Annotated in this window: 46 protein-coding genes, 3 tRNA genes and 2 pseudogenes (2 of these 51 cut by a window edge); 27 read left to right on the top strand and 24 right to left on the bottom strand. The window is 71.1% G+C overall.

Annotated elements, in window-relative coordinates:
- Positions 1-127, top strand: partial view of a gamma-glutamylcyclotransferase family protein gene (locus tag ACFWXC_RS04815; RefSeq protein WP_384473080.1) — the 3' portion only. It extends 326 nt beyond the left edge of the window; only the last 127 of its 453 coding nucleotides appear in the window; the start codon falls outside the window, past its left edge; the stop codon is at positions 125-127.
- A gap of 243 nt (positions 128-370) precedes the next feature.
- Positions 371-1,777, top strand: coding sequence for an AMP-binding protein (locus tag ACFWXC_RS04810; RefSeq protein WP_384473077.1), 1,407 nt, complete (start codon positions 371-373; stop codon positions 1,775-1,777).
- 154 nt (positions 1,778-1,931) lie between these two features.
- Here the strand turns inward: ACFWXC_RS04810 and ACFWXC_RS04805 are convergent, their stop codons facing one another.
- On the bottom strand, positions 1,932-2,630 hold the full coding sequence (locus ACFWXC_RS04805; protein WP_384473074.1) for a vancomycin high temperature exclusion protein: 699 nt from the start codon (positions 2,628-2,630) through the stop codon (positions 1,932-1,934).
- Between the two features lie 186 nt (positions 2,631-2,816).
- Between ACFWXC_RS04805 and ACFWXC_RS04800 the strand changes: the two are divergent.
- The 6 genes and pseudogenes from ACFWXC_RS04800 to ACFWXC_RS04775 form a co-directional block, all read left to right on the top strand.
- Positions 2,817-3,548, top strand: a pseudogene (locus tag ACFWXC_RS04800) (sirohydrochlorin chelatase); the annotation flags it as partial.
- Positions 3,549-3,714: 166 nt separating this feature from the next.
- Positions 3,715-4,995 (top strand): deoxyguanosinetriphosphate triphosphohydrolase, encoded by a 1,281-nt coding sequence (locus ACFWXC_RS04795; protein WP_384473071.1) that lies wholly within the window; start codon positions 3,715-3,717, stop codon positions 4,993-4,995.
- A gap of 148 nt (positions 4,996-5,143) precedes the next feature.
- Positions 5,144-6,406 carry an NAD(P)/FAD-dependent oxidoreductase gene (locus tag ACFWXC_RS04790; protein WP_384473068.1) on the top strand — a complete coding sequence of 421 codons (1,263 nt, stop codon included), beginning with the start codon at positions 5,144-5,146 and terminating at the stop codon, positions 6,404-6,406.
- A 103-nt stretch (positions 6,407-6,509) separates the two neighbouring features.
- Positions 6,510-8,417, top strand: coding sequence for a DNA primase (dnaG, locus tag ACFWXC_RS04785; protein WP_384473066.1), 1,908 nt, complete (start codon positions 6,510-6,512; stop codon positions 8,415-8,417).
- A 103-nt stretch (positions 8,418-8,520) separates the two neighbouring features.
- Positions 8,521-9,831: an RNA polymerase sigma factor gene (locus ACFWXC_RS04780; RefSeq protein WP_384473063.1), complete on the top strand. Its 1,311-nt coding sequence runs from the start codon at positions 8,521-8,523 to the stop codon at positions 9,829-9,831.
- Positions 9,832-10,066: 235 nt separating this feature from the next.
- Positions 10,067-10,831 (top strand): Crp/Fnr family transcriptional regulator, encoded by a 765-nt coding sequence (locus tag ACFWXC_RS04775; RefSeq protein ID WP_384473060.1) that lies wholly within the window; start codon positions 10,067-10,069, stop codon positions 10,829-10,831.
- On the opposite strand, the gene ACFWXC_RS04770 is transcribed toward ACFWXC_RS04775, so the two are convergent.
- From ACFWXC_RS04770 to ACFWXC_RS04730, 9 genes are all read right to left on the bottom strand, one after another.
- Positions 10,764-11,258, bottom strand: a complete 495-nt coding sequence (locus ACFWXC_RS04770; RefSeq protein WP_384473057.1) for a hypothetical protein — start codon at positions 11,256-11,258, stop codon at positions 10,764-10,766. The two genes, ACFWXC_RS04775 and ACFWXC_RS04770, sit on opposite strands and share 68 nt — an antisense overlap.
- A 3-nt stretch (positions 11,259-11,261) precedes the next feature.
- Positions 11,262-12,338 (bottom strand): hypothetical protein, encoded by a 1,077-nt coding sequence (locus ACFWXC_RS04765; protein WP_384473054.1) that lies wholly within the window; start codon positions 12,336-12,338, stop codon positions 11,262-11,264.
- Entirely contained in the window at positions 12,338-14,290 is a 1,953-nt protein-coding gene (locus ACFWXC_RS04760; RefSeq protein ID WP_384473051.1) for a dynamin family protein, read from the bottom strand. Before ACFWXC_RS04760 ends, ACFWXC_RS04765 begins: the two co-directional genes overlap by 1 nt.
- Before the next feature lie 107 nt (positions 14,291-14,397).
- Positions 14,398-16,581: a dynamin family protein gene (locus ACFWXC_RS04755; RefSeq protein ID WP_384473048.1), complete on the bottom strand. Its 2,184-nt coding sequence runs from the start codon at positions 16,579-16,581 to the stop codon at positions 14,398-14,400.
- A gap of 3 nt (positions 16,582-16,584) precedes the next feature.
- Positions 16,585-18,534, bottom strand: coding sequence for a dynamin family protein (locus ACFWXC_RS04750; RefSeq protein ID WP_384473045.1), 1,950 nt, complete (start codon positions 18,532-18,534; stop codon positions 16,585-16,587).
- Positions 18,535-18,689: 155 nt separating this feature from the next.
- The gene (locus tag ACFWXC_RS04745) at positions 18,690-20,618 is read right to left on the bottom strand and encodes an ABC transporter ATP-binding protein (protein WP_384473042.1); all 1,929 of its coding nucleotides are present in this window, start codon (positions 20,616-20,618) and stop codon (positions 18,690-18,692) included.
- Complete coding sequence (locus tag ACFWXC_RS04740) at positions 20,618-22,351, bottom strand: ABC transporter ATP-binding protein (protein WP_384473039.1); 1,734 nt, start codon at positions 22,349-22,351, stop codon at positions 20,618-20,620. Before ACFWXC_RS04740 ends, ACFWXC_RS04745 begins: the two co-directional genes overlap by 1 nt.
- Positions 22,352-22,503: 152 nt before the next feature.
- Complete coding sequence (locus ACFWXC_RS04735) at positions 22,504-23,958, bottom strand: FGGY family carbohydrate kinase (protein ID WP_384473036.1); 1,455 nt, start codon at positions 23,956-23,958, stop codon at positions 22,504-22,506.
- 171 nt (positions 23,959-24,129) lie between these two features.
- Positions 24,130-24,435 (bottom strand): YtxH domain-containing protein, encoded by a 306-nt coding sequence (locus ACFWXC_RS04730; RefSeq protein WP_351731312.1) that lies wholly within the window; start codon positions 24,433-24,435, stop codon positions 24,130-24,132.
- Between the two features lie 144 nt (positions 24,436-24,579).
- Here ACFWXC_RS04730 and ACFWXC_RS04725 point away from each other — a divergent pair.
- The 3 genes from ACFWXC_RS04725 (at position 24,580) to ACFWXC_RS04715 (ending at position 24,993) form a co-directional block, all read left to right on the top strand.
- A tRNA-Asn gene (locus ACFWXC_RS04725) sits at positions 24,580-24,652 on the top strand.
- A gap of 5 nt (positions 24,653-24,657) precedes the next feature.
- Positions 24,658-24,730: transfer RNA gene (locus tag ACFWXC_RS04720), tRNA-Asn, on the top strand.
- Between the two features lie 189 nt (positions 24,731-24,919).
- Positions 24,920-24,993, top strand: a tRNA-Ile gene (locus tag ACFWXC_RS04715).
- Positions 24,994-25,517: 524 nt separating this feature from the next.
- On the opposite strand, the gene ACFWXC_RS04710 is transcribed toward ACFWXC_RS04715, so the two are convergent.
- The 3 genes from ACFWXC_RS04710 to ACFWXC_RS04700 are packed head-to-tail and all read right to left on the bottom strand — an operon-like array spanning position 25,518 to position 28,359.
- Entirely contained in the window at positions 25,518-26,075 is a 558-nt protein-coding gene (locus ACFWXC_RS04710) for a hypothetical protein (RefSeq protein ID WP_384473032.1), read from the bottom strand.
- Between the two features lie 22 nt (positions 26,076-26,097).
- Positions 26,098-27,144, bottom strand: coding sequence for a DUF5937 family protein (locus tag ACFWXC_RS04705; protein ID WP_384473029.1), 1,047 nt, complete (start codon positions 27,142-27,144; stop codon positions 26,098-26,100).
- A 24-nt stretch (positions 27,145-27,168) separates the two neighbouring features.
- Positions 27,169-28,359, bottom strand: coding sequence for a M20 family metallopeptidase (locus tag ACFWXC_RS04700; protein WP_384473026.1), 1,191 nt, complete (start codon positions 28,357-28,359; stop codon positions 27,169-27,171).
- Positions 28,360-28,622: 263 nt separating this feature from the next.
- Here ACFWXC_RS04700 and ACFWXC_RS04695 point away from each other — a divergent pair, with 263 nt between their 5' ends.
- Positions 28,623-28,889 (top strand): hypothetical protein, encoded by a 267-nt coding sequence (locus ACFWXC_RS04695; protein ID WP_384473023.1) that lies wholly within the window; start codon positions 28,623-28,625, stop codon positions 28,887-28,889.
- 124 nt (positions 28,890-29,013) lie between these two features.
- Here the strand turns inward: ACFWXC_RS04695 and ACFWXC_RS04690 are convergent, their stop codons facing one another.
- The 4 genes from ACFWXC_RS04690 to ACFWXC_RS04675 form a co-directional block, all read right to left on the bottom strand.
- Positions 29,014-29,301 (bottom strand): hypothetical protein, encoded by a 288-nt coding sequence (locus tag ACFWXC_RS04690; RefSeq protein ID WP_384473020.1) that lies wholly within the window; start codon positions 29,299-29,301, stop codon positions 29,014-29,016.
- Positions 29,302-29,333: 32 nt separating this feature from the next.
- Positions 29,334-29,468, bottom strand: coding sequence for a hypothetical protein (locus ACFWXC_RS04685; protein WP_384473017.1), 135 nt, complete (start codon positions 29,466-29,468; stop codon positions 29,334-29,336).
- A 66-nt stretch (positions 29,469-29,534) separates the two neighbouring features.
- Positions 29,535-29,939 (bottom strand): hypothetical protein, encoded by a 405-nt coding sequence (locus ACFWXC_RS04680; protein ID WP_384473014.1) that lies wholly within the window; start codon positions 29,937-29,939, stop codon positions 29,535-29,537.
- 1,237 nt (positions 29,940-31,176) lie between these two features.
- Positions 31,177-32,331 carry a substrate-binding domain-containing protein gene (locus ACFWXC_RS04675; protein ID WP_384473010.1) on the bottom strand — a complete coding sequence of 385 codons (1,155 nt, stop codon included), beginning with the start codon at positions 32,329-32,331 and terminating at the stop codon, positions 31,177-31,179.
- Positions 32,332-32,863: 532 nt separating this feature from the next.
- Between ACFWXC_RS04675 and ACFWXC_RS04670 the strand changes: the two genes are divergently transcribed.
- The 7 genes from ACFWXC_RS04670 to ACFWXC_RS04640 all read left to right on the top strand — a co-directional run bounded on the left by ACFWXC_RS04670 (position 32,864) and on the right by ACFWXC_RS04640 (position 45,324).
- On the top strand, positions 32,864-35,380 hold the full coding sequence (locus tag ACFWXC_RS04670; protein ID WP_384473007.1) for an ATP-binding protein: 2,517 nt from the start codon (positions 32,864-32,866) through the stop codon (positions 35,378-35,380).
- A complete protein-coding gene (locus ACFWXC_RS04665; RefSeq protein WP_384473004.1) occupies positions 35,361-35,837 on the top strand; it encodes a roadblock/LC7 domain-containing protein in 477 nt (158 codons plus the stop codon). Before ACFWXC_RS04670 ends, ACFWXC_RS04665 begins: the two co-directional genes overlap by 20 nt.
- A 50-nt stretch (positions 35,838-35,887) precedes the next feature.
- The gene (locus ACFWXC_RS04660) at positions 35,888-36,328 is read left to right on the top strand and encodes a DUF742 domain-containing protein (RefSeq protein WP_384473001.1); all 441 of its coding nucleotides are present in this window, start codon (positions 35,888-35,890) and stop codon (positions 36,326-36,328) included.
- The gene (locus tag ACFWXC_RS04655) at positions 36,276-36,890 is read left to right on the top strand and encodes an ATP/GTP-binding protein (protein WP_384472998.1); all 615 of its coding nucleotides are present in this window, start codon (positions 36,276-36,278) and stop codon (positions 36,888-36,890) included. The genes ACFWXC_RS04660 and ACFWXC_RS04655 overlap by 53 nt, the downstream gene beginning before the upstream one ends.
- Positions 36,891-37,626: 736 nt before the next feature.
- Positions 37,627-40,635: a helix-turn-helix transcriptional regulator gene (locus tag ACFWXC_RS04650; protein ID WP_384472995.1), complete on the top strand. Its 3,009-nt coding sequence runs from the start codon at positions 37,627-37,629 to the stop codon at positions 40,633-40,635.
- A 109-nt stretch (positions 40,636-40,744) separates the two neighbouring features.
- Positions 40,745-40,969, top strand: coding sequence for a hypothetical protein (locus tag ACFWXC_RS04645; protein ID WP_384472993.1), 225 nt, complete (start codon positions 40,745-40,747; stop codon positions 40,967-40,969).
- A 92-nt stretch (positions 40,970-41,061) separates the two neighbouring features.
- Positions 41,062-45,324, top strand: a complete 4,263-nt coding sequence (locus ACFWXC_RS04640) for a carboxypeptidase regulatory-like domain-containing protein (RefSeq protein WP_384472990.1) — start codon at positions 41,062-41,064, stop codon at positions 45,322-45,324.
- A gap of 68 nt (positions 45,325-45,392) precedes the next feature.
- Here the strand turns inward: ACFWXC_RS04640 and ACFWXC_RS04635 are convergent.
- Both ACFWXC_RS04635 and ACFWXC_RS04630 read right to left on the bottom strand, forming a co-directional pair.
- Positions 45,393-45,569 (bottom strand): annotated as a pseudogene (locus ACFWXC_RS04635) (IS256 family transposase); the annotation flags it as partial.
- A gap of 222 nt (positions 45,570-45,791) precedes the next feature.
- Complete coding sequence (locus tag ACFWXC_RS04630) at positions 45,792-46,280, bottom strand: hypothetical protein (RefSeq protein WP_384472987.1); 489 nt, start codon at positions 46,278-46,280, stop codon at positions 45,792-45,794.
- Positions 46,281-47,207: 927 nt separating this feature from the next.
- Here ACFWXC_RS04630 and ACFWXC_RS04625 point away from each other — a divergent pair.
- Together ACFWXC_RS04625 and ACFWXC_RS04620 are read left to right on the top strand one after the other, a co-directional pair.
- Positions 47,208-47,603: a MerR family transcriptional regulator gene (locus ACFWXC_RS04625; RefSeq protein WP_384472984.1), complete on the top strand. Its 396-nt coding sequence runs from the start codon at positions 47,208-47,210 to the stop codon at positions 47,601-47,603.
- The gene (locus ACFWXC_RS04620) at positions 47,600-48,592 is read left to right on the top strand and encodes an aldo/keto reductase (RefSeq protein WP_384472981.1); all 993 of its coding nucleotides are present in this window, start codon (positions 47,600-47,602) and stop codon (positions 48,590-48,592) included. The genes ACFWXC_RS04625 and ACFWXC_RS04620 overlap by 4 nt, the downstream gene beginning before the upstream one ends.
- 151 nt (positions 48,593-48,743) lie before the next feature.
- Here ACFWXC_RS04620 and ACFWXC_RS04615 read toward each other — a convergent pair whose 3' ends face one another.
- Together ACFWXC_RS04615 and ACFWXC_RS04610 are read right to left on the bottom strand one after the other, a co-directional pair.
- Positions 48,744-50,156, bottom strand: a complete 1,413-nt coding sequence (locus ACFWXC_RS04615) for a PQQ-binding-like beta-propeller repeat protein (RefSeq protein WP_384472978.1) — start codon at positions 50,154-50,156, stop codon at positions 48,744-48,746.
- Positions 50,157-50,368: 212 nt separating this feature from the next.
- Positions 50,369-51,007, bottom strand: a complete 639-nt coding sequence (locus ACFWXC_RS04610; protein ID WP_384472975.1) for a TetR/AcrR family transcriptional regulator — start codon at positions 51,005-51,007, stop codon at positions 50,369-50,371.
- Between the two features lie 273 nt (positions 51,008-51,280).
- On the opposite strand from ACFWXC_RS04610, the gene ACFWXC_RS04605 reads away from it, so the two are divergent.
- The 4 genes from ACFWXC_RS04605 (at position 51,281) to ACFWXC_RS04590 (ending at position 54,299) form a co-directional block, all read left to right on the top strand.
- Positions 51,281-51,931, top strand: coding sequence for a nuclear transport factor 2 family protein (locus ACFWXC_RS04605; RefSeq protein WP_384472972.1), 651 nt, complete (start codon positions 51,281-51,283; stop codon positions 51,929-51,931).
- Between the two features lie 169 nt (positions 51,932-52,100).
- Complete coding sequence (locus tag ACFWXC_RS04600) at positions 52,101-52,520, top strand: nuclear transport factor 2 family protein (RefSeq protein ID WP_384472969.1); 420 nt, start codon at positions 52,101-52,103, stop codon at positions 52,518-52,520.
- 209 nt (positions 52,521-52,729) lie between these two features.
- Positions 52,730-53,287, top strand: a complete 558-nt coding sequence (locus ACFWXC_RS04595) for a nuclear transport factor 2 family protein (RefSeq protein WP_384472966.1) — start codon at positions 52,730-52,732, stop codon at positions 53,285-53,287.
- A 97-nt stretch (positions 53,288-53,384) separates the two neighbouring features.
- Complete coding sequence (locus ACFWXC_RS04590; protein ID WP_384472963.1) at positions 53,385-54,299, top strand: aldo/keto reductase; 915 nt, start codon at positions 53,385-53,387, stop codon at positions 54,297-54,299.
- Between the two features lie 72 nt (positions 54,300-54,371).
- On the opposite strand, the gene ACFWXC_RS04585 is transcribed toward ACFWXC_RS04590, so the two are convergent.
- Entirely contained in the window at positions 54,372-55,253 is an 882-nt protein-coding gene (locus tag ACFWXC_RS04585) for a helix-turn-helix transcriptional regulator (protein WP_384472960.1), read from the bottom strand.
- An 11-nt stretch (positions 55,254-55,264) separates the two neighbouring features.
- Here ACFWXC_RS04585 and ACFWXC_RS04580 point away from each other — a divergent pair, with 11 nt between their 5' ends.
- Entirely contained in the window at positions 55,265-55,420 is a 156-nt protein-coding gene (locus tag ACFWXC_RS04580; protein WP_384472956.1) for a hypothetical protein, read from the top strand.
- 102 nt (positions 55,421-55,522) lie between these two features.
- On the opposite strand, the gene ACFWXC_RS04575 is transcribed toward ACFWXC_RS04580, so the two are convergent.
- A complete protein-coding gene (locus ACFWXC_RS04575; protein WP_384472953.1) occupies positions 55,523-55,837 on the bottom strand; it encodes an ANTAR domain-containing protein in 315 nt (104 codons plus the stop codon).
- Between the two features lie 234 nt (positions 55,838-56,071).
- Here ACFWXC_RS04575 and ACFWXC_RS04570 point away from each other — a divergent pair, with 234 nt between their 5' ends.
- A complete protein-coding gene (locus ACFWXC_RS04570) occupies positions 56,072-56,872 on the top strand; it encodes a hypothetical protein (protein WP_384472950.1) in 801 nt (266 codons plus the stop codon).
- Here ACFWXC_RS04570 and ACFWXC_RS04565 read toward each other — a convergent pair.
- Positions 56,779-57,082, bottom strand: partial view of a hypothetical protein gene (locus ACFWXC_RS04565; protein ID WP_384472947.1) — the 3' portion only. Its footprint extends 101 nt past the window's final position; only the last 304 of its 405 coding nucleotides appear in the window; its start codon lies off the right edge, out of view; it ends in the stop codon at positions 56,779-56,781. The two genes, ACFWXC_RS04570 and ACFWXC_RS04565, sit on opposite strands and share 94 nt — an antisense overlap.

Raw genomic sequence — 57,082 nt, 5'->3', positions numbered from 1 at the left:
GGCCGCCGTCCGGGCCTGGGTGTACCTCGCGGGGGCCGCCGTGACCGCCGGGCTGCGTGCGGACGGCCGTCGTATCCAGGGAGGTGACTGGCCGGCCCGCGGGCTGTCCGGCCCCGCCGCGCCGTAGCCGTGGCCGCTGCGACCCCGTACGGCCCATGTGGCTTGTTCCGTGCCGCGGTTGGCCGATCGGTCACCGTTGAGACTTCAAGGGGCCGGACTACAGTCGTGCACCTGTTCGCGAAGCTCCGCGCACCACGCACCACCCCGTACGACGTCCGGAATCCCGCTCCACGGCCCGGTCCGGGCCCCCGCCGCACCCGGACCCGGTCTCCCCCCACGTACACGCATGCAGCCAGGAGGTCTCCGAGCCATGCCTCTGCGTCACCTCACCCCCCGCGACCAGCACCTCTTCTGGCAGTACGGCCGCGGCCCCAGCGCACCCGTCCACGAACCGCTCGTCCACCGCGCGATCGAACGGCACGCGATCGCCCACCCCCACGCCGTCGCCGCCGAACACCACGGCGCGACCCTCACCTACGGCGAACTCGACCGCTACGCCGGTGCCCTCGCCGCCCACCTGGTCCGCGAGGGCGTCCGCCCCGGCGACCATGTCGGCCTCTTCGCCCGCCGCTCCATCCCGATGCTGGTCGGCCTGCTCGCCGTCCTCAAGGCAGGCGCCGCCTACGTCCCCCAGGACATCGGCCGCACGCCCCCGGAGCGGCTCGGCCACGTCATCCGCACCGCCCGCACCCGGGTGATCCTCACCCAGAAGGAACACGCCCCGCGCATCCCGCTCCCCGACGGCCACCGGCTCATCGCCCTGGACGACCCCGTGCCCTACCAGCGGGCCACCATGATCATGCCCCCGCACCCCGACGACGGCTGCCACGTCCTCTTCGCCGCCGACACCTCCTCCGGCCGCCCCGAAGGCGTGAAGGTCACCCACCGCAACGTCACCAACCTGCTGCTCACCGAACCCGGCGGCCTCGGCATCCGCCCCGGCGACCGGGTGGCCCAGCTCCTCGGCGTCGCCTCCGGCCCGGCCGCCTGGGAGATCCTCGGCTGCCTCACCCGCGGGGCCACCCTGGTCATCCGCGGCACGGATCCCGCCGCCGCGGCCGGCACCGCGACCGTCCTGATCGCCACCCCGGCCGTGCTGTCCGGCATCGACCCCGCCGCCTGCCCGCGGCTGCGCACGGTCGCCGTCGCCGGGGAGTCCGGCCCGCCGCGTCCGCTCGCCGACCGCTGGTCGCGACAGGCCGCCCTCTTCGACTGCCGCGGTCCGGCCGAGGCGGCCGTCGTCAGCACCATGGGCCGCCACGACCCGGCCGCCGGGCGACCGGCCGTCGGCCGCCCCGTCGCCAACACCACGGTGTACGTCCTCGACGCCGACCGCCGGCCGCTGCCCGTCGGCGAGACCGGCGAGGTGTGGGCGGGCGGCGACTGCGTCCCGGCGGGGCACCTCGGCGGCGGCGGGCCGAGCGCCGGGCGGTACGCACCCGATCCGTTCCTTGGCGAGGACCGCGCCATGGTCCGCACCGGCGCGCTCGGCCGCTGGACCTCCGACGGCGGCCTCGAACACCTCGGCCGCGCCGCCGAGGACCGGGCCGGGACCAGCGCGTACCGCCCGCGCACCACCTGCGGCCGCCCACCCCGCCCGGCGACGGCCACGGCTGCCGCCACGGCGACGACTTCGGCCACGGCGACGACTTCGGCTGCGGCCATGGCCACGGCCAGGGCTGCGGCCGCGTACGCCGAGGCTGCCCAGCGCTCCTGACTGGCTGAGAGGTCTGAACGGCCGACGGGTCCGACTGGCCGGTGGGCTTGAACGGCCGTCGCTCCTGACTGAGCGAGGGGCCGAGACGGCCGATGGCCCGACCGGCCGACGGGCCTCGTCGATCCGACCGGACCGGCCGACCGGCGCAACCGGCCTAACCAGGCTGGTCGGTCTGGCGGGCCGCCGAGGCCAGGGCCTTCGTGACCCCCGGTTCCTTCGCTCCGAGGAACTGGGGGTTCGGCTCGAAGAGCACGTCCAGGGCCGCCTTGCCCGCCGCGAGGACCTCCCGCGTCCCGCCGTAGTACCAGGTCGCGTCGTGCTTGGCGTCGACCCCGACGCCGTACGACTCGACCCCCGCCGCCTCGCACAGCGCCACCGCGCGCCGGATGTGGAAGCCCTGGCTGATCAGTACCGCCCGGTCCACGCCGAAGATCTTCTTCGCGCGGACGCAGGAGTCCCAGGTGTCGAAGCCGGCGTAGTCGCTGACGATGCGCTGGTCCGGCACCCCGTGCCCGGCGAGGTACGTGCGCATGGCGTCCGGCTCGTCGTAGTCCTTGCGGCTGTTGTCGCCGGTGACGAGGACGACCTTGATACGGCCCTCCCGGTACAGCTTCGCCGCCGCGTCCAGGCGGTGGGCGAGGTACGGCGACGGCTCGCCGTCCCACAGGCCCGCGCCGAAGACGACCGCGACGTCGGTGCGGGGCACGTCCGCCGCCGTGTGCAGCCGGTCGGCCGTCGACACGTACAGCCAGGTGGCCGGCAGCAGCGCCAGCACGCAGCCGGCCATCACGCCCTGCACCAGGCGCCGTCTGCCGGTGCGGGTGCGCGGCAGCCGCGGTCGGCGGATCTTCATACGGTTGTTCCCCCTCGACTTCTCCTCGGCTTCCCCGTGGCCGCCCCCGGCGGCTCCGACCTTGGAGGACGCCGGCCGAGGCGTTCCGGTTCACTCACAGCGGCCGGATCCGTGCCGTGAAGCGTACGAAAACTCCCGTGACCGGCAGGCAACGGGGGTGCAATCCCGTCCGGCGAGGATCCCGTCATGACCGTGTCCGACCTTCCTCCGCGCCCCGGCCCGCCCGCCCTGGTCCTGGTGGCCCACGGCAGCCGTGACCCCCGTGCGCTCAGCACCGTGCGGGCCCTGATGGACCGGGTGCGCGAGCTGCGCCCCGAGCTGTCCGTGCACCTCGGGCACATCGAGCTGAACGAGCCGCTGCTCCCGGACACCCTCGCGGCCCTCGGCGACACCCCGGCCGTCCTGGTCCCGCTCCTTCTCGGCCGCGGTTACCACGTGAAGCGGGACATCCCGGAGATGGCGGCGGCAGCGCAGGCGCCGACGCGCATCGCCGGCCCCCTCGGCCCGCACCCCCTGCTCGTCGACACCCTGCACGCCCGCCTGTTGGAGGCCGGCTGGCGCCACCGCCCGGCGAGCGCCGTCGTCCTGGCGGCGGCCGGCTCCCGTGACCCCGAGTCCAGGCTCGACACGCAGCGGACGGCCAGCCTCCTGTCGGCCCGCCTGGGCGTCCCGGTCCTGCCCGGCTACGCGTCCGCGGCCACCCCGACGGTCACGGACGCGGTGCACGCCCTGCGCGCGCGAGGCCGCCGCCACATCGCCGTGGCGTCCTGCTTCACGGCCCCCGGCCGCTTCGCCACGGAGTGCGCGGGCCGGGCCCCATGGCTGGCGTCGGCCCCACTGGGAGCCCACGACGCGATGGCCGCCCTGATCCTGCACCGGTATCAGCGGGCACGGGAAACGCCGGTGACCGCGGCCGCGTGAGAGGGCTGCGCCCTTCAGGGGTACGGGGCCGTGCCGGTATGCGGCTCCGCCGCGTGGGCGCGCACGACCACAACGGACCCGCACCCGCAAACGCAACCTGACCCGGCGGGCCAGTAGGCGCACCAAACACCCGTTTGTCACTATCGCCCCGTAGTGTCGAACCATGGCAGTCCCCGCACCCGCACCCTCCTCGGCCTACGACCCGGCGTCAGCCGACCGCTGGGCCCCCGAACCCGACAAACGCCCCGGCCGCACCGCCTTCCAGCGCGACCGCGCCCGCGTCCTGCACAGCGGGGCGCTCCGCAGGCTCGCCGGCAAGACCCAGGTCGTCACCCCCGGCAACACCAGCCAGATGTGGGACGCCAGCCCCCGCACCCGCCTCACCCACTCCCTCGAATGCGCGCAGGTCGGCCGGGAGCTGGGCGCCGCCCTCGGCTGTGACCCCGACCTCGTCGAGGCCGCCTGTCTCTCCCACGACCTCGGCCACCCGCCCTTCGGCCACAACGGCGAACAGGCGCTGAACGAGTTCGCGGACGACTGCGGCGGTTTCGAGGGCAACGCCCAGTCCCTGCGCCTGCTCACCCGCATCGAACCCAAACGGTTCACTCCCGAGGGCTCCGTCGGCCTCAACCTCACCCGCGCCGCCCTGGACGCCGCCACCAAGTACCCCTGGCCGCGCGGCGCGCACCCGATCGACCCGGCGTCCCCGAAGTTCGGGGTGTACGAGGACGACCGCCCGGTCTTCGACTGGGTCCGCAAGGAGGCCCCCGGCACCCGCACCTGCTTCGAGGCGCAGGTCATGGACTGGTCCGACGACGTCGCCTACTCCGTGCACGACGTCGAGGACGGCCTGCACGCCGGCCACATCGACCCCAACTGCCTGCACGCCGAACCGGAACGGCAGGAGGTCTACGCGGTCGCCGTCGGCAGATACGTGCCGGCCGGCACCGACCCCGCCGAACTCGCCGCCGCCCTCGACCGGCTCCAGGACGAGGAGTGGTGGCCGCACGGCTACGACGGCACCGCGGTGGCCCAGGCCCGCCTCAAGGACGCCACCAGCCAGCTCATCGGCCGCTTCTGCCTGGCCGCGGAGGCCGCCACCCGCGAGACGTACGGCACCGGCCGGCTCACCCGCTACGGCGCCGAACTCGTCGTACCGCGCGAGGCCCGGATGGAGTGTGCGGTGCTGAAGGCGATCGCTCACCGTTACGTCATGCAGCGGGCCGAACAGGAGCTGATCCGCGCCGAGCAGCGGGTCGTCGTCGCCGAACTCGCCGAGGCACTGACCCGCCGCGCCCCCGACGGCCTCGACCCGCAGTTCCGGGCGCTGTTCGACGCGGCGGCCGACGACCACGCCCGCAAACGCGTGATCGTCGACCAGATCGCCTCGCTCACCGACGCCTCAGCGCGGTCGTTGCATGCGAGGCTGACGGGGCGTATGTGAACACATTGTGACCCTCCGTGGCCTGATCGGGTCATGATCGCGTCAGCGGAGGTCTCTCCCTCTTCCCGCATCACGCTGCGTGCGGGAGGCTCACAGTGCGGCGCATGTGGGTGGCATATGTGGCGGCACCCTTACGAGGAGGCATCAAGTGGTCGACGCGGACCAGACATTCGTCATCGTCGGTGGCGGACTCGCCGGCGCGAAGGCGGCCGAGACGCTCCGAGCCGAGGGCTTCAGCGGCCGGGTGATACTGATCTGCGACGAACGCGACCACCCGTACGAGCGGCCGCCGCTCTCCAAGGGCTATCTGCTCGGCAAGGAGGAGCGCGACAGCGTCTTCGTGCACGAGCCCGCCTGGTACGCGCAGAACGACATCGAGCTGCACCTCGGCCAGACCGTGGACCGGATCGACCGCGCCGCCAGGACCGTCCGGTTCGGTGACGACGGCACGATCGTCCGCTACGACAAGCTGCTGCTCGTCACCGGCGCCGAGCCCCGCCGCCTCGACATCCCCGGTACCGACCTGGCCGGCGTCCACCACCTGCGCCGCCTCGCGCACGCGGAGCGCCTCAAGGGCGTCCTCGCCGCCCTCGGCCGGGACAACGGGCACCTCGTCATCGCGGGCGCCGGCTGGATCGGCCTGGAGGTCGCGGCCGCGGCCCGGACGTACGGCGCCGAGGTCACCGTCATCGAGCACGGGCCGACCCCGCTGCACGGCGTGCTCGGGCCCGAGCTGGGCAACGTCTTCGCCCAGCTGCACGAGGAGCACGGGGTCCGCTTCCGCTTCGGCGTACAGCTCACCGAGATCGTCGGGCAGGACGGCATGGTGCTCGCCGCCCGCACCGACGACGGCGAGGAGCACCCGGCGCACGACGTCCTCGCGGCGATCGGCGCGGCGCCGCGGACCGGGCTCGCCGAGGCGGCGGGGCTGGAGATCGCCGACCGGGCGGACGGCGGCGGCATCGTCGTCGACGAACGGCTGCGGACGTCCGACCCCGACATCTACGCGGCCGGCGACGTGGCCTCCTTCCCGCACGCCCTGTTCGGCACCCGGCTGCGGGTGGAGCACTGGGCCAACGCGCTGAACGGCGGTCCGGCGGCGGCGCGCTCGATGCTGGGCCGTGACGTGCCCTACGACCGGGTGCCCTACTTCTTCTCCGACCAGTACGACCTCGGGATGGAGTACAGCGGGTGGGCGCCGGCCGGGTCGTACGACGAGGTCGTCATCCGGGGGGACGCGGGGAAGCGGGAGTTCATCGCGTTCTGGCTGAAGGAGGGGCGGGTGCTGGCCGGGATGAACGTGAACGTGTGGGATGTCACAGAGCCGATCCAGAAGCTGATCGTTTCCGGGGCGGCCGTGGACACGGAGGCCCTGGCGGATCCTCACGTGCCGTTGGAATCGCTCGCCTAAGGGGCTGCCGGGATCTGTCGTCTCGCGGGTGCGGGCCGTCGATGACTGGTCGCGCAGTTCCCCGCGCCCCTTCGGGGCGCTTGAGTGACCGTAGAATTCATCCGTGGCAGGACGGATCAATGACGAGGACGTGAAGGCGGTACGGGACGCGGTCCCGATCGACGCCGTCGTGTCCGAGTACCTCCAGCTGCGCAACGCGGGCGGCGGGAACCTCAAGGGACTCTGCCCGTTCCACGACGAGAAGTCGCCGTCCTTCCAGGTCAGCCCGAGCAAGGGACTCTTCCACTGCTTCGGCTGCCAGGAGGGCGGCGACACCCTCACCTTCGTGATGAAGGTCGACCACCTCTCCTTCTCGGAGGCGGTCGAGCGGCTGGCCGGACTGGCCGGCATCACCCTGCGGTACGAGGAGGGCGGGTACAACCCCTCCCACCAGCGCGGTGAGCGGATCCGGCTGGTCGAGGCGCACAAGATCGCCGCCGTCTGGTACGCGGAACAGCTCGCCACCGGCCCCGAGGCCGAGACCGGCCGGGTCTTCCTCGCCGAGCGCGGCTTCGACCAGGCCGCCGCCGTCCACTTCGGCGTCGGCTACAGCCCCCAGGGCTGGGACCACCTCACCCGCTATCTGCGCGGCCAGGGCTTCACCGACAAGGAGCTGCTGCTGTCGGGGCTGTCGCAGGAGGGGCGGCGCGGGCCCATCGACCGGTTCCGGGGGCGGCTGATGTGGCCGATCCGGGACATTGGCGGCGAGGTCGTCGGCTTCGGCGCCCGCAAGCTCTACGAGGCGGACAACGGGCCCAAGTACCTCAACACGCCCGACACCGCGATCTACAAGAAGTCCCAGGTCCTGTACGGCATCGACCTCGCCAAGCAGCACATCGCCAAGGCCAGCCGCGCGGTCGTGGTCGAGGGCTACACGGACGTCATGGCCTGCCACCTGGCCGGCGTGACGACCGCGATCGCCACCTGCGGCACGGCCTTCGGCGGCGACCACATCAAGATCCTCCGCCGGCTGCTGATGGACAACGGCAGCGCCCGGGTGATCTTCACCTTCGACGGCGACGCGGCCGGTCAGAAGGCCGCCCTGCGCGCCTTCGAGGACGACCAGAAGTTCGCCGCCGAGACGTACATCGCCATCGCGCCCGACGGCATGGACCCCTGCGAGCTGCGCCTCGCCAAGGGCGACGAGGCGGTCGCCGACCTGGCCGAACCCCGCACCCCGCTCTTCGAGTTCGCGCTCCGCCAGATCGTGGCCCGCTACGACCTGGACACCCCGGCGGGCCGCGCGGCCGCCCTGGACGAGGCCGCACCGATCGTCGCCCGGATCAAGAACAGCGGCGCCCAGCACGAGGTCGCCGTCGAACTGGCCGGCATGCTCGGCATCCTCGACACCCAGTTCGTGGTCAAGCGGGTGGCCCAGCTGGCCCGTTGGGCACGGGACAAGGGCGGCAGGGGGGCCACCCCGGCGCGCGGTCCGCAGCAGCCGTCGTACGACACCGGCGGCTCGCGCCCGGCCGTCTCCGGTCCCGCCCTCAATCTGCGCAACGCCGTCTACGCCACCGAGCGCGAGCTGCTGAAGCTCGCCCTCCAGCGGCCCGAGCTGGTCTCCCCGGCGTTCGACGCCTACGGCATCGACGAGTTCACCGCCGCGCCGTACGCGGCCGTACGCCAGACCATCATGGAGGCGGGCGGCTCCGAGTGGGGCGTGCAGGATCCGCAGGAGTACCTGGTCCGGGTGCGTGAGTCGGCCCCCGACGACACGGTCCGTGCGATGGTCACGGAGCTCGCCGTCGAGGCGATCATGCGCCGCACGGTCGACGAGAACTACGCGGGCGAGCAGCTCGTGACCGTCCGCCGCCGGGCCGTGGACCGTCGTATCCACGAGATCCAGATCACCCTCACCCGCCTCGGCAGCGGGGGCGACCCGGCCCAACTCGCCGCCGTACAGAACGAGTTGTGGGTGCTCCAGCAGTACGGGCAGGCGCTGCGCGAGCGCGGCGTCGCCGCCCTGTGAGCTTCGAGCGGCCGACAGGATAACCACGCGGTCACGGACCGGACGCAAAAAGTCACCGCACGCCCCTCGTGGCGGCGATGTGTCTTACCCCACACTGGGGGCGGTGCCTGAGTCCTCGGAGCGCGGCCGGCCTGTCCCGGACGGGTCCTACACCCCCGCCGTTCCACTCATCGCGTACGGGACGGACAGCGGCGAGGCCGTCGTCTCCGTCCCCGAAGTACCGCTGCCGTACCCCCTGGCAGCGATCATCCTGGAGGTCGCCCCCGTGCAGACCCAGACCCTGACCCAGACCGACAGCACGCTCACGGACGAACCGGAGGCCGACGGCGACGTCTATACCGGCGTGCCACCGCAGAGCCGGGTCGCTGTCCACCCCGAGACGGAGACGGAGCAGCCGGCGGAGGCCGAGGACCCGGCCGTGGAGGAACTCACGGCCGACCCTCCGGAGCCCGAGACCGAGCCGGAGCCCGAGCCGGCCGCCGTCGCCCGCGTCGACAACGGCAGCCCCTCCTCCGACCTGTTCCGGCAGTACCTGCGCGAGATCGGCCGTATCCCGCTGCTCACCGCCGCCGAGGAGGTCGAACTCGCCCGCCGCGTCGAGGCCGGTCTGTTCGCCGAGGAGAAGCTGGGCGGCGCCCCGGACCTCGACAGCGAGCTGGCCCTCGACCTCGACCGGCTGGTCGTCATGGGCCGGATGGCCAAGCGCCGCCTCATCGAGGCCAACCTGCGGCTCGTCGTGTCGGTGGCCAAGCGGTACGTCGGCCGCGGCCTGACCATGCTCGACCTGGTCCAGGAGGGAAACCTGGGCCTGATCCGCGCCGTCGAGAAGTTCGACTACGCCCGGGGCTACAAGTTCTCGACCTACGCGACCTGGTGGATCCGCCAGGCCATGTCCCGTGCCCTGGCCGACCAGGCCCGCACCATCCGCGTCCCGGTGCATGTCGTGGAACTCATCAACCGGGTCGTGCGCGTCCAGCGCCGGATGCTCCAGGAACGGGGCTACGAGCCGACGCCCGAGGAGGTCGCCGCCCACCTCGACCTCGCGCCGGAGCGGGTCGGCGAGGTGCTCCGCCTCGCCCAGGAACCGGTCTCCCTGCACGCCCCCGTCGGCGAGGAGGACGACGTGGCCCTCGGCGACCTCATCGAGGACGGCGACGCCGCGAGCCCGGTGGAGTCGGCCGCGTTCCTGCTGCTGCGCGAGCACCTGGAGGCGGTGCTGTCGACGCTGGGGGAGCGGGAGCGGAAGGTCGTGCAACTGCGGTACGGCCTGGCCGACGGCCGTCCGCGCACGCTGGAGGAGATAGGGCGCATCTTCGGCGTGACACGGGAACGGATCCGCCAGATCGAGTCGAAGACGCTCAACAAGCTCCGGGACCACGCCTTCGCGGACCAGCTGAGGGGCTACCTGGACTGAGACCGCCACCTCGCCGCCCCCTCCCCGGCAGCCGGCCCAGACCCCACCCGTCCGGGTGGGGTCTTCCCGTCGTGGCGTCTCACGGCAACACACTTGCGCAAAAAAGCAAATTCCTGAACAGGGCGGTTATAAGCGTCACATAATGAAATCCGGCGCTGTGTCTGAAAACGAACGGCAATTCGAGGGGGGCTCGTTTATGGCGTCTGGCGCTGCGCGCAGTGCATCCGCCCTGAGGGTGGAGAGGAATCCCTGGCCGGCCAGCAGCCTGCTGGGCGAACTCTCGGCACCGACGCGCGACCATCTGATCTCCTTAGGACGACCGACGCGCTTCACCGGCGGCGAACGGCTGATGCGAGAGGGGGAATCGGGCTCGCATGTGTTCCTGCTGCTCAGCGGCTGGTTCAAGGTGCTGGCCATGACGGAGGACAACCGGGAGGCGCTGCTGGCGGTCCGGGCCGGCGGCGACATCGTGGGCGAACTGGCCTGCTTCGACGACCAGCCCAGGGTCGCCACCGTCGTGGCGTCCGGCACGGGCGTCGCCAACCGGATCAGCAGCCAGGAGTTCCTCGCCTTCCTGGCGCTCTACGACGACGCCGCCCAGGCCGTGATGCGGGCCGTGGCGGGAAAGCTCCGCTGGGCGACCCGACGCCGCCAGGAGTTCGGCAGCTGTGCGGTCGCGACGCGGGTGGCCCGGGTGCTGGGGGAACTCGCCCGGATCTACGGCCGGGCCGGGGACACCGGCATCTCGATAGGGGTGGCCCTGACCCAGCCCGAACTGGCGGAGCTGGTCGGGGCCTCCGAGCCGAGCGTGCACCGGGTGCTGCGGTCCCTGCGCCAGCAGTCGGTCATAGAGACGGGCTACCGGCGGATCCTGGTACGGGACGTGTCCGAGCTCGGCCGGATCGCCGGCACGGTCTGGGGCACCTCGCCGCTCACCGTGCCGCCCCTGCCAGGACCAGCCATGAAGCCGCCGCCAGCACCATCGCGGAGACCCAGATGACGGCGCGGGCCGCATAACGGTTCTTCAGCTCGGCGATCCGGGCGATGGCGTTGGCCGTCGCCCACAGCTCGGTCACCGGCTGCCGGTCCGGGTCGGCCCCGCCGCCCTCGGCCGCGTCCAGCGCGAACCGGTTGGACGCGGCCAGCCCGGCCTTGCGCGGCCGGATCACCTGCACCAGCAGATAGCCGGACATGACGAAGGCGAGCGCGTAGCCGAGGGTGGCCAGCCAGAAGAGCACGGCCAGGGGCGTGGTCGGGGCCGGGGCACCGAGGTCCCCGCTTCGGGTGGCGATGACGGCGGCGAGCCCGACATGCACCGTGACCATCGTGCCCGCCTTCGCGTCCGCCTGCTGCGTGACCAGCTGGAAGGAGGTCAGCGCGGCGACCGCCGCGGTCAGGTCCTGCGCCGTTCGCTCGTGTCGGGTCATCGCTCAGTGCCCACCGTGAGGGAAGTCGGGCAGGTGGAAGTGGTGATGGCCCCCCGTGTCGTCCGTGGCATGGGGGTGGAACGGGTCGCCCGGGGGATGTCCGGGGTCGGAGTGGCCCGGGTCGTGGTGGTAGGGGTCCGGGTGGTACGGATCGGGGTGACGGGGGTCCGGGTGGTGCCCGTCGTACGCGGGGTCGGCGTGGTGCCCGTCGTACGGGTCGTGGGGGGCGCCGTGGTGCCCGTCCTGTGGGTCCGCGTGGTGCGGGTCCGCGTGCCGTTCCTCGTCCGGGCCGTCGAAGTCGGGGTCGGCGGCCGCCGCCGTGGTCGCCGGGGCCTGGGTGTGCTCGCCCGGCAGCACCCACTCGCGCAGCGTCCTGCTCTGCGAGACCACCGTCGCCGCGAGATGCGCCGCGCCCAGCGCCGGGACCACGAACTCCCGCAGGGCGGTACGGCCCGGCGAGTGGCCCCAGATCACCTGCTCCGCCCCCAGGTCCCGGGCCGGAGCCGACCTCGGCACGTGCAGCCAGGCACTCGACGCGAAGTCCTTCTCCTGGAGGACCACGTCGACACGGCGGAACTCGTCCGCCGACAGCCCGTGGACCTGGGGCAGGATCACGTCCCGGTAGATGCCGTCCGAGACGGCGAGCGCCAGGTCGCTGGCGGGGTCCGCCTCCAGCGCGTGCCGCACCGGACCGGAGTCCACCAGCCGGTTCACCAGCACCACGCAGTCACCCAGGTAACCCCGGTCGGCCCGGGAGATCGCCCCCTGGCCGATACTGGCCCGCATCCGCAGCCGGCCGAACAGCCCGGGCGCCCGGTTCGCCTGGAAGAGACCGTCGCGCAGCCCGAGGACCAGCGCCGGGACCGCGCGTACGACGTCGACCCCGGCCGGGAAGACGACCAGCTGGCCGTCGCCCTGGAGCTGTTGCTGCGCCCGCACCCGAAGGACCCGGGCCCGGCGCAGCGCGTGCTCGACCACCAGCCGGAGCCGGTACTGGGCGTCCTGCTGCTCGGGGTAGGTGTGGCGGCTGTAGTGGCGGAGGTCCACCGCCAGACACAGCCGCCTGCGGTAACGGGCCATCACATCCTCACCAGGTCGTCCACCACGTCGTCGAGGTCCGCGCCGGTCCGCCGCAGCTGCTCGTCCAGCTGCTTGAGTTCGGTGCGCCGCTGTTCGACCGCTTCCTTGCCCTGTTCCCGGGTCTCCTGGGCCGTCGCCACACTGCGGGTCAGTTCCTCGATCCGGGAGGACAGTCCGCTGTTCACGGCCTCCGTGATGGGCCGCATGGTCGTGTCCACGAAGGACTTGGCGGCCGCGCCGGCCTGCTTGGGCGCCTCCAGCCGGATCTGGGTGGCCATCTCCCGGCCCACGGCCTCCCGCATCTTGGTCTCCAGCCGGCCGCCCGCCATGTTGCTCTGCACGATGCCCTGGATGACCAGCCCGGCGATCAGCGTGGGGAGTCCGAACGGGGTGAACAGCCACACCATGGCGATGGCCATGGTCGGCAGCAGCGCGCGCAGCGCCTCCTTGACGCCGAACTGCGCGCCCATCATGCCGCCGGCCACCCCGCCCAGGACGAAGCCGCCCACCCCGGCCAGGAACCGGGTCAGCGGCGGCTCCTGCTGACGCTCACCGGCCGCGGCGGCACCGGTCACCCCGGTGAGGTCGACCCGCAGCCGGTCCAGGCGCGCCTCGAAGGAGCCCAGTTCGGTGTTCATCCGCTCGGCGAGCTTCTCCAGGTCCTGGGCGATCACCGGTTCCAGGGAGCTCGCCACCCACTGGGCCACCTTCTCCTCGATCCGCTTGGCGGTACCCGCGGCGATCTCCCCGGCTATCTGCTCGACACGCTCCTTGAGCTTGAGCGGGTTCATACCGAGCTTGGTGGTGAGGGGGACGTCGGCCGCGACGACCGGGGCCTCGTCCGCGACCGCCGCCAGGAAGCCGCCGAGCAGGTTCTCCACCCGTCCCTGGAGCTTCCGGGTCTCGTTCTCGGTCTCCATGGTGATCTGCCGGGCCTGGGCCTGGAGTTCGCGCAGCGGCTGCTGGGCGCCCTCCCAGCGGCGCTCCAGTTCCCCGCTCCGCGAGTCCAGCATCGCCAGCTCGTGCGGGATGTTGCGGTCCAGTTCACGGGCGAGGCCGCTCAGCGCACGGGCCGGGGCGAGGATCTTGACCTTGTGCCGTTCGGTGGCCAGATAGTGTTCGAGCGCCGTCTCCAGCGCGGCCACCCCGGAGGACCGGAAGGCGGCCGTGTCCTCGGAGATCCTGGCCCGCAGCGCCGTCTTGCCGTCCACGAAGAAGAACCGGCCCCGGTCGCGCTCGTCGCCGCGCAGGGCGGTGATCCGGTGGCGGGCCGCGGCCATGACGTCGTCCCGCTCGTGGTCGTCGATGGCGTCGAAGTAGGTGAAGACGAAGAACGGGTCGTGGGCGTCCAGATACGTCGTCAGGAACTGGGACTCGTCCATGCTCATCGGGGCGATGGCATGCTGGAGGAAGATCACCGCGTCCGCCTTGCGGAGATAGCCGAGGGTGATCTCGTCACGGCTCTCGTGGTCGTTGAGGCCGGGTGAGTCGACCAGCACCACGTTGTTGCGGCACAGCTCCAGCGGCCAGATGACCTCGGCCTTCACATAGGGGTTGCGCTGGTCGTGCGCCTTGTTGTTGACGGTGATGAGGTCGACGAGCCGCTCCGGGGCGACGGACTCCGGGGAGACGGAGTCCTCCTTCCACAGCTGGGCGGCCGGGGCCTCGCCGAACCTGACCTCGGTGATGACCGCGGTGGCGGGCACCGCCTTGACCGGCAGCACCTGGGCGCCCAGCAGGGCGTTGACGAAGGTGGACTTGCCGCGCTTGAAGTCGCCGACGACCATCACGTAGAAGGCGTCGGTGTCCATCCGCTCCAGGATGGCGGACACCATGGTCTCCGCCCCGCTGTCACCTATCTGTTCGGCGATCTTGCCGAGTTGGCGGCAGATGCCGGTCAGCCGCAGTCGCTGCGCCGCCGCGGCGGCATACCCGCCTTCTTCCGTGCTCATGGCCCGTTCGTCCTCTCTGTTCTGATCTGTTACGACCCGTGAGGCTTCGTACTGATTCGCTCTGATTCGTTCGGATCTGCAGCCGGTGAGGGGTCCCGGCCCGCGGGTCAGGCCCGGAGTCCGGCCCGGATGCGGGCACCCAGGGAGGCGGCGGACCGGGCCAGGGACGCCCAGTCCTGGTCGCCTCCGGTCCGGGAGTCGGCCACCGTCCGCCAGGCGTCGTGCCAGGCGAGATGCGACTGCCGGAGCTGCTCGAACACGTCCGCGTAGACCTCGGAGAGCATCTCGACCGCCTGCCGCTGGAAGGCCGTCGTGGCCTCGTCGACGACCCGGACGAGCAGCGCGTCCACCTCGCTGCGCTGGGCCTCGGTGGCGGCCCGGATGGACGCCTCGGCGAGCAGCCCGCCGAGCAGGCTGAAACCGGCGCCGTAGATCATCGGCAGCGGCGCCGAGCGGGCGGCGGCGATCAGATAGCCGACGATGGCCCCGCCCTGGGCGCCGAGCCGGGTGGCCAGCCGGACCCCGGTCAGGTTGGAGACGTCGCCGGAGATCTCCGGCTCGACCGACAGCTTCAGCCCGCTCGCGGCCGGGATCCAGCTCGGCCGGGCACCGGGCAGCCGGGCGGCCACCTCCTCGTCCAGCCAGCCGCTGTCGGCGGTGAGGGCCGGCAGCAGCACGGTCCGCTCGGACTCCCTGGCCAGCACGGACAGTTCGTGGCGCAGCCGGAACGGCAGATCACGCTCCCACCAGCCGCGCGGGTCGCCGGTCCGGTCCAGTTCCCAGCGCAGCCGTTCGATCATTCCGTCGCGCTTGCTCTGCACGTACTCCCGCAGCCGGGTGGTGAGGGTGAGCTGGCGTGCGGTCAGATCGATGCGCAGCTGCTCCCACTGGCGCTCCTCGTTCTCACGCGCCGCCTGCGCCTTCTTCGTCGCTTCCGCGGCCTCGTCCGTGGTGAGCCGGTCCAGCGCCATCGTCCGGCTCGCGATCGCGGTCATCGCGTCGCAGTGGTCGGCGACCTGGGCGGCGATCCGCCGGTCGCGCCACACGGCACGCTCGTCCCGCCGGGCGAACCCCTCGGTGAGCGCGTGCAGCGCGGCCACCTCGGCCTCGCCGGCGCCGGGCTGGGGGGCGGCCAGCACGGCCAGGTTCGACAGGCCGGCCAGCCGTCGCCCGAGGTCCTCCAGGGCCTCCGCCCGGTCCTCGGGGTCGAGCAGGTCGAGCATCGTGACGACGACGGCGACGAACGGGATGTGCCGGCGCAGCACCTCCTCCTCCAGCAGGCTGCGTTCCGTGATGCCCAGCGGGGACAGCGCGGAGACGACGAACAGCACGGCGTCGCAGCCGGCGGCGACCTCGCGCACCTGCTCCAGCTGCTCGTCGTTGCCGAAGTTGACCCCGGGGGTGTCCACCAGTTCGGCGTCCAGTCCGTCCAGCCAGCCGTCGGTCACGGTGAGCGTCACGGAGGGCTCCGGGACTCCGCCCGCGGCCCCGGAGCCCTCCTCGGGTACGACCCCGGTCAGGCCGTCCCACGCGCCGTCACCGTCGAGCCGGCGCAGTTCGCGCCGCCCGTCCGGCCAGCGGACGGTCAGCGTCTCGTCCTGGGCGGCCCGCACCACCACCGGAACCCGGGTCACCGGCAGCGAGCCGGTCGGCAGCAGGTCCCGGCCGAGCAGCCGGTTGACCAGGGTGGACTTGCCGCGGTTGAACTCGCCCACCACGGCGACCCGGAACAGCCGCCGGCCCCGCCCGTCGGCCAGCGCCGCCAGGTCCGCCGCGATCCGGTCCAGCTGGTACTCCTCCGCCAGCCCCTGAGCCTCCCGCAGCCAACCCGGCGCGTCCCCACCGACATCGGCGACATGCGAGGGAACGGGCAGCACCCCGCCGGCGGCCACCGGAGCCGACGCAACGGCACTGCCGGCGGGGCCGGGGAGCGCCGGTTGTCCGGCGTCGAGTGCGGCCGGCGCAACGGCGCCGGCGGTGGGGCCGGGTACGGCCGGTTGTTCGGCGGCGGGTGCGGCCGGCTGAACGGTGCTGGCGGTGGGGCCGGGTGCGGCCGGCTGTCCGGCGGCGGGTGGGGCCGGCTTTACGGTGCCGCTGGTGGGGCCGGGTACGGCCGGCTTGACGGTGTTGCCGGTGCCGCCGGACGGGGCCGGCTTGACGGTGCCGCCGGTCGAGTCGGAAGGCGCCTGCTGGGCGGCGGGCGGAGCGGCGGCGTCGGTGCCGGCGGTGCCGGCGGTGGCCGGTGGTGGGGTGAGTGTGGAGGGTTGCTGGGGATCGGCCTGTATGTCCATGGCTTACGACTCCTCTGGTGCGTGCACGGTGCCTGAAGTGCGCCGGCGCAGGACGGCGACCCGTTCACGTCGCTTCCGGGCGGTGGCCGCGGTGCCTTCGGCGGCGGCGACGGCGGCGTCCAGCGCGACCCGCTGGCGTTGGTTGGCCAGGGTGAGCCGGGCGATCTCGTCGCTGAACCCGGCCTCGTACTTCTGCCGGAGTGCCGCGACACTGTCGTCCACCGCCTCGGCGATGCGCTGGAGCGACACCGTGTGCAGGGCGTCGACCTCGGTGTACGCGGTGGCGATGATCGGGCGCGCCTTCTGCAGGAACTGGGTCCGTGCGGTGTCCCGGCCGCGGGTGCCCATCATGGCTCCGAGCGCGCCGCCGATGACGGTGCCGATCCCGGGGGCGATGATGCTCCCGATGACGGCGCCGGCGGCCGCGCCGCCCCCGGTGCGCCAGTTGCCGACACTGACCAGTTCGGCGCCCATCGCGGTCAGCGCCGCGTCGACGTCGGACAGGTCCGGTTCGGGCAGGTCGAGGTCCGTCACCGGGACCACCGGCGCGGCGGGTGTCTCGCCGGCCAGACCGGCGAGCGCGCCGTACTGCGCCGCGAAGTCCCGCGCGAGTTCGCCGGCTTCGGCGGCCAGCAGGTCACCGGCCCGCCGGGCCGCGGCCCGGGCCGTCTTCCTGGCCTCCTTCTTGAGGTGGCGACCGACGATCCCGGAGACCTCGGAGGCCGCCTCCCGAATGTTGTCGATCTTTTCGTCGGCGACCGCGGCGACCACCTTCGCGTCCAGCCCGGAGCGTCCCGAACCGACCGCGGCGTTCGTCGCGGGGTACCGCGTCCCGGTGTTCACCCGGTCGGCGACGCGCCGGGTCCAGGCGTCCAGGAAGCCCGGGAAGTCCGGCAGCGACAGGGCGGCCAGTCCGCGCTGCGCGCGGCGGTTCTCGGCGCGCTGGGCGTCGGCGGTCTCCTCCACGGCCGCCAGCAGCTGGGAGAGCAGGGTCAGCACGGTGGCCGCGATGGCGGACTCCCGCCGCTCCGCGGCCAGCCGCACCAGCCGCTGCTCCACGGCACGGAAACGGGCCAGATGACCGGAGTGGTCCCCGGCCGGCCGCGTACCGCCGTCCGCCGCGTCGGTCTCCAGCAGGGCCCGGCCCGGCGCGCAGGGCAGCAGCAGCGGATCGGTGATGCCCATCGACCTGAGCCGGTCCGCGACGAACTCGACGGTGTCGTCCCGTTCGCCCTCGTCGATGAGATCGATCTTGGTGACCACGAAGACGCACCGGTCGTGGTGGTTGAGCAGTGGCCCGGTCAGGAAGTCCGCCAGGGTCATCGACATGGCCGCGACGGCCGGCACGACCACCACCGCCAGATCCGCCTGGCGCACGGCGGCCTCGGCCATCTCCCGGTGCCCCGGGTCGGTCACGCTGAACCCCGGGGTGTCCAGGACCGCCACGCCGTCGCCCAGCGGCCGGACCGGAGACCGTACCTCCAGGTCCCGCACGCACAGCGCCAGGTCGGTGGTGAGCACCCGGTCCAGCGCGGCTTCCAGACCGTCCGCGGCCGGCGTGCGCGGTCCGCCGGCCCATGTGTCGAAGGCCGCCGACGGCCAGTCCAGTCCGGTTCCGTCGGTCGTTCTCAGCCGCAGGCCCTCGGCGCCGTCGTGATGCCGCAGCACCGTGGTGACGGTGGTGGTCACCCGCGCCGACGACGGCAGCAGCCGGCGGCGCAGGAAGGCGTTGAGCAGGGTGCTCTTGCCGCTCGACGCCTCGCCGAAGACGGCGATGCGCAGTTCAGGGTCGTCGGCACGGGTCTGTACGGTGCGCAGTGCCGACCACAGCTTGTCGCGACGCGCGGCCGGGAGGTCGAGCTCTCCCAGGACGTCGCGGATCCATGTCAGGTGTTCGCCGACGGCGGGTGCCCATGTTCCGGCCGCCCCGTCGACTACGGTTTTCCTCCCCACGCCGGCAGCGTAAGGACACCGGGGGTGGCCGGTTCCCGTCAGACGATGGGATCGCGGCAAGTAGGTATTCGGCCATTTGAGCGAGGAGCAGAAGCCGACGGCCCCGCCCTCGGGGAGGGCGGGGCCGCCGTGCCGTCCGCTCGGGCCGCGGCCGGTCAGTCGACCTCGGCCACCGCCTGCGCGAACTGCGCCTTGTACAGCCGCGCGTACGCCCCGTCCGCCGCCAGCAGCTCGGCGTGCGCGCCCTGTTCGACGATCGAGCCGTTCTCCATCACCAGGATGGTGTCGGCGTCGCGGATCGTCGACAGCCGGTGGGCGATGACGAACGACGTGCGCCCGTGGGCCAGCTTGGCCATCGCCTTCTGGATCAGGACCTCGGTGCGGGTGTCGACCGAGGAGGTCGCCTCGTCCAGGACCAGGATCGTCGGGTCGGACAGGAACGCCCGCGCGATGGTGATGAGCTGCTTCTCACCGGCGCTGACGCCCGTGCCCTCGTCGTCGATCACGGTGTCGTAGCCCTCGGGCAGGGTACGGACGAACCGGTCGGCGTGGGCCGCCCGCGCCGCCTCCTCGATCTCGCCCCGGGTGACCTCGCGGGAGGCGCCGTACGCGATGTTCTCGGCGATGGAGCCGCCGAACAGCCAGGTGTCCTGGAGCACCATGCCGATCCCGGCCCGGAGTTCGTCGCGGGTCATCCGCGTGATGTCGACGCCGTCGAGGGTGATCCGCCCGCCGGAGACGTCGTAGAACCGCATCAGCAGGTTCACCAGGGTGGTCTTGCCGGCGCCGGTCGGGCCGACGATCGCCACCGTGTGGCCCGGTTCCACCTTCAGCGAGAGGTCCTCGATGAGCGGCTTCTCCGGGTCGTACCGGAACGAGACGTGCTCCAGCGCCACCCGCCCGCGCAGCTCCGCCGGACGCTCGCCCGGCACCGGGTCGGCCTTCTGCTCCTCCGCGTCGAGGAGTTCGAAGATCCGCTCGGCCGACGCGACACCGGACTGGACCAGGTTGGCCATGGAGGCGACCTGGGTCAGCGGCATCGAGAACTGCCGGGAGTACTGGATGAACGCCTGGACGTCACCGATGGACAGGGCGCCCGAGGCCACCCGCAGCCCGCCGACGACCGCCACCAGCACGTAGTTCAGGTTGGAGACGAACATCATCAGCGGCTGCATGACACCGCTGTTGAACTGTGCCTTGAACCCGGCCTCGTACAGGGCCTCGTTCTGCTCGGCGAACTGCTGCGCCGACTCCTGCTGCCGGCCGAAGACCTTCACCAGGGTGTGCCCGGTGTACATCTCCTCCACATGGGCGTTGAGCTTGCCGGTGGTGCGCCACTGCTGCACGAAGTGCGGCTGGGAACGCTTGCCGACCCGGGTGGCGATCACGAACGACAGCGGCACGGTGGCCAGGGCGACCAGGGCGAGGATCCAGGACACCCAGAACATCACCGCGAGCACACCGATGATGGTGAGCAGCGAGTTGATGAGCTGGCCCATCGACTGCTGGAGCGTCTGGCCGATGTTGTCGATGTCGTTGGTCGCCCGGGAGAGCACCTCGCCGCGCTGCCGCTTGTCGAAGTACGACAGCGGGAGCCGGGACAGCTTCGCCTGGACGTCCTCGCGCATCCGGTACATCGTGCGGTTGACGGCCCGGTTGACCATCCGGGTCGCCACCGCCATCAGCAGGCCGGCGACGACGTACGTGCAGAGCGCGAAGAGCAGGACGTCGCCGACCTGGCCGAAGTCGATGCCCTTGCCCGGGGTGAAGTCGGTGCTCTTGAGCATGTCGGCGACGGTGCCCTGACCGCGCTCGTGCATGCCCTGGAGCACCTGGTCCTTGGTGGTCCCGGCGTCCATCTGCTTGCCGATGACACCGGCGAAGACCAGGTCGGTGGCGCGGCCGAGGATCTTGGGGCCGATCACGTTGAGGGCGACGCTCGCGACCACGCAGAACAGCAGCACGTAGATGGTGAACTGTTCGGGTTTGAACCGGGCGAGAAGCCGTTTGCCCGAGTTCTTGAAGTCCATCGAGCGCTGGTCGGGGCCGCCCCCGGCCATCATGCGTCCCATGGGCCCGGCCATCAGGCGGCCTCCGCTTCCGTCAGCTGGGAGAGCACGATCTCCCGGTAGGTCTCGTTGCCGGCCATGAGTTCGTGATGCCGGCCGGTGCCGACGACACGGCCCTCGTCGAGTACGACGATCCGGTCGGCGTCTCTGATGGTCGCCACCCGCTGGGCGACGATGACGACGGTCGCCTCGGCCGTCTCTTCCGCGAGCGCGGCACGCAGCGCCGCGTCGGTCGCGTAGTCGAGGGCGGAGAAGGAGTCGTCGAAGAGGTAGATCTCCGGGCGCTGCACGAGCGTGCGGGCGATGGCGAGCCGCTGGCGCTGGCCGCCCGAGACGTTCGTACCGCCCTGGGCGATGGGCGCGTTCAGGCCGCCCTCCAGATTCGTCACGAAGCCCTTGGCCTGCGCCACCTCCAGCGCGTGCCACAGCTCCTCGTCGGTGGCGTCCGGGTTGCCGTACCGCAGGTTGGTCGCGACCGTCCCGGCGAACAGGTACGGCTTCTGCGGGACCAGGCCCACCGTCTTGGCGAGCAGCTTCGGGTCGAGCCCGGAGACCTCCTCGCCGTCCACGAGGACCTGACCGTCCGTGGCGTCGAAGAGGCGCGCCACCAGGCCGAGCAGGGTGGACTTGCCGCTGCCGGTGGAGCCGATCACGGCGGTCACCTCGCCGGGCCGGGCCACCAGGTCGACGGCCTTGAGCACCGGCTCCTCGGCACCCGGATAGCGGAAGCCCGCGCCCCGGATCTCCAGATGGCCGTGCCGGCGCAGCTCGATGACCGGCGCGCTCGGCGGCACGACGCTGGACTCGGTGTCCAGGACCTCCTCGATGCGCTCGGCGCAGACCTCCGCACGCGGCACCATCATGAACATGAAGGTGGCCATCATCACGGACATCACGATCTGCATCAGGTAGGCGAGGAACGCCGTCAGGTCGCCGATCGCCATGTCACCGCTGTCGATGCGGTGGGCGCCGAACCACACCACCGCGATCGAGGAGACGTTCACCGTCGTCATGACGATGGGGAACATCAGCGCGAGCATGTTGCCGGTGGCCAGCTGCATGTCGGTCAGGTCCTTGTTGGCCTTCCCGAACCGGCCCTGCTCGTACTCGTCGCGGACGAACGCGCGGATCACCCGGTTGCCGGTGATCTGCTCGCGCAGCACCCGGTTCACCGTGTCCAGCCGCACCTGCATGGCCCGGAACAGCGGACGCAGCCGGCGCACGATCAGCGTCACGGAGATGCCCAGGACGGGTACCACCGCCACCAGTACCCCGGACAGCGGTACGTCCAGGCCGAGGGCGAGCACGATGCCGCCGACACACATGATGGGCGCCGACACCATCAGCGTGAACGTCATCAGGACCAGCATCTGGACCTGCTGTACGTCGTTGGTCGTACGGGTGATGAGGGAGGGCGCTCCGAAGTGACCCACCTCACGTGAGGAGAAGGACTGCACCCGGTCGAAGACGGCGGCCCGCACATCCCGGCCGAGCGCCGACGCGGTCTTGGCGCCGTAGTAGACGGCACCGATGTTGCACACCACCTGTGCGAGCGAGATGCCGATCATCAGGGCGCCGAAGGACAGGATGTAATCCGTGTCACCCTTCACGACACCGTTGTCGATGATGTGTGCGTTGAGCGTGGGCAGGTAGAGGGTGGCGCAGGTCTGCAGGAGCTGCAGCAGCACCAGGATCGAGATGGGTTTCCTGTAGGGCCTGAGATAGGTCCGCAGAAGTCGTATGAGCACGCTACGTCTCTCGGAGTCGGCGGTGGGGGCGGGGTCGCTTGCCCGAAAGGCGGGATCGCTTGCCCTAGGCCCCTATCGTCCGACACTCCACCCGCGTTACCTCAACCGATTAACCCGACAGCGGATGTCCTGCGGCACCGGGGGGCGCGCGATTACGCCCGAAACGCCCCCGGATGGGTCTGTTCGCGCACCGACACGTACTGCTGCCGCACCGCCTGCCCGACGGCCATCTCGTCCCCGGGCTCCAGCACCTGCGCCGTCGCACCCTGCCAGACGGGCGGAGTACGCGGATCCAGGGTCCCCTGCGACACCCCGAGCGCCCAGGCCGCCTGCCGGGCCGCCCCGACCGCCGCGTAGTCCGCCGGCTGCGGTACGACGACCTGCGCGCCGAACAGCATCGGCGCCGCCGCCTGTACGGCCGGCAGCTCGGCGGCCTGCCCCAGCAGGAAGATCCGCCGCACTTCCACACCCCGGCCGCGCAGCACGTCGAGCGCGTCGGCGAGCCCGCACAGCATGCCCTCGAAGGAGGCCCGCGCGAGATGCTCGGCCTTCATGGACTCCCGGCGCAGCCCGGCCAGCGTCCCCGCGGTGTGCGGCAGGTTCGGCGTCCGCTCACCCTCCAGGTAGGGCAGCATGACCAGCCCGTGCGAGCCGGGCGTCGACTTCATCGCCAGGTCGGAGAGGCTCTCCAGATCCGCCAGCCCGAGCAGCTCGGCGGTCCCGCGCAGGGTCCGTACGGCGTTCAGGGTGGTCACGACCGGCAGATGCATCCCGGTGGCGTCGGCGAGCGAGGTGATCATCCCGGAGGTGTCGGCGAGCGCCTCCGTGTGCACGGCCATCACCGACCCGGACGCGCCCAGGGACACCACGGCGTCCCCGAAGCCCAGCCCCAGCCCGAAGGCGGCGGCCATGGTCTCGCCGGTCCCGGCGGAGATCAGCAGCCCCTCCGGGGTCGTACCGGCCGCGTCCGAGGGCCCGATCACCTCGGGCAGCATCGCCTGATGGCCCAGGGCGAGTTCGACGAGATCGGACCGGTAGCCGTTGGCGGCGGCCGACCAGTACCCGGTCCCGGAGGCGCCCCCGCGATCGGTGGTCCTTCGGACCGGCCGCCCGAGCAACTGCCACACCAGCCAGTCATGGGCCTGCAGCAGCGCGGCGGTCCGCCGGGCGTTCTCCGGCTCGGCCTTCGCCAGCCAGCGCAGCTTGGTCACCGGCTGCGCGGCCTGCGGCACGCACCCCACCGCCTGCGCCCAGGCCTCCCGGCCGCCGAGCGCGTCGATGAGATCGGCCGCCGCGACCTGGGCGCGCCGGTCGCCGCCGACGATCGCCGGGCGCACGGTGTTGCCCTGGGCGTCCAGCGGGATCAGCGCGTTCTGCTGCGCGGACACGCCGATGGCCTGCACGCCCTCCAGGAGCCCGCCGCCGGCGGCCTCACCGAGGGAGAGCAGCCAGGCCTGCGGGTCGACGTCGCTGGGGCGCGCCGCGCCGTCCGGCGTGTCGACCGGGTGCGGTGCGTATCCCTGGCGGAGCACCGCACCCGTGTCCGTGTCGCAGACCACGATGCGAGTGAAATCCGGTGAGCTGTCCAACCCGGCGACTATCCCCATACCCGAAATTCTGCCGCACGCGCCGCCGTGGTTTGGCCGAGGGCGCCGCAGGGGCTTGCGTGGTCCCGCCGCTGCGGGCGTGTCGGGGCTGGTCGGGCCCGCGTGGCGGAGCCGCATATGTCACGGCCCCGCGCCCCCGGGGGTTGCCGGCCGCAGCGTCGAAAAGGACCGCTACGTGTCGCTGCTGCCCCAGTCGTCGGCCGCTGCTCCGTTGGTGTTGCGCTCGCGCAGGGAGCGGACCCGGGCGGCCACCGAGTCGGGCATCCGGTCGCCCACTTTCTCGCTGACCGTGTGGAAGGCCTTGCCGGCGTAGACACGGCCCTGCTGGGCCGCGGTCTCCGCGGTGTTGCGGACCGCCGGGTTCTGGGCGACCTGGCGGGCGGACTTCTTCAGCTGCTCGTATCGCTCGCGTCCGGCCCTGGTACCCAGCACGTAACCCAGAGCGAGCCCGGCGACGAACGTGAGCTTGTAGCGCATGGCGGCCACCCTTCCCTCGGGGGGAGTCTCGTCGGGGAGTACCGATTGGCGGAGCACCCCCCTGCTTGCGCTAATGTATGTGTCGCAGCGAGCGGGCGCCCCCTGGCGAATACCCAGGTAGGTACGTTCGATGCAACGAGGCATTCCTCCGTAGCTCAATTGGCAGAGCAGCCGGCTGTTAACCGGCAGGTTACTGGTTCGAGTCCAGTCGGGGGAGCTCGGTCCTCCGTAGCTCAATTGGCAGAGCAGCCGGCTGTTAACCGGCAGGTTACTGGTTCGAGTCCAGTCGGGGGAGCATGCTGAACGAGGACCCCTCCGGGGGTCCTTTTTCATGTCCGTTCCGTGCCCGCGGGAACCGCTGGGCCTGCGCCGATGTCCTCAAGGTCGTGAACGTCCGCAGAAGCCGACCATCCGAAGCAGGAGATCGTATGAGCGGCTATGCTGCGGCAGACGGCGCGCACACATGTACGCGACACGCCGCTATGGGGCGGTAGCTCAGCCGGTTAGAGCAGCGGACTCATAATCCGTCGGCCGTGGGTTCGAGTCCCACCCGCCCCACCTGTGCAGGTCTCTGACCTGCGGAAACGTTCGTTTTTGGGTGTCGGAGCGTCAACTTTGCTTGAACGGACTGAATCCGCTGCTCGTGGGTTCGGGGTTCGGCGGTGCTTGGGGGAGTCCGAAACCCTCTGACCTGCGGTGGAGCAGGTGATTGAGGTTGTCGCTCGCGGTCCGGGCGGCTGCCCCGAGGGGCGACGTCAGGACCCAGGGGCCGGACAGGGGCCGGGACGGCGCGGCGTGTCCGGAGCGAGGGCCGGCACGAGGTCCACGGTCAGTGGAACCATGCCCTGCTGCCCGAGTCCTCCACGAGCCGCTGGCCCTGCCCACCAGCGAGGCACACGGCGTCTCAGGCCGGCGCTGCGAGCTTCCGTCCCGGCTGACGGACCCCCGTCCGACCGGGCTGAGTAGTACCGGGTGTTCACGAGTGCATCTGACGTAGGGCGCCATGGCCGCTTGAAGATCGCTTCCCGGAATCGTGCCGCCGGACGGCAGTTTCGTACGCGTCCGGCGGTCACCTCGATGCTTCACGCCTCGGTGTAGTCGTCGTCGGATCCATATCGCGTCTCCACACTCACCTCTACGAGCTCCACACTCACCTGCGCGAACTCCACCCGTACCCCCGCGATGTCCTGGTGGGCCGGTTGTGCTTGGAACAGCGCGGTCAGGGCCAGGCGCAGGCGGTCCTCGTCGCCCTCGGAGTACTCCCGCTGCAGCCGCCGCGGCCTGGGGTCCTGGGCCAGGACGTACTGCACGTCACACGGGTCGCCCTCCCGCCGGCTCCGTGCGATCTCGGCGGGGTCGACGACCGTACAGCGGAACGCCACGGTGACGGAGAAGCGAAAGGCGCCGGATGCCATCAGCTTCCAGCGGGCGAACACGCTCCTGTCGGGGCGGACATCGACCAAGGTCACGGCGGTACGCCGGGTGGGATCGGCCGTCCCGGTCGTATACGCCCCCCTGACGTTGTGGACAAGGACCTCGTTGCGCCCCGCGATCAGCGGATGGCGGCGTTCGAGCCGCGCGTCCCGCCGCCACCGCGGCCGCAGCTCGCGGTGGCAGACGATCGGGTAACGGTCCGTCATGCGGACCACCTCCTGGCCGTGGTCAGTACTGCAGGGCCGTCGCCACGTCCTGTCCGATGCGTTCGACGGCGGTGAGGTCGAGGCCGTAGTGCACGTAGCGGCCGTGGCGCTCCACTCGGACGAGGCCCAGGTCGCGCAGGGCGCGCAGATGCCGCGCGACCTGCGGGCGGGTCATCGACAACCGGTCCGCCAGGTCGGCGGTGGTCATCGCCTGGCGTGCGATGAGGCGGCACAGGCGTACCCGGCGCGGGTCGGTGAGCGCCAGCATGCGACTGCGGGCCAGGGTGACACCGATCTCCGGTGCGTCGACGGGGAAGTGCACGACGGGCGGCAGTCCCGGCTCGTCCTTCACCAGCAGGTGCGGGGCGCCGTACCGGGTGGGGATCAGCAGCACGGGCGTACGGGCGGGGCTGATCACCGCGTGGTGCACCTTGTCGAAGACGACCCGCGCGGGGCTGTCCAGACGGGCGCTGGACGGGCTGAGCGAGAGCAGCGCCGCAGTGGGCCCCTCGTCCGCGAGTCGCCGGCGCACCCGGTGGGCGGCCCGGGACAGGACGGGTTCGGTGCGCGCCCACAGCTCGTCGAAGTAGACGCGGCGGCACAGATCGAGGAAGCCGAGGATGTCGGCGCGCAGGTCGTCGGGGTCGCGCAGCAGGTCCTCGGCGAGGGCCAGGTGCGGATCCGGCAGCCCGGACGCGGTCTGGCGCAGCGCACGCGCCTGCACCGGGTCGTGGAGCACCCGGCCGAAGTCGAAGGCGCGGTAGCCGCTGGCGCAGGTGTATGCCGTGAGTTCGGCGAACCGGTCCACCGTGAGTTCCGCCAGGGGCGTCTGGAGCCCGGGATAGAACCCCCGCCAGCGCAGCGCCGTCCACAGCGGGGCGAACCGTCCAAGCCCGGCCCGGAAGGCGGCCGGTGCGGCGGAGGTGGTCCGCTCGGCCCAGGTCGCGTGCTCGGTGTGGTGGGCATGGCCGGTCAGCACATGCAGGCTCGCGGCCAGCTCGGCGAGCGGGGACACAGTGACTGTCAACCGGTCGCAGGCAACGCCTTCCAGGACAATCACGACCGACATGAGCGGGAGTGTACGGCGCCGCTCTCACCCCGAGACCCCCTCGAACTCGGCCCGTGCGGCCGCCAGCACCTCCGGCGCCGTGAGCAGTGCGGCGACCACCTCGGCGAGTCCGGTCGCCGCGACCTGGGTGCGGTCGTGAGCCAGCGGCGTCGCCGCGGCTTCCCGCATTGCCTCGGAGTGGGCGGGCGTACCGGTGTCGGCGATCTGGACGTACGGGTGGATGACCGGCATCAGCTGTGAGAGGTTGCCGATGTCCGAGGACCCGGCGGGGCTGTCGGGGTCGTATGGCTCCATGTCCGCGCCGAGCGCGCGTACCGCGTCGGCGAACCGCTCCGCGAGAACGGCGTTGTTGCGCCGCTCCGCGTACAGTGGCCCGGTCTCGGAGACCTCCGCCTGCGTCTGTGTGGCGAGCGCGGCCCCCGCCGCTGCGGCTCGCACCCGCTCCACCAGCGCCGCGGCCGACACGGCCGTACGGTCCCGTACGTACAGGTCGACCGTGGCCCGCGCGGGGACCACGTTGGGCGCTTGACCGCCGTCGGCGACGATGCCGTGCAGCCGGGCGCTCGGCGGCACGAACTGGCGCATCGAATCGAGGGCGTTGAGGAACAGTTGGGCGGCGGCCAGCGCACTGCGTCCCTGCCACGGCGAGACCGAGGCGTGCGCGCTCATCCCGGTGAACGTCACCCGCAGGTGCGCCGCCGCGAGTCCGGGCCGGCCGGTCAGCCAGCGGTCACCCGGATGGAACATCACCGCCGCGTCCACCCCGTCGAAGACGCCTGCATCGGCCAGCCGTACCTTGCCCGCGCCGCCCATCTCCTCACCCGGGGTGCCGATCACGGCCACCGTGCCAGGGTGCGCGGGCAGCGCCCGTACGACGGCCAGGGCCGCCGCCGCCCCTCCGGCCGCGATGAGGTTGTGACCGCAACCGTGCCCGATGCCGGGCAGCGCGTCGTATTCCGCGAGGACGGCGACGCAGGGCCCCGGGCGGCCGCGGCCGTGCACGGCCACGAAGGCCGTGTCGAGGCCACCGGCGGACACGGTCACCGTGAAGCCCGCCTCGCCCAGCCAGCGGGTCAGCACCTGCTGGGCGTGGAACTCGGCGAACTTCAGCTCGGGACGCGTGTGAATGGACAGGCTGACGGCGTCCATGCGGGGCCGCAGCACGGCCAGTTCGGCGGACAACGCCTTCACAGAGGGCGCTTTCAACGATGACATGGGACTCCCTCGTACGACGCACGGAGTGACGTGCTGTCAGGTACGACGAGACTGGGGCCGGGCACGAGTGCGTTGCCGCCGATTACCGCGTCCCAGGCAACCCTCGCCGACCCGACGAACGGCTGGGAATCCATGACCTGGAGGGCCCGATGAGGCGTACTGAAGCGGCCAAGCAGTTGGGGTGGTTCGTGCGGGAGCACCGCACCAATGGCGCGGGACGCCTGTGGCAGGCGGGCAGTTGACTGGGGGGCGGGACGGTGGGCATGGCCTTCGGGGTTCCGGTGGCGATCGCCTCGGTGGGTACCACCGAGGGGCCCCGCAGGTGGCAGGGCTGCTGCTCGGCGTTGGCCTGGCGGGTTGGGGGGCTGGGGATCTGGCGCCTGGTGCAGGCGCTCCGCACCCGGGAGCAGTGCTTCGACACCCATGAGCGGGGGTTCACCCACCGGATGGCGGGCACCGCAAGCGCCCGCGCATCCCCGGCGAGCGTACTGACCGCGTTGCCCCGCAGATTGGCCTCGGCCGCGAGCTGATCGGCCTGAGCCGACTAGGCCTGGACGCGCACGTACACCAGGAGGACGGCGCCGGTGAGGGCGAGTAGGAACGCCAGCAGCGCGAGGGACTTCCACCGCCGGGCGAGAACCCGTTCGGTGCGTGTCATGGCGTGCCCCCCAGCTGCTGCACCTGCAAGCGAAGGCGCGCGACTTCCAGCTCCAGCACCATCACCTTGGCCTCCGCCGCGATCGCACGGGCTTCCGCCGTCTTCTCGTCGAGCTCGGCCTTGTCCCGCTCCTTGACGAGGTACTGGGCCAGGCTGTTGAAGCCGGTCGCCGCGTTGCCCTCCCTCTGGGCTCGCCCCGCGACCCTGCAGCCGTACACGGCTGCCACCCCGGCCACGGCAGCGCTCACGATCACGCCGATCGCTGTGACGAGGGCGGCGTCCATGCCACCTCCAAGACGCGCTCAGGGGGGCAGGGTCAGGCGTCCGTCTTCGGCCGGTCGGGGACGGCGTAGGTGATGCCCCAGGCGCCGAGGACGGCGAGCGCGAGGGTGACGCCCGCGCGCATCTGCCGGTACCGGTAGCCGGTGAGCTCGCCGCGGTCGGTCGCCATGGCCACCCCCACGTACGCCGAGGCCCGGCCGCGCGGGGTGCGGGCCGGGCCGATGGTGCGGTGTGGTCAGACCTTGCAGAAGTCGAGGCCCTTGAGCGCTTCGTTGATCTGCTTGCCCTGCGCCTCGGTGGTCGTGACGTCCTTGTAGGTGAAGCGCTGGGAAGCGGCCCAGTCGGCCTTGTCGCTGTCGAGTGCGCTGCACTGGTTACGCGCGGCGTCGATGGCCTTGTCCTCGTACTTCACGATGCCCGGGTTGGCCGCGGCAAGGGCGCGTAGGAGTTCGACGCGCTTGACCGGAGTCGGCTCGGGTGGGATGCCGGTGGTCTTCTCGGCGGCACTGATGTCGGCGCTGGGCTTGCCGCGCGCGCTGGTCTTCGGCCCGGCAGCGTCGGTCTTGCTGTCGCTGCTGCAGCCGACGAGGGTGATGGCGAGCGCGGCCGTGATGGCAGCGATGGCGGTGCGGGCTCTCATGGTTCCCCCAGAGGTGTTCGGGTGCTGAGGGGGCATCATGCGCGGTACTGGGGCCGCTGTATGGACGCTGTGTCGAAGACGTGACGATTGGATACCGTACGTGTACCCGCCGCAGGGCGGCATCCAGCCGCACACCCTGTCGTCGTCGACGACCAAGGGCTCGACGACCACGACGAACAGCCATACCTACGACGGCGCGGGCAACACCCGCACTCGTACGCTGGACGGCAAGACCCGGACGCTGGACCGGGACAGCGAGGGCCACCTCGCCAAGGTGACCAACGCCGACGGCAACCGGCTCCTCTCCCGCGGGCACGCGGTACTGCACCTGGGCCGGTCAGACCATCGCGGTGCACATGAGCGAAGGTGGCCTCCAACGGCAGGTCACGGACGCCCACGACACCGCCGAGACCGCGCTGGACGCGACGACTCGGACGCTGACCCGGCGTCGCCTCGACCCGTTCGGCAACGCCCGGAGCACCCAGCCGAGTTCTGGTTCCCGGCCGGGTGACAAGGGCGATTCGTCGGTGGTGCGTCGACGCCACGACCGGGCTGACACACCTCGGTGCGAGGGACTACGCCGGCGCACGTCGGTGTCGCGCCCGCCCCTCGCCACCACTGTCCCGTCGGGGTGGACCAGCTCCGAGCTGCTTTCGCGTGCCTGGGCGAGCGCGGTCATGGCGCGCTCCGTGAGGGTGACCGGTGGGTCGGCGCCCAGGAGCACTTCCCGTGCCGCGCGCGTCAGTTCGTACCAGGCGATCCGGCCGGAACCCGATCCTCCTCAGCGCGCCCTGCCGCCGCCGTCCACCGGTTCGACGAAGCATCGTCGCCGGGACGAGTCGATGTACGTCACCTGCCGGCTCTGCCCGGCGAGGAGCAGGCGGCGAGGTCCCGTCACCTCTTCGGCCGACAGCGCGGATCGGTTGTGCCGATCTCGGTACGGCCTGAGAACACCGTGCATTCCGGTTACTGCGGTGAACACCGCGGTGGGGTCCACGAAGTGCCGGCAGCCGCCGCGGCGTTCCGCTTCGGGGCCGATGAACAGCAGCCCTCCGACCCGATCCAGGAAGCCCTCCTCGGCCAGGTGACGCGCGACGGGTTCGGCCGCGGTTCCGAAGGGAATGAGTCCGCCCCACCGTTCTGTGCCGGGGTTCCGGCGCCACCACCGGTTCCACCCGGCCGCGCGACCACAGAAGCAGCAGGGGCTTTCCCGGTCGGTCGAGGATCTGCCGGGTGGCTACTTGTCCCAGATCTTGCGGTAGGCCTCGCGGTAGCCCTCGGAGTCCCAGGACGGCGTGCCGCCGCTGTTGGCCGCGGTGGTGATGTGGACGGGGGCGACGTACCCGCTGGACGGCTTGCCCGCGAAGGCGCGGTTGAATTCGTCGATGATCTGCCAGCCTTGTTCGGACAGCGGTTCGGGCACGGTGGCGGCCTGGAACTCCTTGCCGTTGATGCGCTGGAAGGCCGACGGGTCGCCGTCACCGGCACCGATGTTGAACGGGGCTCCCGCACCGTTCTTTCCGGCGGCACGCAGGGCGGAGCCCGCGTAGTCGAAGTACAGGTCGTTGATGGCGGCGGAGTAGGTCCACCTGTTGCCGAGGCGGGCGGCAAGGGAGGAGACCCTGCCGATGGTGCGGCTGTTGGCCTGGGAGATCGGGATGTTCTCGTAGCTCAGCAGCGTCACGCCGGAGCAGGTGGCGAGTTCCTTCTTGATCAGGTCGGACTTGTGCTTGGCGAACGGGATGGTGGCGTCGGTGAACAGCACGACGCCCGCACGGCCGTTGGACTGCGCGATGATCCAGTCGGCGCTGAGCCTCGCCACGTCCTCGACCCTTGTGGTGATGTTGCTGAACAGCTTCGGGTTCGCGCTGGGGCCCGGGGCGCCGACGGCGTGCCAGCCGATCAGCGGGATGCCGGCGGCGTCCGCCCGCGCCACCTGCTCGGCGGTGGCGGAGGGATCGAAGCCGCCGATGACTATGCCGTCGGGCTTGAGGGCGAGAGCCTGGTCGAAGGCGGTCTTGAGCCCTGCCGGCGTGCCCTGGCCGTTGATGGTGCGGACGTGCCAGCCGATGACGTCGGCGGCTTCCTGGACGCCCTTGGCGACGCCTTCGACGCCGGGATTGGCCAGCGTCTGGGCGATGTAGACGATGCTCCGGTCCGGGACGACCGTGGGCCCGCTGGTCGGCCCGGACCAAGGGGCGTCGACGTCCTCGGCCGCCTTGACGTCCTGCTTGGCCCGGGAGAGGGCGCTGGGGCAGCCAGGTCTGGACGAGGCACCGGAGGTCGCGCTGACGGATTCGGTGGTCGTGGAGTCGCTCTCGCAGCCGGCGACGAGCGTGGCGGTGGCCAGGAGGGCGGTCGCCGTCAGGGCCGCCTTGTAGGTGGGGTGCACGAGGTCTCCAACACGGGGCATGAGAGGGCAGGCGGGGCTGGGTGGGAAAAGGAGTTTCAGGGTCGGGCGACGGCTCCGGCGTGTCATCACCGTCCGAGGGCCCGCCGTGCCTCGGACGGCGAGGCCTGCGGCGACTACGGCGTGGCGGCGATTCCCGAGCGGTGGCTCGGGGTGGCAGGGGCGGCAGCGAGCTTGCTGCCGAGGATCATGCTCAACCGGTCGGTTCGCGTCAATTCCCCCGCCGGGCACCTTACATCGGCCGTCGGTCCCCGAGGTGACGCGTGCCACCGCAGCCGAGACGTCACGATCTGTTGGCTGAGAGTAAGAATTTCGTGATCAATTTTTGATGATCCTGAACCTGTGAAGTCGCTGAGGGTGCGGCTACGCTCACGCAGCCGGTTTCAGTCACTGGCGTGATCCATTCGTTCCTCTCAGCGGCGAACACCGTGGATGCGTCACGTCCGTTGCCGGCCACCGGCGGTCCGGTACGACGCGGCTGCCGCGGCTCAGCAACATGTCGAAGGAGGCCCGGGTGTCCGGGAACAGAGGGAACCCGCCGCTCGCCCCCGAACCACCGGGGACAGCCGGCCGGGGTCCGCGGTCGCGTCCGACAGCGGTGGGCTTCCTCGACCGGTGGCCCTTCCGCCGCAAGCTCAACGTCCTGGTGGTCGCACCCATCGCGGCGGTCGGCGTGCTTCTCGGAATCGCGGCCTACGGCCAGGCCCGGCAGGCCCAGGACGCGGGCCGGATCGCGGAACTGGTGCGCGACAGCGAACAGGTCGCGAAGCTCATCAACGACGTACAGGCCGAACACCAACAGGCGCTCGTGCTGTCCGTGCAGTACGACGAGGCCCGCCCCGGCGCCTCGCTGCCGCCGACCACCGAGTACCGCCAGGCGCAGCGGAACACCGATGCGCAGGTCGCCGCCGTGCGTACGGCGTTCGCCGGGGGCCTGCCGTCCGAGGAGGTGCAGGCGCTCGACTACATCCGCCGCCTCGGTGTCCTGCGCGACAGGCTCGAACGGGGCTACGTCTCCGTCGCCGACATCGACCCCGCCTACGCTTCCGCGGTCGACTACCTGATCGACGGCATCGGTCTGGAACGCTACTCCGGCACTTCGTCGTCCACGGTCACGGGACTTCTCGACACGGTGCTGCGCGCCGACGCCGCCCACGCGTCCTTCGAGAGCGCGGTGTTCTCCGCGCAGACCCGTGACGCCAACGCCCTCGACGAGTACAGCCGCGCGGTCGCCTCCCATGCCCTCTACGACCAGCAGTCGCGTCGGTTCCAGCGGATCGCCGCACCCGCCCAGGTGCTGACCATGGAAGGGATCGAGCGCAGCGCCGAGCAGAACGGAGTCGAGGCCCAGTTCGCGCAGCTGCAGATCGATCCCGGCGCCCTGCAGGGCAAGACGCCGGCGCAACTGCGCACCGAGATCGCCGACGGAGCGCGCCAGTCTGAGACCCGCCTCGGCATCACCCGGTCGCTGATCGAGCAGGCCGCGGCCGAGGCCGACGACGCCTCCGCGGGCGCCCTGCGAGGCTCGCTGTACCTGCTCGCTCTGGCGGTTCTCGGCTTCGTCGTCTGGCTGGCCTTCTGTGTCCTGGTCCGGCGCTCGGTCGTACGTCCCCTGGTGGCCCTGACCGGCGCCGCCCAGCAGGTGGTCGAGGTGGCGGGCGAGGAACTGGCCCGGGTAGCGGACGAGGAGTCCGACGACGTCACCCCGCTGCAGCCGCGGCCGATCCCCGTCCCGGTGCGCGACGAGATCGGCGGGCTGGCCGAGGTGTTCAACCAAGTGCAGGTGACCGCCGCACAGTTGCTGGAACGACAGGTATTGAGCCGCCGCAACGTGGCCGAGATGTTCGGCAACATCGGCCACAGAGTGAGCATCCTGACGACCCGCCAGCTGTTCCTGATCGATGCGATGGAACGCGAGGAGACCAACCTCGAACTCCTCGAACAGCTCTACCGCATCGACCACATCGCCGTACGCCTCCAGCGCAACGCCGACAGCCTGATGCTGCTCGCCGGCATCCGGGAGAGCGGCATCGAGTCCCGGCCGATCCCGCTGGCCAACGTCATCCGGGCATCGCTCGCCCAGATCGAGGGCTATGAGCGGGTGGCCCTGCGGTCCGAGACGGAGGTCGCCGTCGTGCCCGACATCATCGGTGACCTGACCCTGATGTTCGCCGAACTGCTGGAGAACGCGGTCGCGTTCTCCCCCTCCCACACGCCCGTCGAGGTGGTGGTCCGCCCCGGCGCCGACGTCACCGAGGACGGCGGGGCTCTGATCGAGATCATCGACCACGGGCTCGGCATGAACCCCGAACGTATCGCCGAGGAGAACGCCCGGCTGGTCCACCGGGAACGGCTCGATCTCGCACCGACCGAGGTGCTCGGTCTCTTCGTGGTCGGAAGCCTGGCCCGGCGCTGGGAGGTGCGGGTGACCCTGACCCGTACACCGGGCGGCGGCGTCACCGCCAGCGTGTGGGTCCCCGCCGCGCTCCTGTCGGACATGAGCCCCGTGGAGGACGTCCCGGAGCCCGTGACCGCGGGCCCGGTCGCGAACGTGACGCCGTTGCCGGCGAGGGCGGGGGAGGGGACCACCGGGCCGGTACCGTCGCCCCTGCCGGCCGCTGGCTCCACGGTCCCTCCGCAGCGGCCGGGGGCTTCGTCGCCGCGCGGTGAGCTGCCCCGGCGCGTCGCGCCCCCCGCCGACCCGGGGCCGACCACCGCGGAACGGGCCGTCGCGCGGACCGACGCGGAGCCGACCGTCGCCGCGGACGAACCGCCATCACCTCGTACCGCCCGGCCGCTGCGTCGGCGGGAGCGGGGAGCGACACTCGCCCGGGCCGCTTCCCCGGCCGACCGGACATCGTCGGCCGTACAGCAGCCCCTGGACGCCGAGGCCGTCCGTTCGGAACTCGACGCGTTCGAAGCCGCGGTACTCCAGGCGGAGCACGACTACGACCATGCTCCGACCGAGCCCGCACCATCTCAGCACCAGGAATCCCAGAAGGAGCCGGGCAGTGCCCACGTCGACAGCTGACATGAGTTCCGAGAAGCCGGAACCGACCGACCTGCACGCCGCCGCGGCCGATTTCAACTGGCTGCTGGAGCGGTTCGCCACCGACACGGCCGGCGTGGCCGACGTCATCGCGGTGTCGTCCGACGGCCTGCTGATCGCCGCCTCCCAGCTGCGCGACCAGGCCGACTCCGAACGGCTCGCCGCGATCGTGGCCGGTCTGACGAGTCTTGCCGCGGGCGCATCCGGAAACTACGGTCTCGGCCGCCTCAACAAGGTCATCCTCGACCTGGAGCACGGCCATGTGCTGGTGGCGGCCATCGGGGCCGGCGCCGTCCTCGGCATCGTGACCTCCGAGGCCGCGAAGCTCGGCAACATCGCCTACGCGATGACCCTCTTCGCCAAACGGGCCGGGGCCGCGCTCACTCCCCAACTGGTCCTGGAGCTGAAGAACAGTGTCGGCGCGGCGTCGGGCCACTGACCTTCCCCCGGGCCGGGGCACGGGTGCAGGCACATGGTGAAGGGATCGTGATGTCCGTCGTCGGACCACCGCACGAGGCAGCAGGGGACGCCGAGGGCTCGCCGGAGCCGCGACGGCGCGCCCCCGCGATCCGGCCGTTCCTCCTGACCACCGGCCGGGTGTCGGCGGGCGGCACCGGCCCGCCGATGCCGGTGGAGGCCCAGGTGGTGTCGACCTCGGCCGGGCTTCTGGCCCTTCACTCGCTCACTTTCGAACGCCAGGACATCGTCGCGGCCAGTCGGCGGCCGCTGTCGGTGGCGGAACTGGCCGCCGGGCTGCGCCTGCACATCAACGTGGTGCGCGTGCTGGTCGAGGACCTGCGTGCCGCCGGGCATCTCGCGGTCCATCGGCCGAACGCCGCGATCGCCCAGGATCTCTCCGTACTGCGAAGGGTTATCGATGGTCTCCGTGCCGTTCCCGACTCACGGGACACACTCCGCGACACCAGCTGAACAGCCTCCGACACCGGTCAAGCTGGTCATCGCCGGTGGCTTCGGAGTCGGCAAGACCACGACCGTGGCCTCGATATCCGAGATACAGCCGCTGACCACGGAGGCCGCGATCACCGAGGTCGCGGCCGGTGTGGACGACCTCACCCTCACCCCGGGCAAAACCACCACCACGGTCGCCATGGACTTCGGCCGCGTCACCATCGACCCGACACTGAAGCTGTACCTGTTCGGCACCCCGGGCCAGGACCGGTTCGGCTTCATGTGGGACGACCTGGTGGAGGGCGCCCTGGGCAGCTTGGTGATCGTGGACACGCGCAGACTCGACGACTGCTATGCGGCGGTGGACTACTTCGAGCACAGGGAAGTCCCCTTCGCGGTCGCCGTCAACGCCTTCGACGGGGAGGTCGAGCACGACCTCGATGAGGTGCGGTGGGCACTGGACATCGCCGAGCACGTACCACTGATCGTCTTCGACGCACGGAACACGGGCTCGGTCCGCGACGCGCTGCTGACCGTACTGGAAGTCGCCGTGTCCCGCGCGGAAGCCGCCGCGATGCCCTGATGGCGGAAGGCCGGTCGGCCGTGCCCGCATCCGCGACGAGGACAGGACCCGACGGGCCGAGGTCGCCGATGGCGCCGCTCAGTCCCTAGAAGGTGTCGCCGATCACGCTCGGGCGTCCGGCGGATGGCGACGAAGAGCCCTCGGCGACGGCGACGGTGTCGGGGACGGCCGGGACGGAGCGCGAGCTGCGGGTGGGCGGTCGTGTCGGAACCGGATACATCCGCTTGTCTCCCGCCCGGGCGGGAGCCCGCCGAAGAACTCCCGCCCTGGCCTGCCGTTGTGCTGCGGTGCTGCCCGGTCGGGCTCGGGGCGTCCAGGTGGGGGCCTGTCCGGTCCAGCCGGCGACGAGGACGATGTCGTCGAGATCACCGAAGGCGAACAGGGCGGCGGCGTCGCTGCCGAAGGTGAGCCGCCAGTCCCGGCGGGGCCGGCCGCACAGCGGGATCCAGGCGGCGGCGTTGCCACGCCTGGTGCCGGCGATGCCGTTGGTGACGGTTCGTCGATGCCGTCCTGGACGAAACCCGTTGCGTGCAGCGCGGGTTACGGAATCTGCTCTCGCGGGTCGGAGTCGGCCTGCTCATGGTTGACGCAGTCTCAGAAATGCTTGAGATGCCCGCAGTTGGTGTACACGAGCGCGGTCGGTACGGCGGTCGTGGCATGCTGCGGTGTCGAGGCCCGCACGGACAGTCGGCGCTCCGGTCGCACAGTCCCTGGGCGGGGTGGGGAAGGCGGTCGGATGGAGCGCTCTGCGGAGGAGGGCCTCCCACGGGAGCTGCCCAGCGTCAGCGCCCCGCGTTTCGTCGGCCGAGCGGCCGAACTGCGTCGGCTGACGGATGCCTTGGCCCAGCCGCCGGCCGCGGTTCTCGTCGAGGGCGAGGCCGGGATCGGCAAGAGCCGGCTCGTATCGGAGGCGCTGGAGGAGCCCGGTATCGCCGCCCGCCGACCGCTGGCCGCCATGTGCCCCCCGTTCCGGGAGGCCCACACCCTGGGCCCGGTCGTCGATGCCGCCCGCGATGCCCGGCCCGATGTGGCGGAGCTGGCCCTCACCCCCCTCGCCGGGGTGCTGCGGCCGCTGTTCCCCGAGTGGGGGCAGGACCTGCCGCCGGCCCCCGAGGTGCTGTCGGACGCAGGCGCTGCCCGGCACCGGCTCTTCCGCGCACTGGCCGAACTGCTGGACGTCATGGGCGTCGGCGTGCTGGTCCTGGAGGACGTCCACTGGGCCGACGAAGCCACCCTGGACTTCCTGCTGTTCCTCGCCTCCCGTCGTTCCCGCCGGATGAGCCTGGTGCTGACCTACCGTCCCGAGGACGTGGCGCCAAAGTCCGCGCTGATGCGGCTGACCTCCCGGCCGCCGGCCGGCACCGGGTACGTACGGATCCGTCTCGGCGCGCTGGACGTGGCGCAGACCGCCGAGTTGATGTCGTCGATGCTCGACGGGGAACACGTCTCCGAGACGTTCGCGTCGTTCCTCCAGGAACGGACCGACGGTGTGCCGCTGGCCGTCGAGGAGTCCGTCCGGCTGCTGCGCGACCGGGCCGATCTGGTCCGGCGCGACGGCGAGTGGGTGCGCAGGACGCTGGCCGACATCGCTGTGCCGCCCACCATCCGGGACGCGGTCGCCGAGCGTGCCTCGCGCCTCACCCCGGTCGCACAACGCGTGCTGCAGGCCGCCTCCGTGCTGGCCGAACCGGTCGGCCCGGCCGTCCTCGCGACGGTGAGCGGGCTCCCGAACAACGTTGTCGGCCGGGCCGTGGAAGCCGCCGTACGCAGTGGACTGCTCGGCGAGGACCGCGTCGGCCGGGTCAGCTTCCGGCACGCGCTGGCGGCCCGTGCGGTCTACGACATGACGCCCGCGCCCGACCGCCGAGCCCTGCACCGGGAAGCGGGCCGCTCACTGCGGGCCATGACACCACAGCCGGTGGCCCGGCTCGCCCACCACTACCGGGAGGCGGGGGACACCGGGCAGTGGCGTCAGTACGCCGAACGGACCGCGGACCTCGCGCTGGCCTCCGGGGACCATCGCACCGCCGTCGGACTGCTGCACGAGTTGCTCACCGAGAGCGATCCGCCCGCCGCCTCGGTGGCCCGGTGGGCACAGAAGATGCCGGTCCTGGCCTTCTCCGGGCTCGTCGGCCGCGGCGATCTGACCCGCGCTCTGCGCGGGGTGCTGGACACAGAGGCGCTCGCCCCGCACGACCGTGCGGCCGTCCGCATCCAACTGGGGAGGATGCTGCTGCACGCGGGCGAGTACGCGGCCGGTGCGGCGGAACTGGAGAGGGCACTGCCGGATCTGGCCGGCGAACCGTTCCAGGCCGCCTGGGCGATGAACACGCTCGGCAGCCCGCCGGGCACCCTGATGTCCGCCGGGGAGCACCGCCGTTGGCTGGACCGGGCGGCCGTCGCGGCCCGGCTGCCGATGACGGCGGACCAGCGGCTGGCTCTGGTGGTGGACCGGGCGACTTCCCTGCTGGACATGGGCGACGAGGCCGGCTGGGCGGTGGCCGCGGAACTGCCCGACACCGCGGCGACCCCGGAAGGAATGATGCAGCTGGCCCGCAGCGGACTCAACATCGGCAACGGGGCCATGCGCTGGGGCCGCTACGACGAGGCGAGACAGCTGCTGACGACCGCGCTGGCCAGGGCCGAAGAGCACCGGTACCAGCGGCTCCACGACATGATCCTGGTGACGCTGGTGCACCTGGACTGGTTCACCGGCGCCTGGGACGGCCTCGCCGAGCGAGCCGCCGCCCTGGCCGTGGTGGACGCGGAACCCGTGCTCCAGCTGGACGCCCTGCTGATCATGGCTCTGCTGGAGGGGGCGGTCGGCGGCAGCGGAGCGGATCCCGGAGCGGATCCCGGTCAGGCGGCGGTGACCGGGGGCGGGACGGGGACCGTCGAAGAGCGCCTGCGTCAGGTGCTCGACGCGGGGCTGCGGCGCGGCATCGCCGATCTGCCGCTGGAGCCCGCGGCCGCCCTGGCGCGGATCCGGCTCGCCGAGGGGTCGGCCGCCGAGGCGCTTGAGCTGACGGAAGGACCGGCCGACGTCGTGGCCCGCAAGAACATCTGGCTCTGGGCCACCGAGTTCGCACCGGTGCGGACCGGCGCGCTTCTCGCCGTCGAACGGCCGGACCAGGCCCGGCAGTTCGTCGCGGACCTGGCCGAAGGGCTCGACGGCAAGAACCTGCCGGCAGCGGACGCGGCCCTGGAGACGTGCCGCGGAGTCCTGGCAGAAGGAGAGGGCCGCAGCGTCGAGGCAGCCGCCGCGTTCGGCCGGGCCACCGCCGCCTGGAAGCGCCTGCCCCGACCGTATGAGGCGCTGCTCGCGGCCGAACGCCGGGCCGGCTGCCTGCTGGCAGCGGGGGACAGTGATACCGGACTGGCCGAACTCGCCCGCGTGCAGGCCGGATTCACGGCTCTGGGAGCCCGGACGGCCGCCGACCGGGTGCACTTCGCGCGCCGTGCGGCCGGGGCACCGGTACGACAGGTGTGGCGCGGTGGGCGGCGCGGCTACGGCGACCAGCTGTCCCCGCGTGAGCTGGAAGTGGTCCGGCTGATGCTCACCGGTCTGACCAACCCGGCCATCGCGCGAGCACTCTCCCGTTCCCCGAAGACCGTTGCCGCGCAACTGAACTCCGCGATGCGCAAATACGGAGTGACCTCGCGTACCGCACTGGCGGTCAGTCTGACACAGGCCGGAATCACCCCGTCGGAAGGCCACGCCACCGGCGCGGGCTCCGATCTTTAGGTCATCCGCCCCATCGCGAAGCCACCCGGCAACCATCGATACTCAGGGTGCGCAGGGTCCGCGAGCCCGTCTGTACCCGGGCATGACCGGAAGGGCGTGCATCGGTCGGATGAGCAGCACATCCCCCGAACCGAAGTCCGGCGCACCGAGCGCCCCTACGGACAGCGCCGACCGTCCCGCCGGTGCCGCCACCGGACCGCGGCACACCGCCGTGCCGCCCGCCGGAGAGCGACACCCCGAACCGACTCCCGCCGCACCGGGCGTACCTGCCGACGACATGACGGCAGACCCCGCCTGCGCGGACGACTTGTACAGCGGCTACGAACCTCTCTGATCCCGGCCCGATCGGTTCCTGAACGCGACGAAAAGGGTGTCCCCTTGCTGTCCTCCTTGCTGTCCACTTTGCTGTCCTCAAGACGTGCGCGCGTGCGCGCTCCCCTCTCCCTTCTCATAGCCGGCTGTCTCGGCGCCGGAGTTCTCGCCGCGATACAGCCGGTCACCGCCTCCGCGGCCACCACCGGTTCCTCGGCCACCGGTTCCTCGGCCTCCTCATCGGACGCCGGCTCCGCCAAGGCCTCTGACCTGCTCAACGCCGTGCCGCAGGACAACGTGCCGCAGAACTACGTCCCGGCCGACTGCAACAACCCGAGCCTCAAGGACGGCGTGGCCCAGTGCTTCGCCGACGTGCGCACCGGCTCCGACCACGTCATCAAGCCGCAATTGACCGCGCCTCCGTCCGCGGCGCTGGGCCCGGCCGACATCCAGGCCGCCTACAGCCTTCCCGCCTCAGGCGAGGGCAGGACGGTCGCGATCGTCGACGCGTACGGCAACTCCCACGCCGAGGCCGACCTCGCCGCGTACCGCGAGCACTACGGGCTGCCCGAGTGCACCACCGCCAACGGCTGCTTCCGCAAGGTCGATCAGAACGGCGGCACGGACTACCCCGCCGACGACGCGGGCTGGGCCTTGGAGACCGCGCTCGACCTCGACGCCGTCTCCGCCGCCTGCCCGGCGTGCGACATCCTTCTCGTACAGGGTGATTCGGCGAGCCTGGACGACCTGGGCACCGCGGTCGACACCGCCGTACGCCTGGGCGCCAAGTACGTCTCCAATTCCTACGGTCTGCCCAGCGAGAGCGCCTCCCAGACCGCGTACGACCACCACTACGACCATCCCGGTGTGGCCGTGGTCGCGTCCACCGGCGACACCGGCCATGTCCAGAACTGGCCCGCCACCAACCCGGACGTGGTGGCCGCCGGCGGCACCCGGCTGACCCGCACCGAGGACACCGAGCGCGGCTGGACGGAGTCCGCCTGGATCTCCGGCGGATCGGGCTGCTCGCTGTACGAGGCCCAGCCCGCCTATCAGAGGGGGCTCGCCACCGGCTGCGACACCCGGGCGACGGCTGACGTCTCCGCGGTCGCCGACCCCGCGACCGGCCTGGCCGTGTACGACACGGTGGGCAAGGACGGCTGGCTGCAGGTCGGCGGCACCAGCCTCTCCGCGCCGCTGATCACGGCGATGTACGCGCTGGCGGGCACCCCCGTCGAGGGCACCTACCCGGTGACCTACCCGTACATCAACGCCTCCGGGCTGACCGATGTCACCGAGGGGTCCAACGACGACTGCGGCACGGTGGTGTGCACCGCCGGCGCCGGCTGGGACGGCCCGACCGGTCTCGGCACCCCGGTCGGGGTGTCCGCGCTGGCCTTCGGCGTCCATGGCACGCTGTCCGGACGCGTCACCGACAGCGCGTCCGGCGCCCCGCTCGCCGGTGCGGCGCTGGACATCTCCGAAGAGGCGGCGGACGGCCGGGAGTACCACGTCACCACCGACGCCGAAGGCGCCTACGACCTCCCCGTCGCGGTGGGCACCTACCGGATCATCGCCACCGACTTCGGCTACCGGGAGAGCACCCGCTCCGCAGTGAGTGTCGCCGAGAACCGGAGCACCACCGCCGACCTGGCCCTGGTGAAAGTGCCGACCCGCACGGTGTCCGGCACGGTGAAGGACGGCAGCGGGCACGGCTGGCCCCTGTACTCGAAGATCACCATCGACGGTTATCCGAACGGCGCCGTCTACACCGACCCCTACACCGGCAAGTACCGCGTGGAGCTTCCGGAGAACGCCATCTACGACGTCCATGTGGCCCCGGTCTACCCCGGCTACCGGAGCACGGACCTGAGTGTCCCGGTGGGCACGGCCGATGTCCGTACCGACGTGGCCCCGGACGTGGACCTGACGGCCTGCGTCGCACCCGGCCACGCCTACCCGGCCGGGACCGGCTTCGAAGGCTGGACCGGCACCATTCCGGAGCACGGCTGGACGGTTGTCGATCACGGGACGAGCGGCGCCGCCTGGGACTTCGCCGACAGCTTTCTGGCCAACTACACGGGCGGAACCGGGAATTGGGCCGCCGCCGACCCCTACGGCCGGGGCGGTGCCCGCGAGGACACCGAACTCGTCTCGCCCGTCTTCAGCCTGGCAGGCCAGACCTCACCCGTTCTCGGCTTCGACGCCCTCTACGCCGCCGGCAAGGACTCGGTGGCCGACGTCGACCTCAGCCTCGACTCGGGCGCGACGTGGACCACGGTGTGGCACCGGGACACGGCCGAGTACCTGGGCCACGCCGAGGTTCCCCTGCCCCAGGCGGCGGGCGCGAAGCACGTGAAGGTGCGCTTTCACTACTCCGGCAGCGGCCTGTCGATCTGGCAGCTCGACACCGTCACCGTCGGCTCCTGCGCGGCCGTGAGCGGAGGCATCGTCGCCGGAAGGGTCGTCGACGGCAACACCGGCGACGCCGTCACGCCCGCCACGATCACCGACACCGCCGACCGCTACACGACGGCGACCACCGTGGCGACCCCCGACGACCTGGCGTCGGACGACGGCTACTACTGGCTGTTCAGCGCCCCCGCCGGACGGCACACGTACCGCACGGCCGCCGCCCGCTACACCACCTCGACCGGCACCCTCACCACGCGGCCGGACAAGGTCAACCGGTTCGACCGCACGCTCAAGGCGGGCCGCCTGGCAGTGAGTTCGGGCAGCCTGTCCGTCAGCGAGACGCTGGGCGGATCGGGCGGCAAGAAGGTCACCTTCACCAACAAGGGGCAGGCGCCGCTGCACGTCGACCTCGGTGAGCAGAGCACTGGTTACACCTCACCGGATGGCACCTCCACGTCCACGTCGGACTCCTCGGCAGGTGCCCCGACGCTGCGGGTCAAGGGCAACTACGCACCCGGACCGATGAGTTCCACCTCATCGGCCTCGAAGAGCACATCGAGTGACCCACCGGCCACGGCATCGGCATCGACGGGGCCCTGGACCGGCATCGCCGACTACCCCGAACCCGTCATGGACAACGCGGTGGGCACCTACCGGGGCAAGGTCTACTCCGTCGCCGGAGTCTCCGGACTCTTCGGCGGGGAGTATCTCGACCGCGGCTATGTGCACGACCCGTCCACCGATGCCTGGACACCCATCGCCGACCTCCCCGAGGCCCTGGAGTCACCCGGCGGGGCGTTCGTCGACGGGACCATGTACGTCGCCGGCGGCTGGACCGCGGGCGGTGCCCGCGCCACGCTCTACGCGTACCACCCCACCACCGACACCTGGACCGGCCTGGCCGATCTGCCCCAGGCGGTCGGCATGCCGAACGTGACCGTCCTCGACGGCAGCCTCTACGTCATCGGAGGCTGCACCGGAACCGGCTGCGGAGACACGGTCGGCACCGTCTACCGCTACACCCCGGCGACCGACACCTGGACCCGCCGCGCCGACTACCCGTCCACCATGGAACGCGGGGCCTGCACCGGCATCAGCGGTGAACTGGTCTGCGCCGGTGGCATCACGACCACCGGCGGACATGTCGACATCCCCACCAAGAAGGAGACCTACCGCTACAGCCCCTCCGCCGACACCTGGACCCGTGCGGCCGACATGCCCGACGCGCGCTGGGGCGCCACAGCCAGCGGGAACGACGGCAGGCTCCAAGTCGTCGGCGGCATCGTCGGTACGGCCGCCGTCAACACCGTCGTCGAATACGACCCGGTGTCCAACACCTGGTCCAGCCTGCCCAACTCGGGCTCTGCCGTCTTCCGAGCCGGCGGCGGCTGCGGGATCTACCGCGTCGGCGGCATGACCACGGCCCTGGACACCGCTTTCTCGGCCGAGGTCCTGCCCGGACACGACCAGTGCGACGGCGACGATGTCACCTGGCTGTCGGCGGACAAGACCTCGTTCGATCTCGCCCCCGGCCGGTCCACCACGGTCACCGTCCGCGCGAACGCCTCCGCCGTGGCCACGGCCGGCACCTACACCGCGCGGCTCACCTACAGCACCGACGCCCCCTACGCCGGAGCATCGGTCAAGGTCAGCCTCAAGGTCACGATCCCGCGGACCTGGGGCCACCTCTCCGGAACGATCACCGACCAGCACACAGGAGCACCGCTCGCCGGAGCCACTGTCCTGATCTGCCCGGTGGCGCACGCCGGAACGACCGGCTGCCACCACCTCGCGCACACCGTACGCACCGACTCCGACGGCCGCTACGACCTCTGGCTGGACGCCCGCCCGAGCCCGCTGCGGATCACGGCCTCGGCCACCGGGCACCGCCCGGCATCCAAGGAGGTGACCCTGCTGCCGGGCCGCGCCACGACGGCCGACCTGTCGCTGACCGCCACCTGACCCCACCGCCACTCCCTCACGTCGCGCCCATCCAGACGCTCTGTCCGGGTGGGCGCGGGGGCTCCGGTGATCGCGCGCCAGCGGGCCTGGGCGGACTCGACGAGTTCGAACACCGTCGCCAGGGCCGCGGTGGGGCTGCCGGCGCCGCGGGTGACCTTGGTGCGGAGCTCGACGGTGGAGAAGGTCGACTCGATGAGGTTGCTGGTCCGCAGGTGGATCCAGTGCGCGACCGGGAAGTCGTAGAACGCCGGCACCTCCTCCTCCCGGTCGTCATCATGACTTTCGTGGTCCGAGCCTCCTACGGAGACCGCTCGCATCCAGCCTGGAGCCGAGAGCCCCTGAGCTGATCGGCCTCGCCGAGGAGCTGATGTACTCCGACCCGGCGCCCGCGCGGCCACTGCCCGCATCCGCTGAGCTCCTGTACCAACGGCGACAGCTGCCGTGCATCGCCCACCAGTTCACTCAGATCAACAAGACACGTCCGCCGCGTTCACCAGAACAACTCGGTGGTTGTACTGGATGGTGTAGAGCTTCTCGGAACCGGTGACATGGGTGTCGCCCGAGACGAAGAAGTCGTCCGTGCTGACCGGCGGCTGGGTCGCGACATAGGCCTGACCGGCCGGGAAGCTGTAAACGGTGTATGCCTTCCTGGTCGACGGGGACAGGCCGGACGGGTACTCGGACGCTTTCGGGTAGCCGTTGCCGTAGAGGGGGACGGTGTTCGTCCCGGACCTGACGATGGTCACGTCCTTCACCGGCGTGGTGTTACCGCCGTCGGGGTTGTGGAACCACACCTTCGCACCGCTGAACCAGATAGCCGTCCAGTCGCCGCTGGTGTCGGCGACGACGAACTGCTGTCCTGCCTGAACGGTACTGCCCCAGTCGGCGATCTTGTCCGTGCCGGCGTTCGCGCCGGTATGCAGGGCGGGGTCCGCGAAAAAGGGGTGCCGAGTCACTCGGAGCGGTGCGCACCGGGAGGAAGTTGGCCGCCTCGGTGCGGTCTGTGCATGCGGGAGTGGACCCGCTGGGGTCGTCGGCAGGGCAGACCTGCACGGTCTGCTTGTTGCCGGCGAAGCGCGGTGTGATGGTCACCGCCGACCCCACGGACGGAGTGGTCCAACCGCCGCTGTCCTGCCCGGAGTCCGGTGCGCCGACCATCTTCATGAAGGCCGACCAGTCCCAGTACGGGCCCGGGTCCCAGTGCATACCCGCCACATAACCGTCCGCAGGGCCGGGCACGTTGTCGTGACCGATGACGTGTTCGCGGTCCAGCGGGATGTCGAACTCACCGGCCAGGTACTTCACCAGGTCAGCGGTCGCCTGGTACGTCAGTCTGCGCGAGGCAGTCCCGCACATCCTGGCCTTCGCGACCGGCCTTCACGGAGATGCCGCAGCCTGAGTTCGCCCGCCGGTATCGCATGGCATGGTGGCAGGCGGCCGGGAACCGCATCACGGAAGCGGCCGGCTCACCCGTGCGAGCTGCCTGTCTGACGGTTGGCCAGGACGGGGAGAATCGAGAGGTCTCCCGCGGCACCGTCGCCCGGTACGCGCCGCACGGCCACCACCCCGCCGACGCCCACAGCGCCGCGAGCGGGCCCCGTGGTACACCGCCAAGGCCGAGTCGGCCGTGTCCGACATGGTTGCCAAGCCCCGCCGGGTGATCATCGCCGACCGATTTGTGCCCGTCGGCCCAGGCCGGCCCCCGGATGAGGAAATCCGCACCGTCCGGCAGTCGTGGAAGCCTGGCGTCGGCGCCAAAACGAGAGGTCAATGGTGGATTCGGCCGACACGGTGCGGCTCCCTCGAGGGCGCCGCAGCGGCTCCGGTGTTCCCTGCCTGACCTGATTGACTTAGAGCGCGGTTTAAGTCCTACCGTGGCTGATATGACCGAATCAGCAGGGGGCGAGCACGCGGGCACGATGTCGATCTCCGATGTCGCCGAACGTACCGGACTCTCGACGCACACGCTGCGCTACTACGAGCGCGAAGGGCTCATGTTCGCGCCCGTCGACCGGGCGTCGTCGACGCATCGCCGGTACACCGAGGACGACCTCAACTGGGTCACGTTCCTCACCAAGCTGCGCATGACCTCGATGCCCATCGCCAAGATCCGCGAATACGTCGAGCTCGCCCGTCATGGCGACGACAGCACCGCGGAGCGGCTCGAACTGCTGCTGATCCACCGGACGAACGTCGAGCGCCAGCTCGAGGAGGTGACGGCGAGCCTCGCCGCCATCAACCACAAGATCGGTATTTACCAGGAAAGGCTGTCCGCATGAAGAAGATCACCCTGGGACGCGAGGCGCTCGAAGTCTCGCGTCTGGGCCTCGGCTGCATGGGCATGTCCGGGGGCTACACCGGCGCCGGCACCGACGACTCCGGGTCGATCACCACGATCCACCGCGCCATGGAGCTGGGCGTCACCTATTTCGACACCGCCGAGATCTACGGTCCGTACACGAACGAGGAACTGCTCGCCAAGGCGTTCGCCGGCCGCCGCGACGAGGTGGTCATCGCCACCAAGTTCGGTCAGATCGACCACCTCGTGCCCGAGGAGAACGGGCTGCCGGTCCTCGGACTGAACGGCACCCCCGAGAATGTGCGGCGGGCGGTCGAGGGCTCGCTGCGACGCCTGAACACCGACTACATCGACCTCTACTACCAGCACCGGATAGACCCTGCGACGCCGATCGAGGACACGGTCGGGACGCTTTCCGAGCTGATCGAGGAAGGCAAGATCCGCCACTACGGGCTGTCGGAGGCTGCGCCCGCCACCATCCGGCGTGCGCACGCCGTGCACCCGGTGACCGCCCTCCAGACCGAGTACTCGCTGTGGACGCGCGACCCCGAGGCCGAAGTGCTCCCCACCGTGCGCGAGCTCGGCATCGGCTTCGTGCCCTACTCGCCGCTCGGCCGTGGCTTCCTCACCGGCACGATCCGCTCGCTCGACCAGCTCGACGCCGAAGACTGGCGCCGGTCCAACCCGCGCTTCGAGGGGGACAACCTGGAGGCGAACATCCGGATCGTGGAGCAGGTGGACGACGTCGCCAGGCAGCTCGGCGCGACGCCCGCCCAGGTCGCGCTCGCGTGGCTGCTCGCGCAAGGCGACGACATCGCGCCCATCCCCGGTACGCGCCGGGTCGCCAACCTGGAGCAGAACGTGGTGGCGGACGAGCTGGTGCTCTCGGCCGAGCAGCTGGAGCAGCTGTCCGAGGTGGCTCCGCCGGTCGGAGACCGGTACGCCGACATGAGCCGCATCAACGGGTAGTCCACGCCCGTTCGGAGGGGTCCGGGCCCGCATGAGGCGGGACCCCTCACAGGGAGGACCGGACTGGAACGCGCTCCTGGCCTCGCCAGTAGTGCCCTGGCCGGACGTGGGCCTGGACGCATGGACCAGCGGTACGGCTCTCGGCGTACCGTCAGGAGTTCTCGCGCCGTAGCGCGTACAGCGTGGCGCCGTGTTGGTTATCCAGCGTCTTTCCCTGGGGACCCGGGAACGGCTGGGCCAGGACGTAGAGCGTGCGGCCGTCCTGGTACGCGATGGCGTCGCCGTTGGCGGTGAGGGGGCGCTGCCAGCGGCGGTCGCCGGACGCGGAGTCCAGGAAGGTGAGCGTGCCCTGGTCGGTGTACTTCGTGGCGCGGGTGGGGACGCAGACCGTGCCGTCGGCCAGGACGGGGCCCTTCGAACTGACCTGGGTTCCCATGTCCCGGCTCCAGCGGCGGTGGCCGGTGGCGGCGTCGAAGACCTGGACGACGTAGGAGCCGGACAGTTCGGGGAACTTGTTGCCCCCGGCCACGACGGTGTCGCCGGAGACGAGCAGGGGGGTCCGTACCAGGTCGATGTCGGTGTCCGACTGCCAGCGCACCCGGCCGGTCGACGCGTCGATGGCGACGAGGGTGCTGCGGTACTGGTCCCCGTGACGGCGAACCGACGCGTACAGCGTGCCGCCCACCCGCTGGATGCTCGACTCGGTGCCGACCGGCAGGTTTCCCGCCCGCCGCAGGACCTTCCCCGAAACGGCGTCGAGCGTGATGAGCGCGTTGTGCCGCTGGTCGGCGCCGGCGCCGCTGGGGATGGCGGTGATGTGGAGTTCACGTCCGGCCAGGACCGGGTCCCCCAGGAAGCCTTCCGAAGGGAACTTCCAGCGCAGTGCGCCGGTCGCCAGGTCCAACGCCCATGCCATCGACCCCGTCGACTCCACGTCGGACACCCCGCTGGTCAGGTGCACCAGGCCGTTTCCGGTCACCGGCGTCGACGGGCCCACCGTCTTCGCGGGCAGTTGGGTGCGCCACCTGGTCCTGCCGGACTCGGTGTCCAGGGCGTGCACGACGGTCTCCGAGACCAGGGAGACCTCCCCGGTCACCACGAGCATGACGTTCCCGGCCGGTGTCAACGCGTACTGGTTCGCACCGTCGATTTCGCGTTCCCAGAGCACACGGCCCGACGACGTCGCAAGACCGTTCACCACCGCCCGCCCGTCCGTGCGGACCCCGGCGATGCAGACGACGCCCGCGCCGAAGGCCGGGGCGGACTGGCTGGTGAGCCCCGGCAGCGCCTGCCACCGCGTGCGGCCGCCGGACTGCTCCACCGCCGTCAGTCCGCCCAGACCCGACAGGTACAGGACCCCGGCGTGCGCGCTCAGCGTCGACGGATACAACCCGTCCAGCGGTTTGGACCACACTTGCTTCCACGGCCACTGCGCCACGCCGCTGTCGAAGAGCCGCCAGATGCCCACCCCGCCGGCCGCTGCGGCCAGGCCACCCGCGCCCAGGACCAGGAACCGCCGCCGCCCGGCGAACAGCCCTGGCACCGCCCCGTCAGCCGTCGTCATCCCGTCAGCCGCCTCCGCCCCACACCGCCGCACATGGCCCGTCCGATCCGCCATTCTCACTCAACTGGCGGCATTTGAAAGGGAGTTCAGCCATCCCGATCGTTGGGACGGCGCCTCGTGTTGCTGCGCAGATCGAGAGTGACCACACCGCCGTCCCCGGCGCCGGCGCAACTGCCCCCGTGTTGTCACGGTTCCGGTGGCCTGTGGGCTGGTCAGTGGCCGGTGGGGGTGTCTCCGCGGAACGCTCCGGTCACCACGGGGACCAGTTGCCGTTCGAGCTGCTCGGCGGGCAGGGCGGCCAGTTCGGTGCCGATGGGTGCCAGGGCGAGCCAGTTCAGCAGGCCGGCCGCGCAGCGCGTGCGGAAGATCAGTTCCTGTTCGTCGACTCCGGGCAGGTTCGGTGTCAGTACGCGGAGGACCTCCCGGCGGCTCTGGTCGAACTTGCCGTTCAGCCGCTCCCATCCCTGGGGCGGTTCGATGCCGACCCGGGCCACGGTCCGCATCACGGCCAGGTCCTGTCCGCCGGCCGCCAGTGCGCGCATCATCGGCCGGGCGAACGCTGCCGCCACCTCCTGGAGTGTCGCGGCGGAGCCGAGCGCACCGATCTCCAGGAGCTGCGCGTCCAGATACCGTTCCAGCGCGTGCTCGATCGTCGCCTCGCACAGCGCCTTCAGCGACCCGTAGTGGTAGCTCACCGCGGCGACGTTGGCTCCGGCGCGATCGGTGATCTCGCGGAGCGTCACACCCTCCTGGCCCCGTTGCGCGAGCAACTCCAGGGCAGCCGTCTGCAGACCGTCCCGCGTGCGCTGCCCGGCCTCCCGGCGCAGGTCCGCCTTCTCCACCCGTGTCATGGAATGTACTCAAACATATGTTTGAGTACACTGTCAATAGTCGCCTCGGGATCGAGATCGAACACTGATGCCGCGCTTGCCGAAATGGCGGCCGGTCGAGCGAATCCGGTCCTGACCAGCCGCAACACCGCTGCGCGGCACGGAATTCAAACAGTAGCTTGACGCCTCGCGATGTCGTTCATAAGGTTAAGCGAGCGATTGAATTACTAAGGGCCTGCGGGAGACCGTTGCGACGGATCCCGGATCCCGCGAACCGACCTGGAGGAACACGACATGAAGCTGCTCAGCCGGAAGTCGATCACCGCCGCGACCGCGGTGGCTGTCCTGGGTGGTCTGTCCATCGCCGCCGCGCCGACGCAGGCCGCGAGCCCCGCCCACAGCGGCGCGGCGGTCCAGAGCGGTACGACGGTCCCGGACCTGACTCCTCGCCAGCTGGCGAAGCTGCCGCTCACCGACCGGCACCTGACCAAGCACGAGAGGCGCAACCTCGCGATCGTCCTGCGCGACTACTACGTGGCCGAGGGCGACCACATCGACGTCCCGACGTTCGTCAACAGCTTCACCAAGGACGGCGTCTTCAACGACATGGTCCCCGGCGTCGCCTACCGCGGCGAGGCGCTCGGCAACGTGCTGCCCTACATGGCCAGCCTCTTCCCCGACGTCCACCGTGAACTCAAGCGCATCACCGTGAACGGCGACACCATCAGCATCGAGCTGTCGATCCAGGGCACCTTCGAAGGCCCCCTCCAGTCACCCGCGGGCACCGTCAAGCCCAACGGCGCGAAGATCGACGTACCGACCGCCGACTTCTGGTACCTGCACAACGGCAAGGTCGAGAAGTTCAACTGCTTCGTCGGCTACTCCACCATGTACCAGCAGATGGGCGTGAACATCGACTGGGCTTCCGCCGTCAACAAGCACTGAACCACTCCCCGGCAGGTGATCCCCGGCACTACCGGCCGCACAGCACGCCGCACTTCAAGAGAAACCACCGGAACGCCTGCGTCGACGGTGTTACTCCGTCGTCCCTCTCGGGCCGGCTCGCCCCACCGTCGACCGGTGATATCAGCCGCACGAAAGAGGAGGACCAGAAATGAACCACAACGAGTTGGTTGTCCGTCGCGCCTATCAGTATGCCGAGGATGTGGACGTGACCGGCTGGGTCGGGTCCTTCACCGAGGACGGGACCTTCACCGACAACAACATCTCCCACACCTTCCGCGGCTGGAACGAACTCGGGTGGCCGGTCCAGAGCATTGCGAGGGCGTTCCCCGACATGCACCGTGAGCTCGACCAGGTCTATGTCGTCGGCAACATGGTCCTCGTGCAGTTGCACCTGCAGGGCACCTTTCTCCACCCGTGGGAGAGGCTCGACGGCACCTTCATCAGTCCGACCGGCAAAAGGCAGAACACCCCGACGCTCGACATGTTCGAACTCGTCGACGGCAGGATCAAGCGGTTCGACTGCTACCCGATGGGCACCGTCAGGGCCAGGCAGCTCGGCCTGAACTGACACGGCGGCCTACGGCATACGCGGTCGACGCCGCGCCGCCTACGGCACCCGCGGTCGACGCCGAGTCCCGGCGTTCCTCCGCACCTTGATTGCCGGAAACGGTCGCCTGGTTTGTCACGGCCCAGGATCCGCGCCTTCTTCCGAAGTGAGGGGCCCGACCGTAACCATCCGCGTCCAGCCCAAGCCCATCGTGAAAGGCAGTACTGATCATGTCCGATCTCAATGCCGACATGCACCGTCGTTCGTTCCTGGCCGGGGCCGCGAAGCTCGCGGCCATCCCCGCACTCGCCGCCCTGGCCGGCGGCGTTCTCGCCGAGCCGGCTTCCGCCCACACCGACCGAACACCCCGGACACGCCGCAACGAGAGGATCGTTCGCCGCTTCTACCGGCTTGCCGAGGACATGGACATGGTCGGCTGGGTCGCGGCCTTCACCCACGACGGGACCTACACCGACATGTCGGTTCCCCGCACCTACCGAGGCCCGAAGGAACTCCGAAAGCCCGTCGAGGTCATGGCGAGGGCGTTCCCCGACCTGCACCGCGAGGTGGAGCAGGTCTACGTCATCGACCACGGCATGGTCATCGTGCAGCTGCGCCTGCAGGGCACCCATCTCGGCACGCTGGTGACGCCCGACGGCACCTTCCCTGCGACCGGCAAGCGGATCGACGCCCCGTGCGGCGACGTATTCGAAATCGTCGACGGCAGGATCAAGCGGTTCGACAGCTACCCCGAAGGCCTTGTCATCGCCAGGCAGATCGGCGTGTGAGAGCCATGTTCGTGTCGTCCGTGCGGAGCGGGACTCGCCGTTCCATCAGTACCGCTCGAACCATCAGTGAGATGCAAAAAACGGCAGGGAGATTACGATGACCACTGCGCATGATCGTGAGTTGACCGCTGGGGTGAAGATTCCCCTTGTCGGTTTCGGGACTTATCTCATTTCGGATGAAGAGGCCGCGTCCGCCGTCGAGAATGCCCTGGCCGCAGGGTACCGGCACGTCGATACGGCCGAGGTGTACGAGAACGAGCGCGGCGTCGGCGAAGGGCTGCGTCGCGGTATGCGGCAAGAAGGTCTCGAGCGCGGCGACGTGTTCGTGACGACCAAGCTGTGGCCGCTGGCGCAGGAACGCAGCAAGACGAGTGAAGAGACCCTGCGGTCCCTCGATGAGAGTCTTGACCGGCTCGGTCTGGAGCAGGTCGACCTGTATCTCGTCCACGCCACGTTCGGGCGTGAGCAGCGTCTGGAACAGTGGCAGGCGCTGGTCGAGGCTTACAAGAGCGGCAAGGCGCGTGCGATCGGCGTTTCGAACTTCAACGCCGCTCACATCGACGAGCTGGTCGAGGCGGGACTTCCCGTTCCGCACGCCAACCAGATCGAACTGCACCCCTGGTCGCAGAAGCCCCAGCTGGTCTCCTACTTGAACCAGCAGGGCATCACGCCCATCGCCTACAGCAGCCTGGTTCCGCTGTCGACCTGGCGCACCGCGCCCGGCCACCTGAGCGGAAAGACGCAGGAGATGCGCGCCGAAGGAGAGCGCGCCGATTCTCCCTTCAGGAAGCTGGCGGAGAAATACGGTGTGACCGAGGCGCAGTTCCTTCTGGGCTGGGGCGTGCAGAACGGCTGTCCGGTGCTTCCCAAGAGCACCAACCCGGTCCGTATGCGTGAGAACCTGGACGTTTTCTCGTTCCGCATCGACGACGCCGACATGGACCTCATTCGCGGTATGGACCGCGGAGCGGGGCTCGCCTGGGGCGAAGTGGACCCCACCACGCACGACTGACCAGCGCGGCGCCTGAGAGGGCACCGGCCGGGAGGCGCCGTATGCCTCCCGGCCGGTCGGCGCGATGCGGCCTCACACCGCCGCGGAGGTGCTCTCGACCTCAGGTGCGGCTGCGCTGCCCAGCAGGCGCAGAGCCGCCTCGGAGGGTGAGCCCGGTTCGGCCGTGTAGGCGATCAGGCGCTGGCCGGACGAGCCCGGGATGACGAGGTTCTCGAAGCTCAGGTCCATCGTGCCGACCAACGGGTGACGCAGCCGCTTCAGCCCCGAGGTGCAGGTGCGCACCGGATGGCGGGCCCAGCGGGCGGTGAACTCGTCGCACCGCACGGTGAGTTGGCCGACCAGTTCGGTCAGCCGGCGGTCGTCGGGGTGCCGGCCGGCGATCAGCCGCAGCGAGGCGACCGCGAGCTGCGCCTCGTCGTGCCAGTCGGTGTACAGCGCGCGGTAGCGCCCGTCCAGGAACAGCATCCGCGTCACATTGGGCCGGGTGCCCGGTGTCTCGGGGCTGTCCGCGGGCAGATGCGCGGCGAGCAGTGCGTGCCCCAGCCGGTTCCAGGCCAGCACGTCGTTGCGGCGGTCCAGGACCAGCGCCGGCACCTCCGACATCGCCGCCAGCAGCTGCCGTGCCGAGGGGCCGGCCTGCTCCGCGCGGGGTGCGGTGGGGCGGGCCACGGCGGCGGTGGGGCGGGCCAGGTCCTTCAGGTGCGCGGTCTCGTCGTCGGTCAGCCGCAGGGTGCGGGCGATCGCGTCCAGCACGGAGTCCGAGGCGCTGAGGGCGCGGCCCTGTTCGAGACGGGTGTAGTGGGTGATGCTGACCCCGGCGAGCATAGCCAGCTCCTCCCGGCGCAGCCCGCTGACCCGGCGGCGGGTCGGACGCGGGGTGATGCCGACGTCCTCCGGGCGCCGTGCGGCACGGCGGGACCTGAGGAAGTCTCCCAGTTCGGACGGAGCGCCCATGTACGCCGATCATGAGCGCCATCGCCACCGCCGCGATGACCGGCACCGGAGCCTCGGCCGTCCTCGGCGGACTGAAGACGGCCATCGCGGTCAACGCCGTCCTCGTCCTCCTCGGCACCCTCACCAGCGCCGTGTTCCCGCGCGGTGTGCGGTCGAGTGCGCAATGACCCACGACGGCACGAACCCCGCGCCGGCCCGGCCGCTCCGGACGAGGACAGGGCCGTACGTCCGGACGCACCGTGCGCACCTCTGTGCGGGGGACGTGAGTATCAGGGTCCTCGACGGGCGGTCCAGCATCGGGCGGTTGTGTGTCGGGGAGGTCCTGCATCCGGCGACTGCACGCCGGACGGAGTCGTGCCCGGCGGGAGACGGATCCGGTGGGCGACCACGTCGGCGGCGACCACCGAGATCCGTGTCCCCCGGGCGTACGCGCGGGTGCGCAGCCGGATGAAGGCCTCCTCGAAGCCGACTTCTAGCTGCGCCATGAGGACGCAGGTGGCCTGGTCGATCTCGGCGCGGTAGCCGCAGAGGCCTGAGGCCGGTCTCTCGGATGGTCCGGGAGAGGGCCACCGCGATGTTTCCACGGCGGTGATCGGAGGCTCCGCTGCCGTCCCGGGGCGCTGATCGCAGGTGAAACGCCGTCAGACGGGCAGTCGTCCCGTTGTACCGTCCGCACCGCCGAAGAAGCCTCACCTATGCCCCGCGCTCAGCGGGGGTGGCCGGCGGGTTGTCGCTCGGCCTGCTCCTCGCTGTCCGTGATCACGCCGATTGCCGCGGCGTCGATGACCGTCGGGCTCCGGCACTATCAAGGGACATTGATGGAGAATCGCAGAGAAGAAGAGGCACGGGCGCCGAAGCGCAAGGTGCTCGACCTGACCGCTGTGCAGGTGGTGGCGAGCGCACTCGCGACGGTGGTGGGCGCGGTGCTGGCGTCCCTGCTGGGGGTGACCGGGACGATCATCGGCGCCGCCGTGGTCAGTGCCAGCGCGACCACCGGCGCAGCGGTCTTCTCGCATGCTTTCCGGCGGACGGGCGAGGGTATCCGCAGCCGGATACCGCCGGTGGGAGTGCCGAGGACGCCAGGCGAGGAGCGGGCGGAACACCGCGCGGACGCCCGAGCGGCGTTCGGGTTGCCGGCCGATGCTGCGGATGCCGACGCGCCACGGCCCTTGGTGCCCTCCGAGGGCGAGTCGGTCACCACTTATCGGGGCGGATCCCTCCGGAGGTCCATCGGCTGGAAGAAGTACGCCCTGGCGACGGGCCTGGTGTTCGCCCTGGCGATGGTCACGGTGACCGCAGGGGAACTCATCATGGGCAAGCCGGTGGCGGCCGTGGTCAGGAACGAGCAGGGCAAGGGAACCTCGGTGGGAGGTGGCTCGGCCGGTAGCAGTGGTCCCACAGAGAGCGTGACACCCACTCCGGGTGCGTCCAGTGGCTCGGCGACGCAGACGGGCAGCTCTGGCTTGCCGGACGCGAGCGCGGCCCCGGACACGAGCGCGGCGCCGGACACCCGTCCCGGCCCGAGTCACAGTCCCAGTGCCACGGCTTCGGCGTCGTCCGGGTTGTCCGGGCCGTCCGGCAGTGGTGCCGTGAGCAGTTCCGGCGTCACCGCTCGCTGAACGGTAAAGAGCCGGTCCGGGCCGGTCGGCATGCTGCAGCACAGCCGCCGCCGTCCGGCCGGCGCGATCTGCGCATCGGTTTCCTGCGACGGCTGTGCTTCCTGCGGGGAGGGGATCTCGTCCACCGCCTGGCGCGGACTGCCGACGAAGGCGCTGAGGGACTGCTGGAGGCGCAGGGCGAACCTGTCCGGGTCGTCTTGTGGGACCAGT

Origin of the sequence: Streptomyces sp. NPDC058683, from assembly GCF_042716195.1 — a bacterium.
In the GTDB taxonomy this organism is placed as follows: domain Bacteria; phylum Actinomycetota; class Actinomycetes; order Streptomycetales; family Streptomycetaceae; genus Streptomyces.
Note: the sequence above shows the minus strand (reverse complement) of the source record. Positions and strands in the feature narration are given on the sequence as shown.

Excerpts from the sequence above, each read along its gene's own strand:
- ACFWXC_RS04760 (WP_384473051.1), bottom strand. The coding sequence starts at position 14,290 with ATGAGCACGGAAGAAGGCGGGTATGCCGCCGCGGCGGCGCAGCGACTG.
- ACFWXC_RS04600 (WP_384472969.1), top strand. The coding sequence starts at position 52,101 with ATGAACCACAACGAGTTGGTTGTCCGTCGCGCCTATCAGTATGCCGAG.
- ACFWXC_RS04765 (WP_384473054.1), bottom strand. The coding sequence starts at position 12,338 with ATGGCCCGTTACCGCAGGCGGCTGTGTCTGGCGGTGGACCTCCGCCAC.
- ACFWXC_RS04805 (WP_384473074.1), bottom strand. The coding sequence starts at position 2,630 with ATGAAGATCCGCCGACCGCGGCTGCCGCGCACCCGCACCGGCAGACGG.
- ACFWXC_RS04655 (WP_384472998.1), top strand. The coding sequence starts at position 36,276 with ATGGTCTCCGTGCCGTTCCCGACTCACGGGACACACTCCGCGACACCA.
- ACFWXC_RS04570 (WP_384472950.1), top strand. The coding sequence starts at position 56,072 with ATGGAGAATCGCAGAGAAGAAGAGGCACGGGCGCCGAAGCGCAAGGTG.
- ACFWXC_RS04625 (WP_384472984.1), top strand. The coding sequence starts at position 47,208 with ATGACCGAATCAGCAGGGGGCGAGCACGCGGGCACGATGTCGATCTCC.
- ACFWXC_RS04595 (WP_384472966.1), top strand. The coding sequence starts at position 52,730 with ATGTCCGATCTCAATGCCGACATGCACCGTCGTTCGTTCCTGGCCGGG.
- ACFWXC_RS04690 (WP_384473020.1), bottom strand. The coding sequence starts at position 29,301 with ATGGACGCCGCCCTCGTCACAGCGATCGGCGTGATCGTGAGCGCTGCC.
- ACFWXC_RS04755 (WP_384473048.1), bottom strand. The coding sequence starts at position 16,581 with ATGGACATACAGGCCGATCCCCAGCAACCCTCCACACTCACCCCACCA.
- ACFWXC_RS04695 (WP_384473023.1), top strand. The coding sequence starts at position 28,623 with ATGGCCTTCGGGGTTCCGGTGGCGATCGCCTCGGTGGGTACCACCGAG.
- ACFWXC_RS04735 (WP_384473036.1), bottom strand. The coding sequence starts at position 23,958 with ATGGGGATAGTCGCCGGGTTGGACAGCTCACCGGATTTCACTCGCATC.
- ACFWXC_RS04795 (WP_384473071.1), top strand. The coding sequence starts at position 3,715 with ATGGCAGTCCCCGCACCCGCACCCTCCTCGGCCTACGACCCGGCGTCA.
- ACFWXC_RS04580 (WP_384472956.1), top strand. The coding sequence starts at position 55,265 with ATGAGCGCCATCGCCACCGCCGCGATGACCGGCACCGGAGCCTCGGCC.
- ACFWXC_RS04610 (WP_384472975.1), bottom strand. The coding sequence starts at position 51,007 with ATGACACGGGTGGAGAAGGCGGACCTGCGCCGGGAGGCCGGGCAGCGC.
- ACFWXC_RS04730 (WP_351731312.1), bottom strand. The coding sequence starts at position 24,435 with ATGCGCTACAAGCTCACGTTCGTCGCCGGGCTCGCTCTGGGTTACGTG.
- ACFWXC_RS04650 (WP_384472995.1), top strand. The coding sequence starts at position 37,627 with ATGGAGCGCTCTGCGGAGGAGGGCCTCCCACGGGAGCTGCCCAGCGTC.
- ACFWXC_RS04660 (WP_384473001.1), top strand. The coding sequence starts at position 35,888 with ATGTCCGTCGTCGGACCACCGCACGAGGCAGCAGGGGACGCCGAGGGC.
- ACFWXC_RS04620 (WP_384472981.1), top strand. The coding sequence starts at position 47,600 with ATGAAGAAGATCACCCTGGGACGCGAGGCGCTCGAAGTCTCGCGTCTG.
- ACFWXC_RS04710 (WP_384473032.1), bottom strand. The coding sequence starts at position 26,075 with ATGACGGACCGTTACCCGATCGTCTGCCACCGCGAGCTGCGGCCGCGG.
- ACFWXC_RS04585 (WP_384472960.1), bottom strand. The coding sequence starts at position 55,253 with ATGGGCGCTCCGTCCGAACTGGGAGACTTCCTCAGGTCCCGCCGTGCC.
- ACFWXC_RS04745 (WP_384473042.1), bottom strand. The coding sequence starts at position 20,618 with ATGGCCGGGCCCATGGGACGCATGATGGCCGGGGGCGGCCCCGACCAG.
- ACFWXC_RS04615 (WP_384472978.1), bottom strand. The coding sequence starts at position 50,156 with ATGACGACGGCTGACGGGGCGGTGCCAGGGCTGTTCGCCGGGCGGCGG.
- ACFWXC_RS04605 (WP_384472972.1), top strand. The coding sequence starts at position 51,281 with ATGAAGCTGCTCAGCCGGAAGTCGATCACCGCCGCGACCGCGGTGGCT.
- ACFWXC_RS04810 (WP_384473077.1), top strand. The coding sequence starts at position 371 with ATGCCTCTGCGTCACCTCACCCCCCGCGACCAGCACCTCTTCTGGCAG.
- ACFWXC_RS04680 (WP_384473014.1), bottom strand. The coding sequence starts at position 29,939 with ATGAGAGCCCGCACCGCCATCGCTGCCATCACGGCCGCGCTCGCCATC.
- ACFWXC_RS04685 (WP_384473017.1), bottom strand. The coding sequence starts at position 29,468 with ATGGCGACCGACCGCGGCGAGCTCACCGGCTACCGGTACCGGCAGATG.
- ACFWXC_RS04645 (WP_384472993.1), top strand. The coding sequence starts at position 40,745 with ATGAGCAGCACATCCCCCGAACCGAAGTCCGGCGCACCGAGCGCCCCT.
- ACFWXC_RS04705 (WP_384473029.1), bottom strand. The coding sequence starts at position 27,144 with ATGTCGGTCGTGATTGTCCTGGAAGGCGTTGCCTGCGACCGGTTGACA.
- ACFWXC_RS04590 (WP_384472963.1), top strand. The coding sequence starts at position 53,385 with ATGACCACTGCGCATGATCGTGAGTTGACCGCTGGGGTGAAGATTCCC.
- ACFWXC_RS04770 (WP_384473057.1), bottom strand. The coding sequence starts at position 11,258 with ATGACCCGACACGAGCGAACGGCGCAGGACCTGACCGCGGCGGTCGCC.
- ACFWXC_RS04700 (WP_384473026.1), bottom strand. The coding sequence starts at position 28,359 with ATGTCATCGTTGAAAGCGCCCTCTGTGAAGGCGTTGTCCGCCGAACTG.